The sequence below is a fragment of the Methylobacterium sp. C33D genome, assembly GCF_053345825.1.
Genome location: NZ_JBKFAV010000010.1, coordinates 1 through 56,868, shown reverse-complemented (window position 1 = coordinate 56,868; position 56,868 = coordinate 1). Strand labels below are relative to the sequence as shown.

Sequence of the window (56,868 nt, the reverse complement as noted above, 5' to 3'; positions counted from 1 at the left end):
GCCGCTCCGTTCATGGGTGAGATCGTCAGCCTTTCCGACAGTCTCGGGCTCTACCGTGTCCATGGCCGGAATGATTCGGGCTTGGGGCGTGTCCCGCAGGCGGCAACCTTCGAGCGGGACCTCCGGCGCTTCCAGTCGCGTTTGACACACCTGCGAAATCTGCTCCGGAATTGGCGCCCGGGAGTCTCGCTCATCGAGCCAGAGAGGACCTACTATTTTCAGTTCCTCGAGTTCTGCATGGCGATCCTCCGGGGCGTCCGGGTCGGTGGCAGACCGTTCCTGAGTCTGCTCGGATCTGTCATGACCGAGCCGCGTTCGCTGAAATGGAAGGTGGCGAATGCGCTCTTCATCGTCGCGACCTTCGTCGCGCCCGTTCGGTGGGCGCAGGCGCTGCTCGCGTTTCGGTTCTCGATCAAGCGCCGGCCGGTCCGACAGATCCTGCGCGCCAGGATCGGTGCGGGGCATTGTTGAAAATCAGTACTTCGTCAGATTTTTCTCTTGCGTCGAGCCGCATCTTTAATCTTAGATGCCTGCTAAATATATAGCGGCTCTCCTGTCCGGCCAGGGTCGTATCGCCCGCCCTCATCAGCGCCGCGGCTTGCGCGGGCTCCAGCGCAGGCCGAGGCTCGGATCCGACACGAGCGCTCGTCCGTCATGCGTATTCTCCACCTGCTGAATCACACGCGCCGGCTGAACGGCCATGTTCACGCGGCCGTCGATCTCGCGTGTCAGCAGGCGCAGGCCGGGCATCAGGTCGCCATTGCCAGCCAGGGCGGGGATTTCGATGCTCTGCTCCGGTCCAACGGCATCGAGTCGATCTTCGCGAGTCACGCGCGCGCGCCGGCCCAGATCCTGAGGTCGCTCGTCGGATGTGGCGGCGTGCTTCGGCGTTGGCGTCCCGATGTCGTCCACGCCCACATGATGACGAGCGCCGTCCTGGCTTGGCCGACCTGCAAGCTGTTGCGCATTCCCCTCGTGACGACCGTCCACAATGAGTTCGAGAAGGGCGCCGTCCTCATGGGCCTGGGAAACAGGGTCATCGCCGTGAGCGGCGCGGTCGCCGCCTCGATGCGGAAGCGCGGGATCGCGAATTCCCGCATCGACGTCGTGCTCAACGGGACGATCGGCTCAGCCCGCATGCGCGGCCGCTCCGAGGAGCCGCAGGTCCTGGATCATCCCGCCATCGTCTTCGTCGGAGGCCTGCATCCCCGGAAGGGCTTGCCCGATCTGCTTCAGGCCTTCGATACGGCGTTCCCCCACAATCGCGCCATGCGGCTCTACGTCGTCGGCGGCGGTCCTCATCAGGACGCCTACGTACAGGCCGCGCGCGCGCTGGCCAGCGCGGACGCCATCACCTTCGCCGGTCCGCGGGACGATCCCTACCGCTGGATGCTGGGCGCCGACATCTTCGTGCTGCCGTCCCACGCCGATCCGGCTCCGCTCGTTCTCTCCGAGGCCCGGGAGGCGGGTTGCGCCATCGTCGGCACCGACGTCGACGGGATCCCCGAGATGCTCGATGGGGGAAGGGCCGGCGTGCTGGTCCCGTCCGGGGATCCGGACAGGCTCGCGCGAGCGCTGATCGCGCTCGCGACCGACCCCGCGGAGCTGAGCGCGTGGAGAGCGAAGAGCCAGATCAACCTGGATCACCTGCGGATCGCGCGGGTGGCTGAGGAAACCTTGGCCGTCTACCGGCGCGCGGCCGGCCTCGCAGGATGATGCGCCTTCCGGTGCGCAGAGGCTGGACGCCGCCGCGCGGCCGCACCGCATCGCGACCGCGGTTCGCTCGCAAGCTGACCGAATTGGCTAGATTGATGCCGCCGCCGGATGCTGCTCCAGGACTCCCTTGCGGTGCGGGTCAGGATCGGAATCGCCATGTTGCCCAGATCCGGATCCTTGTCGTGAGCCCGGGGCGCGGCGTCGCTGCGGGCCGGTGCGGCGCCGGCCATCGCTCCGTGGGACACGTTCATGCTCGCCACTAAGACACTGCGCGGCGCCGGATGGAGTGTCGCTGCACGGATCTCCGCGCGCGCGATCGATCTCGGCACGCTGCTCGTCCTCGCGCGGGTCCTGTCACCCGCCGATTTCGGCCTGACGGCCATCGCCGCGTCCCTGGTCTCGATCGTCGAGATGATCCTCGAGATCCCGCTCGTTCAGGCCCTGTTGCGTCTACAGAAGATCGAGAAATCGCATCTGGACACGGCATTCACGTTGGGGCTTCTCCGGGGCGGGGTGATCGCCGTCCTGATGATGGCTGCCGCGTGGCCCGTCGCCCACATCTACGACGATGCCCGACTGATCCCCATCACGCTCGCGCTCGCGTCGGCCCCGATCGCGCGAAGCCTCTACAGCCCGGCCATGGTGCATCTGTTCCGCAAGATCGACTTCCGTGCGTCGTTCCTGGCGGATTTCTCGGGCAAGGCGATCGCCGCCCTGATCTCCATCGGATCGCTCTATATGGGGGCCGGCTACTGGGCCCTGGTAATCAACCCGGCTGCGTCCGCGATCCTGCCGACTATCGTGTCCTACGTGCTGGCGCCCTACCGCCCGGGGCTCTCCCTGGAGAGACTGAGCGCCTTCTCGGCGTTCACGGGCTGGTTCACGTCCTCTCAGATCCTCGCCGCCTTCAGCTGGCAGTACGATCGCATGTTCCTCGGCTACCATGTCGACAAGGCCGTACTCGGCCGCTACGGGGTTGCGAGCGACTTCTCCGTCCTCCCGACCCAGAGCGTCATTGGCCCCGCCATGCGGCCCGTCATGGCCGCCTTCGCGACCATCGCCGACGACCGCCTCCGCCTGCAATCTGCCTTCCTGAAGGCGGCCCGGCTGACTATGATCATCGCGCTCCCGGCCGGAGTGGGGATCGCACTGACCGCCGACCAGATCGTGAGCGTCGTCCTCGGTTCACAATGGAGTTCCGCGGCCCCCTATCTGCGCTGGCTGTCGCTGGCGATCATGTTCACGGCCTATTATCAACCCGTCTCATCTCTCTGCCTGGCGATGGACGAGCCGAACGTGATGCTCAAGATCACGCTCTTCGAGTCGATGGCGAAGGTCTTGAGCATGACACTGGGATTTTATCTCGGCGGCGTGATGATGATGATCTACGCGCGCCTCGCCACGGCCGTGTTCCATTTCTTGATCAGCGCGATCTATGCGCGGCGTCTGGTCGGCGCGGGGGTGGGGAGGCAGATCCGCAATCTCTGGCAGGTCGGCCTCTCGTGCGCGGTGATGACGGCGGCCGTTCTCGCGCTGCAGGCCGTCTTGAGCCGCGTCGATATCGGGTTGGTCGGGCTTCTGACCGCCATGATCTTCAGCGGCGTGGCGGCCTACGGCGTGAGCATGCTTCTGCTCGGCTTTCGTCTGCGGACCCTGCGTCCTTGAGGCGGATCTCGGGAGCCGCAGGCGTCACACGATGAACGCATCAGCGTCATCGGTCTGGTACAGGAGGCCGTATGCCCTGAACTTCCGGCGGAACGCACGCCAGTGGTGGGGCAAGGCTCCGGCCGCGAGGCAGACCTGGGATCTATAAATCTTGGCTGATCTGACTGAATCCGCTACGATTTAATGCGTCTCGCGGAACTCTGTGCTACAGACACCGTAGGGCGATCGCGGCGCGCGGATCTGTACTCAAGATTTGGCCCTGGTCGAGGAGAATTTGATGCGTCTGCGTCTAGCTGCGGCGGGTTGCATTTTGCTGTTCGGCAGCCCGCTCGCAAATGCGGCCGCCGACGAAGCCGGTCGATACGTGCTCGGCCCCCAGGATCATCTGACGATCCGCGTCTATGATTTGCGTCGCAACACCGGCGAAGCGTACTCGTGGACCGCACTGAATGGTCAGTTCGTCGTCGCGGCGGATGGAACAGTGTCCATGCCCCTGATCGGCCAGATCAGGGCCGCGGGCGGCACGCCGGTCGATCTTGCGAACGCTATCGGGGTCGCACTGAAGCAGGTTGCCGACCTCGCGGAGAAGCCCGCGGCCTCCGTCGAGGTCGCGACCTACCGGCCATTTTACATCATCGGCGCGGTCCAGCAGCCCGGCAAGTACGAGTATCAACCTGGCTTGACCGTACTGCAGGCCGTGAGCACGGCTCAGGGTCTGATGCGCGGCACCGACCCGCGCAGCATCCAGCGCGACGCGGTCACTTCGCGCGGCGAGTTGCGAGCCTTGGCCGCAGAGCGTGTCGGTTTGGCCGCCAAGCTGGCCCGCCTCGAAGCCGAGATCGGGGGCACCGAGACGATCGCGTTCGGGGGCGATCTGAAAGGTACGGCGGACAGGACCTATGCGGAACAGGCCGTCCGTGGCGAACAACTCCTGTTCGACACGCGGCGGAACGCGCTGAAAGCCGAGATCAAGACGATTGAACAGTCGATAACCAGCTTCCAGAATGAGATGAGTACGCTCGATAACAAGTCCAAAACGCTGGACCGCCAGATCGAGCTCAGCCGCGGTGAACTCGGCCTCATCAACGATCTGGTTTCGAAGGGCCTCACGATCGCGCCGCGCAAGCTCGCTGCCGAGCAGAGCCAGGCCTCGTTCGAGAGCAGCCGGCTCGACGTGCAGGTTGCCATGCTGCGCGCGCAGCAAAGCCTCACGCGCGCCGAGCGCGACATCATCGATCTCAAGGCCCGTTTTCGCCGCGAAGCTCTGTCGGAGGCCGCGGATGTCCGTCAGAAGCTCGCCTCGATCGACGAGAAGACGCGCACGGCCGAACGGCTCTCGGCCGATGCCGAGTCCCAGATGGTCGGCAACACCGATGACGCGTCCGAAACCTTGAGTCCGCGCTACGAGATCACCCGGAAGCAGGGGGTGAAGGCCGGTACATGGCTCGCCTCGGAGGAGGCTGCCGTCGAGCCCGGCGACGTCGTGCGCGTGACGCTCGTGCGTCAGCCGGCCGACAGGTCCGGGGAGACGCGGCAATCCCCGACGTCGCGGCCCGGGTTGGCGGACGCTCCGGTGAGCCGCGGTCCGGCCGCATCGGATGCGCCGCACCGGCCGACCGACAGCGCCAAGCGCTGAGATGACCCGTGCGGGCGCATCGCATCGATCCTGGCGGCGGTCAGGCACGCGATCACCCGACTTGGTCGCGGCTCGTCGGCCTGGCGATGCATCACCCGAGCGCCACGGCCGATCCGCCGCCGATCATGCCCGGACCAGCCTGACATGAGCTTCGAGCCAATAGGTGCCATCACGGTCGTCGCGGGCCTGTTCTGTCTGCTGTTCGGCCGGGAATCGGTCGTGATCGCTTTCGTGGTCTTCTGCAATCTCGGATCCGCCGCGGCACTTCTGCTGGGCGGCGCTAACGTGCAGCCGGCGCACCTGTTCCTCGTCTTCCTGATGATCGCGACGCTGTTCCACCGCAAGATCTCGACGCTGGTCCTGAGTTCGCTCCGGTTGCCGGAGGCGGGCTTCTGGCTCCTCTGCCTCACGCTCTACGGAGTGGCGAGCAGCTACATCCTGCCACGGCTCTTCGCGGGTCAGACATACATCGTGCCGCTGGGAACCTCGTCGCATCTGATCACCAGCGACGGCGTCGTTCCCCTGGGGCCGGTCTCGAGCAATTTCACGCAGCCGATCTATCTCATCGGTGATCTCGTCTGTTTCAGCGTCATCACCGCTTTCGGCTCCACGAAGAACGGGATCGAGACGCTCGCGAAGGCGCTCATCCTCTACGCGGCCGCCAATATCTGCTTCGGCATCGTCGACGTGCTGACCGCGGCCACGGGCACTCAGGAGGTCCTGCAATTCATTCGGAATGCTCAGTACACGTTCCACGATGAGGAGAGCGTCGGCAGCATGCGGCGGATCATCGGGGCTTGGCCGGAGGCCTCCGCCTTCGCGGGCATGACGCTGGGAGGTTGCGGGTTCACCGGAATGCTCTGGCTGTGCGGCCGCAAGCCCTCGGTGACGGGACCTCTGGCGTTGATCTCGCTGCTGTTCGTGATCCTGTCGACATCCTCGACCGGCCTGGTCGGCGCCGCTGTGCTGATCGCGATCCTCTATACGATCGCACTGATGCGGTGCAGCACGCGTCGGCAGGACCGTTTCAGTGCCGGACTGGTGGTGGCCGGTCCACTGGTCCTCTGCGTCCTCGTGCTCCTGGCCCTGTCCATCGGCGGTGTCGCCGAGCGCGTCTACGATTACGTCGATACGCTTGTCCTGAGCAAAGCCGAGACAAGTTCGGGCGTTCAGCGCTCGGCCTGGAACGCCTATGCGTGGCGGAACTTCGTCGACTCGAACGGCCTGGGCGTCGGCCTCGGGACCAATCGCACATCGAGCTTTCCTCTCGCGGTGCTGTCGAATGTCGGGATCCCGGGAGCCGTCTTCTACGCGCTGTTCCTGGCGTCGGTGTTCGGATTTCGGCGCGGCGCGCCGCGCACCTACGCGAGCGATATCCGCGCTGCCGGCCGCGTCGCCTGCCTCTGCCTGCTTTCCGGCAGCATCATCGCGGGTCCTACGGTCGATCAGGGCTTGATGTTCTACATCTTTGCCGCCACCGCGTGCGCCTATCCCGCGCGTCATCCGGTCGGGTATATCGGTGTTTCGGTGGCTCCGATCGAACCGGCCGCAGCCGCGACGCGGTCGCGGCTCCCTGAACCCGCTCGCCAGCAGCCTCGGCCTGCATCACTCGTCACGTGAGCGCTCCTGGGGCCGATCCGCAGGAACGACGGGACGGTGAACGGACACAGGCGCGCGGTGGGTTCATCCGTACATGATGCGCAACACGCGGCAATGCCGTCACGCCCAGCAGAAAACTTCTGTCCGCGCAGTCGCGCCGCGACGGCCGTGCTGCACCATGGCATTGGCTCGTAGTCCTACAGGGACGACACAGGATGACGATCGGACTGGAGCAGCGCCCTATAAGTGTTAAGATTATTTCGCGCGCGTTTCGGTATCAATGATGGTTTTTCGCTAAAATATTCGACGCTTGCTGTCTCCCGATATCGCGAAGCGAACAGCGCCGGTCGGATGAATTTAGTTACCTGCAATATCCGTATTTCGACCGCGGGCAATGCCCCGGTCCGCGCGCGATGGCCTGTTTACAAACCCGCAATCTTTGGCAATAGTGATGATTAGATCCTGCCCGGAGTCGATGGCAGCAATGCAGAAATCTCGATGTGATTCGAGCTGTCGACGATGATCACCATTTTCCGGCCGGCGGACCACCATGCTCCGGTATAGTCGTTCATCATCTGACGTCGCCGCCGGCGCGATGCGAGTCATGGCCGAATCTTCAGACTTCGACAGTCGCGGACAGTCGGAGGACGAGTGTTTCGATGCTATTATATTAGGAGCCGGTATAACCGGTCTCGTCTCGGCTTCGATACTTCACGATCTCGGCTGCCGTAGGGTCGCCGTCATCGACGAATTTCAAAATCTCGGCGGCAATCATATAGACCGATCGATCAACGAATATACTTTCGACATCGGAAGTCTCGTATTTCAGGACGATTCTCCTCTGCTGAAATACTTCCCAGAGCTACTTGAGCATTACGTCCCGATCAAGCCGACCTGGGGGAAGCTGACGCCTCAGGCTTTCGTGACCTCCTACCCGCTCTCGATCCGTGACGACATCGTCCGGGCCGGTCCGTGGGGAATCGTGAGGATCGTGCTGTCGGCCGCTCTGTCGCGCCTGGCGCGGCGCAAGATCGGGAATGCGCGGGAGTTCGCGCGCTACTGGATCGGCGATTATCTGCTCCGACGGTCCGGCCTCGAGAGCTACATGAAGCGGTTCTTCGGCGTGCCGGCCGACTGGGTTGATCTGGAATTCGCCGAGAAGCGGATGCTCTGGATCAAGGAGCACGCATCGCCCCGCGTCCTGTTGCGCTATGTCCGCCGGCATCGCGCGCCGGGTCCGACCAACCGGCAGCTGGCGCGGCCGCGCGAGGGCTTCAATGCCCTCTACGAGGTGGCCGCGCGGACCCTTCGACAGCGCGGCTCGGACTTTCATCTCGGTCAGCGGATCGTATCGATCACGCGGCGCGGGACGCAATTCGATGTCCGCACGGAGAGCGGACGATTCACCGCCAATCGCCTCATCTCGACGATCCCGATTCCTCGGGCGCTGTCCCTCTGCGGCATTCAGGAGGATCCCGGTCTCGAGTCGGTGACGCTCATCAGCTTGTATTTCAGCTTCAGCGGGACTCGCGGCTTCGACTGTTCGATCCTCTACAACTTCGCCCATGACGGTGCGTGGAAACGGCTCACCATGTACTCCGATTTCTACGGTCGGGTGGAGGGGCGCGAGTATTTCGGAGTCGAGGTCATTGCCGGACATGCGGGCGACTCCGTGACGATCGCCGAGCAGGACTTTCGCGCCCATGTCGCCAAGAACGGGCTCTTCACCGGCGACCTGGTTTGCGAGGGCAGCCAGATGGTGCCCTGTGCCTATCCCATCTACACGGGACAGGCGCATCAGCGGGTGGCGCACGCGCGCGCGCAACTCAGTGATCTCGGAATCGAGTCGTTCGGACGACAGGGTGGCTTCGACTACCAGCCGACCGCCCGGGTCTCGACCCTGAACGCCGCGGCCCACCTGATGCCGACCGGGACATCGGACGCCTAGTCGAACCGATCCGATTGGGGCGCCGCGTCGCGCTTTGAGATCCGGCGCCGCCCGCTCGTCGATGGTCCCTTCGGCGGCTCCGCACAGCCCCAGAACCGCCGCCCGTTAGTTTCGCGAGCGTCTCACTGAACCAGATAGGCGCGGTTCGGCTCGCGCGGGGAGCGAGGCGTCGTCCGGCGCTCGCGAGCCAGGATTCCGTCGACGAAACGGCTGATCTCGTCCGCGAAGCGATCGACGCCGAAATCGGCGGCGCGGCGAACGAGGCGCTCGGGCTCCATCCCGATCGCCCGGCAGCGCTGAACGGCATCGATCAGCGCGTCGACGGATTGCTCGTGGAAGAAGGTCCCCGTCACCCCGTCGATCACCGTCTCGGTGACACCGCCCTTGCCGAACGCGACGACCGGCCGCCCGCTCGCCATGGCCTCGACTGGAACGATGCCGAAATCTTCCTCTCCGGGGAATATCAGGGCTTGGCACCGTGCGTAGTGGTGCTTCAAGACCTCGAAGGGCTGCGGACCGAGGATCTTGATGTGGGGGCCGGCCATGCTGCGCAACTCGCGCAGCATCTCGCCGCCTCCGATCACGACGAGCGGCTGCTCCAACCGGTTGAAGGCCTGGACCGCCAGTTCTGGCCGCTTGTAGCGGACCATTTCGCCGACCATCAGATGGTAGTCGCCACGCTCGCCACTCGGGGCGATCTCGAAAGCCGCCGTATCCACGGGCGGGTGGATGACCTTGGCTTGGCGGCGATAGTAGGTCTCGATCCGCCGTGCGACCGTGTCCGAGTTGGCGATGAACTCGTGGACCCGGCCCGCCGAGACCGCGTCCCAGTTGCGCACGTAGTGGGCGACTGGCGGCATCAGCAGGCGCGTGAGCAGCCCCGTCCGCTCGCGATAATCGTGGTACATATTCCAGACATACCGCATCGGCGAGTGGCAGTAACAGATGTGGAGGGCGTCGGAAGGCGGGATGATCCCCTTCGCCGGCCCCGATTCGCTGCTGATGATCAGATCGTATCCCCGCAGATCGAGCTGCTCGAGCGCCATCGGCATCAGGGGCAGATAGGATTTGTAACGGCTCGTCGCGAACGGCAACCTGCCGATGAACGAGGTTCTGACCCGGTGCGCCCTGATGGTCGGCGACATGGAGCCGGGCGCGTAGGCGTGCGTGAAGATGTCGGCTTCCGGATAGAGATCGCAGAGGGCTTCGACGACCTTCTCGCCGCCTCGCATCCCGATGAGCCAGTAATGGACGATCGCGACTCTCATCGATCAGACCCTGCGTCCCCGGTCACTGCGCAGATCGGCCTGGGCCACCCGGCAGGGGTTTGGCTGGTCGCTGTCAGGCGGCTGCTCCATAGGCAAGGGACCATGATTGCGATGTTCTCGGCTCGATCGGAAACGGGCGTCATCGGCTGAAACAGGGAGAGCCGAGCCTGGGGCGCTGCCGGGGTCGACGAATTTCGAAGGTCTCAACGGGTCTCACGATATCCCCTGAGGCTCGGCGTTGCAGGCGGGGCGAGCCGGCTTGCCCGATACGATCGGGATCCGCATCAGGCTTTGCCCTCGCCGCGGCCGGCCGAGCAGGCGGAGATCGCTCTGCGCGCCGCTCCGATCGGCATCATGTTCCCTCTCGACGCCTGCATCATAAGCCGCCCCAACCCGTACTGACTTCGGCATTGTGGCCGCTCCTGCACGTTGGATGCCGCTTAGCCATCCGCAGGATACTGACTTCGGCCATCCGGGTCACGCCGATGGACCCGCCGCCATAGTGATTAGTCCTACGGCGTCGGAACACGGCCGCACCTGCGCGTTCTGCTGCGGCGCGGGAGGCCGATGCCGCCGATGCGGCACGCCCCGCATCCCGTCGGCAGCGTCTGACGCACTGTAACGGCGGTCTACCCGTCGAGTCCGCACCCCGCTGTGTCATGGTCGTGTCCGGCGCGGAATTGATTTCGCGGAGTCATTCCGCGGCGATCCCGGCGATCGCCGCGGCGGCGGTGGCCCGGATGCCTGCGCCGGGCACCCCGGATATTGCACAGCGTTCCCTAACGAGGTCGTCCCGATCCGGATGGACGGCCCGCCCGCGCGGAAAAGCACAGAGGCGGGAGTCGCTCAGCTCTCGACCATCAACCGGTGGAATGCGCGGCCTTCCTCGGCCGCGACGCACGCAGTGCACAATGATCCGCGAGCATCCGGCCAGGGTGGATGTCTCTCGACATTGCGGGGATCGGGGAATCGAACCGGATTCGTGGCCATGTCGTGAACCAGAGGCGCCGCGCCACTGTACTTCAACCTGCAAGATCCAGATCTATTCTTACAATTTCCATGGAAAAATATACTGACATATAGGCTGTGGCTCAGCTTGAAACAGGCCAGATGATTTGATATCGGAGTGTTAACAATTGATTAACCGTTGCTGCCCCGGCGGCCGCCTGCCGTCACGAGGAGCCCGAACCATGCTGCGCGACGTCGGTCCACCGCTTCAGCCCGCCTTGCGTGCACCGCAGTACGGGGTCGAGCTGGCGGACCAAGTCGGTGAGGCCGCAGAGGCTGTCGCAGAGGCCGTGCTGCCGACGGCGCCGTTCGTGGCGCGCGGTCTGCGACTGGGCTGGGCCGCCAAGCGCGGCCTCGACGTCACGGTGGCGGCCACGGCCTTGCTGCTGCTCCTGCCGCTGCTGCTGCTGATCGCCGCGCTGGTCTATGCCGGCGATCGCAGGGCGCCGATCTTCCGCCACATGCGCGTCGGACGGGACGGGCGCCGCTTCGGCTGCCTGAAGTTCCGCTCCATGGTGACCAATGGCGACGCCGTCCTGGCGGCGCATCTGGCCGCCAATCCTCAGGCCCGGGCCGAGTGGGCGGCCACACACAAGCTCAGCGACGACCCGCGCGTCACCGCCATCGGCTACGTGCTGCGTAAGACGTCGCTGGACGAGCTGCCGCAGCTCTGGAACGTGCTGCGCGGTGAGATGAGCCTCGTCGGTCCGCGCCCGATCGTGCCGGCCGAAGTCGCCCGCTACGGGCGGGCATTCCCCACCTGTTTCGCCGTGCCACCGGGTGTGACCGGGCTTTGGCAGGTCTCGGGCCGCTCGGACACGACCTATGCCGAGCGCGTCGCGCTGGATTTGGACTATGCCACCCGGTGGACCCTGCATCGGGATCTCGCCATCATGCTGCGCACCGTTCCCGCGGTCCTGGCGCAGCGCGGAAGCCGATGAGGGACGGGCGGGGCGGCCCGCGGTCCCGTTCCTCGTCGGATCGCTGCTGGACCTGGAGCGATCGGAGCGCGGATCGCTCTCCCGCCGCTGACCGTGGCCCGGTTCGACGGCGCAGCCCGAGCCAGGCCGCGCGAGCGGGATCGGTGGGACGACCGTCGAAGGGGTGTGCCGCGCATCCCGGTCCGACGCCGGCGACATCGCGATCGACAGCGGGCGCGGGGCTTGAAATTCGGGTTTCGGCCACGGCAGGACCGATCCCGGTCGACCCCTTGCTACTCCACGAATGAGCGCCGGATCGGGCTGTTGAGGGTTCCAGCGATGGCCGAACATGACCCGTGCCGGCACGAGGATCCGATCTGGTATGACCGGATCGAGCCGGATGAGCCGCCCGGCTGGATCCTCGATCTTCTCGCACGCGCGTATGTGTTGATCGGCGCAGGCCTCGGCATGGCAGGGGCGCTGTACTGGCTTCCCACTCGGCTGTGGTGCCAGTGCTCGCACTTGATCCTGCGCTGTCGATCCGCCGCGGCGAAGCGCTCCTGACACGCGCACCATCTCCCCAGCCGAACGCCTGTCCGGTTCGAGCAGCGCATCCTGAGGCACGACCATCCGATGGGCCCGTGAGGCGGGAGCCACCCTTCAGGCTCCCGATCGCCGCAGTGATAGATCGGTCCTGCGTCGACCGCTGCCGCGGGTGAGGCAGACCTCAACCGCGGGCGTGATCGCAGCCGGTCCTATCGAGAGCGCCGACGGGTTCGATCGCTCGGAAGCCTGTCCTGTGCCAACGGCCCTGCCGATTACCGGTCGTCACTATGAGCACTGGATCTCGCGGCTCGATGCAGGCGGAGACCTGCCTTCGATTCGTGACGTCGAGCGGAACTTCCACCTGGGCGCCCGTTCAAGATCGGGCTCCGGGAGGTCCAGGCGCCTCGCGGGTGCACGATCTCCGACGTGCCTCAGCTGGCGTTCGGACCCCGTGGCGCAGTTCAAGCGATATTGACAATATTCGCTTCTCGATGTAATTTCTTTATTTGCATCCAGATCTGGCGAAGCGCGACGTATCCTCAATTGGATCCACTGTAATTTGCCGATGCGGAACGGTGTGTGCTTGGATGAGATTTTGGGAGACAGGAGCTTCCGTCCGGCGCTGGCATCTTGGCCGGCCTCTGCGCCCGCGCAGAATGACGGCCAACGAGCGCTCCCTCTCAATCGGTGCCTGCCAAACGTGTGGGGCAAAAGTGGAGAGTTCGAAGATCTACTGCGTTCCCTGTGCCACAAACTATGCCGATTGCGACGTCGCGTATTTTGATCGTTCGTTATTGGTGTTGATCTGGTTTTCTGCCGCCGCGATGCTCGCCGGTGCGGCTTACTATATATTGAAATATCTCAATGTTGTGTCTTAGCGATGCTCTGATTTTCGACCCTGCGCTGCCTTTGCCGCGTCATCGGCTGGGTTGAGTCTGAGGGCGTGTGAAGCGCATGCCGATCGGCGCCGGAGCGCCGCCCGTGGCTTGCTCGAGGCGCCGAGCGTCGTCGATCTCACGTGCGACCGGCCGGCATTGTTGTTGAGACGACTCCCGTCGGAGCGGACCGCCTCCATCCCGTTCGAGCGCGCACGGATCGCGGCGCCGCTACCGGAGGCAATATGGGGCGAGCATCGTCGCGTTGACTTCCGCGCTCGCCGACAGCCCAGGCAAGTGCGCGCGTCGACGGACCCGGCGGGCAGGGTTCGACCATCGATCTGGGAGGTGGCGAATCCCGGTATCGGAACGCGACCCGAACGATGCTCCGGCTGATCGACGCGCGTAAGCATCCACCGCGTCTGCGAGATCTTGGCTCCGCGACCATGCGCGGGTCAGCGCTCGGATTCCGGAGCTGCGATCCGGTGAGTTCGATATTCCGGTGGATGAGAGGTCGAGGTACCTCTATCGAGTGATGGTCACCGGTCATCGCTAGGTAGGATGGCCGTGGGACCCGCTGTTCAGAGAGTGACCGCGGCTCGCGATATACGCGATACAATTGCGTAGGGTCTGAAAAGGCCACGGGTTGGGGTGAGGGCAGGATGCTCGGCTCGGTTTCGACTGCGGCGCTCTCCGGAGTGTTGACGCTTGTCTTCAGCATGTCCGCCTCGGCGGCCTCCGATATCACGGTCGCTGCCATCACCACCGGCCGGCTCTATGTCGTCGGTACGACCGACCGGCCCAACACGGTGGTCGTCTTGGACAACCGGTTCCGAACCGAGTCCGACGGGAGCAGGAAGTTCCAGTACGAGTTGGTGTACCACCCCGCCAGTTGTGTGGTGTCCGCCGCGATCGACGGGACGATGCACGAGGCGGTCGTCAGCAATTGTGGGCAGCAGGTGATGCCCGGAACGTGGCTGGATCCGAAACCCGCGATGACGAGACCGGCTCTTCTGGAGCGGGTGCTCTCACCGAAGGCCGAACTGCCGTCTGCCGTGTTCTGCCCCTCGGTTCAGACAGAGCGGTCGCAAGATCCCGCTCGCATTGAACTCGCTGACCGCACGCCACCGGTGTTCACCGTCGTGACGGGAATGAATTTCTCGCCGCGCTTCTGAGGTCTCGCCGCGCGTCGAAAAGTGCCGGAGCGGGCTGGTGCGGCATCCACGGCGCGGGCGCGATCGCCGGCATCTTCCGCGGAAAGAATTCGTGGGCAGGCCTCGGGATAGCGTCGGCGACGGGGATCCACGGCGAAAGGGATCGCCGCTTCACCGGCCTGAGGCGTCGCCGGCAGGACGGCCGGGGCGGTGAAGCGTCCCCGTGCTTCCCGCTCGGTCCAGAGACGTCGCCGGTTGCCCGGGGGCTGCGTCCCGGAGGGATGCTAGCAGCCTGAGCAGACGCTCTTCGCAGCGTCGCGGCCGCCCTTCAGGAGCGCTGCCATCGCCGCTTCGCGATTGTATTCCGACATAATCCTCTTCGTGGCGAGCTCTCTATCGAAGCCGGGGATGTTGTCTTTCCGTGTGGCTGAGGTCTCTCCGACGTCGACACCGTTCGCCATCCGGGACAGGCCGGGATAGATCGCTGGTTTCGACAGGTTCTCCGGGTGGAGACTCTTCCAGGTCATGCGGTTGCGAACCGAGGCGTCGAGTGCCGCCAGAGGGTTCACGCCGCGCTGGCCGGTCTCTGCATCCTTGAGCTTCAGCGTGCCGGGGATGACGACGGGCAGGGGACCGATATCGGCTTCAGCACGCGGTGCGGCGGCGTCCACGAGCGCCCCCGTCGATGGGGCTGCGGCCGGCATCGCTGTGGGAGGCGGCAAGGCGCTGTAGGCGGTCGGCATCAGCGGCGCATGCGAGCACGCGCTCGATGTCAGAACCACCATGAGCGTTCCGATCCGTCTGAAAGCCATGGCCGCCCTCGCGCTGCGCCGGGCCATTCTAGCCAAGCTCGGACCCGACATACCAGTGTTGGGCTACCCGAGTCCAACCCTTATAAACTGCTCATAGCAGTCTCCGAAGCCCGCGTTAGCCGAAAGTAGTATGGGGTCCGGAGCGCCGTTCTTCGCGGAAGCAGATTTGCCGAGTGCTGGCCGCCGATATCGAATTCCAAGACTGGTTCCCGATTTGGGCCTTGGCTGCTGCGTTGCTGTAGGACAATCCTAAAAATCGGGATGTGGCCGAACTTTTGAAGGTGCCGAACGGATTCGAGTTCTCCTTCTGCTCGAAGCAGAAAGGTTCGGCACATCGCGGCGGACGATTTCATGTTGGGTGAGAACGGGCCCGCGCGCGGCGGGCGGGTCAAAAGCTGCCCCGATGGGCCGGCTCTGTGTCGAAACACATGCGTGTACTGGCCTCGCTCGGCACGGGATCAGCACTCGTCCGGGAGGCACAGGTCGTGGAGCTGGGAAGGCGATGTGGTCTGCTGGGATGGATGACGCACTGCACACATGCGGAGGGCGCCGGCACGGTCGACGTGCTTGGCGTCGGGTGCTCGTCTACCTCTCGAGGTTTCGACCGGGTCCGAGTTGTCTCACTCGGATGACCCGAGGGCTCCACGCGCGATCACGCTCGGTGTTGATCCCTGCCATCGCGCCATCGAGCGGCTCGGCTCAGCCAGCGCTCAGGGGCGCCACGACGGAGCCCCCGGAAAGAGTTCGGCTCAGCTTCGCGATGGGGATTGTCCCGCGCGCGGCGCCGCTTTCCGGTGCAACAACGCCCCACTCGGATCCGCGCATCGTGCCTGACGCGTGACCGGGGACATCGGCACGGCCGTCTCCTAGCGGAGCCTTGGGAGCAGAACATCCGGGTCGGCATATCCGGCGTTCGGCTGGCGCGCCTCATTCCGATGGACGAAGCGCCGCTCGATACAGTGCCAACTCGCGATCCCGAAGCAGAAAGCGATCGGAATGGTCATGATGATCAATAAAAGCGGCGTGATCCCGGGCATTTTCTGAATGAGGAGATTCTGTGTGGGCCACGCGTAGAGATACAGGCCGTAGCTCGGGTCCGTGCGGTCGACCCACTGGCTCAGATGATTGGCCGGCGTTGCCAGCGCATACCAGAAGATCAGGTATCCGCCGAAGATCGCGAAGGCCGGCTCCGCGAGACGGGGGACAAACAGGAGCCCCGTGCACGCGATCAGCGCCAGAAGAGCTCCGCGGTGCGTCAGACGAATGACGTCCCGCCAGATGTAGAACGCAGATCCCACGAGGAAGATGAAGGTCAGTCGGATCGTTGCGCTCGAACTGCCGAAGATGGGACTTCCGTGCGGTATATCCGGCATCGCGTGACGAAGGCCGTAGAGGACGCCGATCCCGACGATGATCCAGAGGCAGTAACGCCGTCCGGCAAACGTCGAGAGCGCGCCGATCCCGATCACGAACAAGTAGCAGCGGAACTCGTACGAGATCGTCCACATCGACCCGTTGAGGTCTGGATGGGGCAGGCCGGCAAACGCTCCGGGGACGACGGGCAAGCCGAGAATGAAGAGCTTCGTGACACTCTTGACGACCGGAATGTCGCTCAGCGTCCCGCCCGCCAAGCTTCCGAAAAGCAGCATCGAGACGATGAACGCGGCTATGAAACCCGGATAGATGCGCGCGACGCGCCGGGATAGATAAGTCTTCAGCGAGCGTGAGGACTGGAGGCTCTTCGTGATCAGGTAGCCGCTGATCAGGAAGAAGCCGTCAACGGCCAAGTCTCCCGAGAAGAAGCTGCCGGTCATCCGGACCAGGAAGTCGCGCCCGCGATCGCCGTCAATGAGTTCCGGTGCGTGTCCGATTATGACCAGCAACGCGAATGCGATCCGGAGGGAGCCGAAATTATTCCCTCGATCACCTCTCTCGACACGCGGGGTAGGGATACTCATGAGAGAGGGAACTCACATTTCGGTCCGCCGATGATCGGTCGTGTCACGTGGCGCACGGGAACATCCGATCGTCTCAGCGAATGCAGTCAGCCGCGACGATCACCGGATTCCGTGCCGCGCAGAGTCACCTTTTTGGGCGGTTCCGCACTTATGGAGTCACAATTTGCATTAGGTTTGGGCTTTGTGGCCATCGCGTGTCGACGGCCCGTCCGCTCTCGATCCGCTGGATCTGGAGCGGGCTGGCTGGCGCCGGATCCGGGCGCGGTCCCGGATCGACCGGGATCGCCGATGTTCAGACAGGGAATGCTGTCCCCGGTCTGCCAGCGTCGGTCACCGGGCCCGGAAGGCCGCCTCGAGGGCGTCCGACACCCCCGCCAGGGCCGCGGCGCGCGCGGCGGCGTCGGAGCCGATATGCGGGTCGCGCTGCACGCACGGGTCCGCGTAGGTGAACGGCGCGGCGTTCGCGCCCTCCACGAGGACGCCGTCCGCCGCCTCGCGGATCGCGCAGGCGCGGACGGTCTGCGCGCCCTTGGCGACCACGGGCTGGCTCGGCCCGGTCGGATTGTCGAAGACGTGCTGCGCCCCGGGATAGACGGTCAGGTCGACATCGGAACCAGCCGCTTTCAGACGCTCCGCGTAGGCGGCGCAGGTCGCGGCGGGATTGTAGTCGTCGCCGCTGCCCCCGAACATCCGGATCGGCCGGTCCACGACGGCGATGTCGTCGCGGAACCGGATCGAGCAGTCCGGATAGACCGGCAGGTAGAGGGCGGGCGTGACGCCGGAGCGGTTCCAGGCCGCGTCGAAGCGCTTGAGGCTCGCGTAGAGCGCGGCCTGACCGCCGCGCGAGAAGCCCATCACGGCGATCCGCGCCGGGTCGACCCGCGGATGCCGGGCCAGCACGCCCAGCGCCCGGTAGATGTCGAGGATCAGGTTCGTGCGCGCCAGGAGACCCTGGTCGGTGTTGACGCTGGTCAGGCCGCGCCCGGTGAAGCCGTCGATGGCGAAGGTCGAGATCCCGCGCGCCGCCAGCGCCCGCTGCCAGAACTCGATGTTGCCGCCCAGGCCCCCGGAGCCGTGCATCAGGATCACGGTCGGCAGGCGCTCCGTCCCCGCCTTGGCGACGCGCAGGAGTCCCGCGACCGTGACGGGCTTCGCTCCCTCGGACGTGCCGGTGAGGAACTGCCGGTCGGTCAGCGTCAGGCTCTCGAAGGGGTGAACCTCCACGCGGGCGGCGTAGCTGCCGAGATCGGCGACGCCGTCCGGCGCGGGCTCGGCAGAGGCCACCCGCGGGATGCCGGCCAGCAGGCAGGCCGCCAGGAACAGGATCGATCGCCGCATCGGAGCCCTCCGCCACCGTCCGGCAGCCTAGCAGCGGCGCGGGCGCCCTGTCGCCGCGGGAGGGACCGGAACCGGTTTCCCATCGGAGGCCGATGTCAGTCCCGGGGACGCTGGGCTACGCGGCCGCGCGATCGGCCAGGTAGGCGCGCCAGCCGCCGAAGCGCGTGATGTCGGCCGCCCCGTCGAGGCCGGCCGGCTCGACGAGGAAGCCCTTGGGCGCCGTGCCGTCGGCGAGCCGCAGCGTGCCGATGCCGAGCGGCGCCGGGATGGCGGCGACGAAGCGTCCGAACGCGGCGGGCGGCAGGGCCCACACCTCGGTCTCGATGGCGGCACCCTCGCCGGCGGCCACCCGGAGCAGGCCCGGGCGCTGCGGCGGGCCGCCCGGCAGGGCGTAGAGGCGGTAATCCCGGGCCGTCGGCACCGCGCGCAGGAAGCGCGCGCCGCACGCGGCCAGCTCGCGGTTCAGGGGCAGTCCCGAGAGATGCGCCCCGACGACCGCCAGCTCGATCGCGTCCGGTCCGGCCGTGGCCGGCCCCGGCTGAACCGTCGGCACCGGCGTCGCGCCCGCGCCGATCCGCGGCGCCGAGGCCGCGTGCAGGCGCGCGCCCAGGGCGGCGAGCAGCCCGTCCGAGCCGCGCGGCGCCAGCAGGGTGATCCCGGCGGGGAAGCCGTCGGCGCGGGGCCGCCCCGGCACCGCCAGGGCGCACCAGTCCAGCAGGTTGACGAAGTTGGTGTAGGTGCCGAGCTCGCTGTTCGGCCCGATCGGGTCGGCCGCCAGGGCCGCGCAGGTCTGCGGGCGCGGGTAGGTCGGCACGGCGAGGACGTCGATCCGGTCCCAGACCGCGTCCGCGGCCCGGCGCAGCGCCGCGAGGCGGTAGAGGCCCGCGAAGGCGTCCGCCGCGCTGTGGCGCTCGGCGGCGGCGATGACCGCCCGCGTCGTCGGGTGCAGGATCCCGGGGCGCGTCTCCATCACCGGGCGGATCGCCGCGTAGCGCTCGGCGACCCACGGGCCGTCGTAGAGCAGGGCCGCGACGGCGAACATCGGCGCGAGATCCACCGGTGCCGCCGCCCCGGCGAGCGCTTCGAGATCGGCGACCGTCGCCGCGAAGGCCGCCTCCGAGAGCCTGTCGCCGCCGAAACGGAGGCTCGCCGCGTCCGGGAGCCCGAGACGCAGGCCCGGCGGGAGGCCGGTGGGCGCCGCGGGCACCGGCAGGGCCCGCGACCAGGGATCGGCCCCGTCCGGACCCAGCATGACCCGGAAGGCCGCGTCGGCGTCCGCGACGGTGCCGGCGAAGACCGAGAGCGTGTCGAGGGTCCGGCAGGCCGGCAGCATCCCGCGGCTGGAGACCGCCCCCAGGGAGGGCTTCAGGCCGACGACGTTGTTGAGCGCGGCCGGCACCCGGCCCGAGCCCGCGGTGTCGGTGCCGAGGGCGAAGGCGACGATCCCGTGGGCCACCGCCACGGCCGAGCCGCTGCTGGACCCGCCGGGCACGTAGGCCGGATCGATCGCGTTGCGCGGGGCCGGGTAGGGGGTGCGCAGGCCGACCAGCCCGGTGGCGAACTGGTCGAGATTGGTCTTGCCGATCAGGATCGCGCCGGCCGCGAGGAGACGCGCCACCGCGGGCGCGGTCTCGGCGGGGGTGTGGGCGAAGTCCGGGCAGGCAGCGGTGGTCGGCAGCCCGGCAACGTCGATGTTGTCCTTCACGGCGAAGGGCACACCCCAGAGCGGCATCGCCGCGGGGTCGAAGGGCGGGAGCGCCGCCGCGGCTTCCTGCGCCTCCGCTTCCGGGACGAGCGCGAGGAAGATGCCGGGATCGCTGACCGCGGCGAGCCGCCGGTAGGCCTCGGCCACGACGGCGCGCGGGTCGAGGCCGTCGGCGTAGGCCGCGTGCAGGAGCGGGATCGTCGGGAAGGGGGGCACGGCGGCTCCTCGTTCTCAGGTCGGCGGAACAGGTTCGCGAGCGCGACGGGATACGGCGGTGGACCGGACGGCTTTTCTCGCTCGGGGCCCGACGCGGCCGGACGGCTCAGGACGCGTCGCCGGTGGCGCGGTACCAGTCGAGGATCTCGGTCCCCTGCATGAACACCGCGTCGCTGCGCGCCAGGATGGCGTCGAGCAGCCGCTCCAGCAGGCCGATCCGGTGCGGGACGCCGGTGATGTAGGGGTGGATCGCGAAGCTCATCACCTTGGCGCCGCCGAGCGGGCCGGCGCCGGCGGCCTCGGCGGCGAGCCGGTCGAGATGGGCGAGCGCCCGCTCCACGAACTCGTCGGCCCGATGGTGCTGGATGGCCAGAAGCGGGATGTCATTGAGCTCGACCGAGTAGGGGAGGGCGACGAGGTCGCCCGTGCGCGTCGCCACCCGGCAGGGGCGGTCGTCGACCACGAAGTCGCCGACGTACGCGAGGCCGGCCGCGCGCAGGTGGTCGGGCGTGTCGAGGGTCTCGGTGAGGCCCGGTCCCAGCCAGCCGCGCGGCGGGCGCCCCGTGATCTCGGTGATCGCGGCGATCGTGCGGGCGATCATCTCGGGCTGGTCCGCGACCTTGTGGGTCGGGACCTGGTGGAAGCCGTGGGCCATGAATTCCCAGCCGGCCGCGTGGGCGGCCTCGGCAATGCGGGGATAGGCCGTGCAGACCGAGCCGTTGATCGACAGCGTCGGGCGGATTCCGCGGCGCTCGAACGCCTCGAGGAAGCGCCAGAACCCGACCCGCATCCCGTACTCGTGCCACGCCCAGTTCGGGATGTCCGGCAGCAGGCTGGCCGCGGTCGGCGGCACCAGGATCTGGCGCGGCATCGGGTTATCGATCAGCCAGTGCTCGACGTTGACCACCGGCCAGACGGCGACGTGCTTGCCCCCGGGCAGGGTCAGGCGCGGCCGGTCCACGGCGGCGCGGTAGGCGAGGCGATTCTCGGGCCGGCGGGGATCGTCGGGCGCGGTGTCCATCAGGCGGCGGCCCGCGGGGCGTGGTGGCTGTGGAGCTGGGCCGCGAGCATCCGGCGCAGGTCGTTGAAGGCCGGGCTCGACACGTCGCGCCGCCGCGGCAGCTCGACCGGGTGGATCGCCTCGATCCGGCCGGGGCCGGGCGACATCATCACGATGCGGTCCGCGAGGAAGATCGCCTCCTCGATGGCGTGGGTGACGAACAGGATCGTCAGCCCCGTCCGCGACCAGAGGTCGAGCAGCTCGTCCTGCAGGCGCTCGCGAGTCATGGCGTCGAGCGCCCCGAAGGGCTCGTCCATCAGCACGACCTCGGCCTCGTTGGCGAGCACCCGGGCGATGGCGACACGCTGCTTCATCCCGCCCGAGAGCTGGTGCGGGTAGGCGTCGGCGAAGGCCTGGAGGCCGACCAGGGCGACATAGCGCTCAGCGATGTCGCGCACCTCGGCGGCGGGCCGCCCGCGGGATTTCGGGCCGAAGCCGATATTGTCGCGCACGCTGAGCCAGGGGAACAGGCCGTAATCCTGGAAGACCATGCCGCGGCTCGGTCCCGGCCCGGCGATCGGTTTGCCCCACATCAGGGCTTCCCCGGCGCTCGGCGCCTCGAAGCCGGCGGCGACCCGCAGCAGCGTCGACTTCCCGCAGCCCGAGGCGCCGAGCAGGCAGACGAATTCGCCCCGGGCGACCGTGAGGTTCGCCTCGCGCAGGGCCTCGGTCCGGCGCCCGCCCGCCGCGTAGGTCTTGGAGACCCCCCTCATGTCGAGGATCGGGATCGTGGGGTCAGCCATGGGTGGGGCTCCAGGCGAGCAGCCGGCGGCCGAGCTGCATGACCAGCCAGTCGGAGACGAAGCCCGCGACTCCGATCACCGCCATGCCGCAGATCACGATCTCGGTGCGCGAGAGCTGGCGCGCCTCCATGATGATCGCGCCGAGGCCGGTCTGGACGCCGGTCATCTCGCCGACCACGATCACCACCCAGGCGAAGCCCAGCCCCAGCCTCAGGCCGGTGAAGATCGACGGCAGCGCCGCCGGCAGCACCACGCGGACGAACTGCGCCGGCCCGGTGCAGCCGAGCATCGCGGCCGCCTCGAACAGGCGCGGCTCCACCGAGCGGACCCCGAACACGGTGTTGACCAGGATCGGGTAGAACGCCCCGAGGAATACGAGGAAGAAGGCCGAGCGCGGCCCCAGGCCGAACAGGATCATGGCGAGCGGCAGCCATGCGGTGACCGGCACGGGCCGCAGCACCTGCAGGACGGGGTCGAGCAGCGCCCGGATCAGGGGCACGCGGCCGATCAGCAGGCCGAGCGGCAGGGCGGCCGCGGCCGCCAGCGCGAAGCCGCCATAGACCCGGCTCAGCGAGGCCGCGAGATGGGTCCAGAGCGTGCCGCTGAAGGCGTCGTCGTTGACGCCGCCGACGGCGAGGTCCCGCATCTCGGCCCAGACCTCCGCGGGCGGCGGGATCAGGCTGTAGGGCCGGCCCGCGGTGGTGACCTGCCAGACCGCGACGAGCGCGGCCGGCACCACGCAGGCGAGCGCCAGCCGGCGCAGGTGGGCGAGCCCGGGCCCGGGCCCGGATCCGGCCCGGCGGGCGGGCGCCGGCGTCACCGCCGCCGGCAGGGCGCCGGCCTCGATGCCGGTGCTCACGCCCGCCCCAGCGCGTCGACGAAGCGGGTGTCGATGAAGCCGGGCTCCGGCAGCCGCTTGATCTGCTTGAGCGCGAGCATGTGCTGCGCGTAGGCGTCGGCCTGCCGGATCTCGTTCGGCCCGAGGCGCCAGGTCAGCTCGACGTTCGGGGCCGAGAGCTCGAGCGCCTCGCGCTTCTGCCCGAGCTTCGCCACCGCCATGGCGATCATCGCGTCGCGGTCGCCGGCCGCGAAGTCCGTCGCCTTGCGGTGGATCTCCAGCATGGTCCGGACGAGGTCCGGCCGCTCGGCCAACGTGTCGCGGTGGGCGCCGAACACCATGTTCAGCGCGCCCATCTCGGTGCCGTAGGGGTACTCGACGAGCTGGCCGACGCCCGAGGCGAGGCTGACGCCGGGGCCCGGCTCGGCGCCGACATAGGCGTCGACGTCGCCGCGGGCGAGCGCGATGTGCATCTCCGAGAACGAGACGCGCACCGGGGTGATGTCCTTCACGGACAGGCCCTCCATGCGCATCCGCTCCAGGACGAAGACCTCCTGGGTGCTGCCGGGCCAGATCGCGACGCGCTTGCCGCGCAGGTCCTTGATGGCGTGGATGTCGGAGCCCTTCTTGGCGATCACCGCCATCCCGCGGTTGCAGGTGGAAGCGATCACCACGAGCGGCTCGCCGGCGGCGGCGCCCAGCGTCGCGGCGGCGATGCCGAAGGTGCCGAAATCCACCGACTTGGTGACCACGGCGTTCTTGCACTCGGTCGGGCTCTCGAAGGGCACCACCTCCACGTTCACCCCGGGCGGGGTGAAGCGCGCGTAGAAGCTCGGCGCGATCGAGTGGATCAGTTTGAGCGAGCCCATCCGGATCGTGACGGGCGCGCCCTGGGCGCGGGCCCGGGCCAGGGGTCCGAGGGCGAGGCCGGCCCCGAGACCGGCCAGGAGGGTGCGGCGGCGGATCATCGAACGGCTCCTGAAGGGTCCCGATGTGCCGACGCTACGGGCGGCGCCTGTTGCGAGGAAGTGCTATTTTCTGAGCGTGCTGTTGCCTCGCGGGCAACGGCCGGGCAGGGTGTGGGCGTGAAGCACCTGCGCACCGTCACCTACGTCGCCGAAGTCGCCCGCGCCGGCTCGATCCGGCGCGCTGCGGAGCGGCTGAATCTGACGCCCTCGGCCCTGACGCGGCAGATCCAGGATCTCGAATACGAGCTCGGCACGCCGATCTTCGAGCGCCTGCCGCAGGGCATGCGGCTCAACGCGGCCGGCGAGCTCTTCGCGCGGCACATCCGCGACCAAGCGGCGGACCTCGACCGGGTCCGGTCGCAGATCGCCGATCTGTCGGGGGTGCGCCGGGGTCACGTGGCGCTCGCCTGCAGCCAGGCCTTCGTCACCCAGGTGGTGCCTGAGGAGGTCGAGGCCTACCGCGCCCGCTTCCCGCAGGTCGGCTTCACCGTGCAGGTCCGCGACCATGCCCAGGCGGTCACCGCGCTCGCGGCCTTCGAGGCCGACCTCGCCCTGATCCTGCAGCCGCCGCCCTCGGCGGAGCTGCACCCGCTCTATTCCGGCCACCAGACCCTGTGCGCGCTGATGCGCCGGGGCCACGCGCTGGCGGCGGAGAGCGGGCCGGTGCGGCTGCGCGACTGTCTCGCGCACGCCCTGGCGCTGCCCGACCGATCGCTGGCCATCCGCCACCACATCGAGCACGCGCTGGCCCGGCGGGGCGTCGAGCTGCGGCCGGTCGTGGAGTCGGGCTCGCTGGAGTTCCTGCGCAACCTCACCCTGCGGGAGGACGTGGTCAGCCTGCAGGTGCCCAGCGGCATCCCGGAGGATCCGCGCCTGCACAGCCGGCCGATCGACACCCGCGACCTCACCCCGATGACGCTGGTCCTGGCGCAGCTGCGCGGGCGCTCGCTTTCGGTGGCCGCCGCCAAGTTCGCCGATCAGCTCGTCGTCCGGCTGAACCGCGAAGGGGCCTGACCGGGAAGAGGCCTGACCGGGAAGAGGCCTCACCGGGACGGGGCCTGACCGGCGCCCCGCTCAGGCGGGCAGGCCGGCTTCGGCCAGCGCCGCCGCGTATCGCTGCCCCAGGGCGGCGACCGGGAAGGGGATCCGCGCCAGGAAGCCCGAGACCGTCAATCCGGGCTCGATCGCCAGGAGCTCGGCGACCGCCTGCCGGGCGCGCTCCGGCTGGCCGAGCCCGACATGGGCCACGGCGAGCGCCCGCAGGGCGACGGCGAAGCGCCGGTTCTGCGCCAGCGCCCGCTCGGCCCACCGGATCGCCTCGGGATAGTCGGCCTCGCTGACCGCCGCGACCGCCATCACGCCCGACATCAGCCAGCCGCGCGGATCCCGCGGGTTGAGCTGCAGCGCCCGCTCGACCATGGCGCGCCCCGCCTCCGCGCGGCCGCACATGGTCTCGATCCAGCCCGCGAGGGTGAGCGCCAGGGCCGAGTTCGGGTTGACGAGCAGCGCGCGGCCGAACAGGTCGCGCGCCCGGTCCCGCCCGGTCTCCGACATGTTCCAGACCGCGAAGGCCGCCATCCACAGCACCTGCGCGTCCCCGGGCGCGCGCTCGACCGCGCCCCAGGCCAGCCGCACGGCCGCCGCACGCTCCGCGTCGCCCTGCGCGATCCAGCCCTGGACATGGCACTGCGCCCGGCAATAGGCCGCCGCGGCCATCGCCGGTGCGTAGCCCGGATCGAGCGCCAGGGCCTCGTCCAGGTGATCGAGCGCGGCCGCCATGCCGGCGGCGGTGAAGTCGGCCAGCCGGGCATTGGCCCGGAGCAGCCGGTCGTAGGCGTCCGGATGGGCCGGCGCGTCGCGGCCGAGCCGGCCGATCTCCGCCAGCTGGAGGGTGGGCTCGATCGCGGCGGCGGCGCGCGCGGCGACCCGCTCCTGCAGGGCGAAGACGTCGTCGAGCCCGCCGTCGAAGCTGTCGGCCCAGAGATGGGCGCCGGTCCCGGCATCGACCAACTGGCCGGTGATCCGCAGGCGCGACCCGCCGCGGCGCACGCTGCCGGCGACCACGTAGCCGACGCCGAGCTCCTGCCCGACCCGGCGCACGTCGATCGCCGCGCCCCGGTAGGTGAAGGTCGAGTTGCGCGCGATCACGAACAGGCCGCTGACGCGGGACAGCGCCGTGATGATCTCCTCGGTGATCCCGTCGGCGAAGTAGGCCTGCTCCGGATCCGCGCTCATGTTGGTGAAGGGCAGGACCGCCACCGCGGGCAGGCGCGGCCCGGTGCGCCACGTGACGCCCGGCTCCGCCGCGTCTTCCGGAGCGATCCCGGGCGAGACCTCCGATGCGGCCTCCCGCACGGCGCCGACGAAGCGCACCCCCTTGCGCGGGAGCGTCCGGATCCAGCGCTGATCGGCTCCGGTGTCGCCGATCGCCGTCCGGGCCGCGTTGATCCGGCTGCCGAGGGTCGCCTCGGAGACGAGGCGCCCGTTCCAGACCGCCTCCAGCAGGTCGTCGCGGCTGACCACCCGGTCGCGCCGCTCGATCAGCACCCGCAGGAGGTCGAAGACCTGCGGCTCGACGGCGATCTCGGCGCCGTCCCGGCTGAGCTCGCGCCGGGCGGCATCGAGGGTGAAGGGTCCGAACCGGTAGATCACGGGGCGTTCCTGGGCGGGGCCATGTCCGCGTTCCGCGCCCTGCTCACCGAACCGGTCTCCGCGGCGGAGGGCGCTCTAGCACGGGCCCGGGCGGGCATAAATCATGGGCCTCTGAAGGTGTCCTCAAGGCCCTCTCAAAGCGCGGTGTCGAGCATCGGGATAGGTTTCGCTCCATCGAAGTCTTTCCGACGAGGGAGCCGTCCATGGCCCGCGAGATCGATCCCGACACAGCCGCCTGGAGCCGCCGCCGCCTCCTGAAGAGCGCGGTGGCCACCGCCGCCCTCGCCGAGCTCGGCCTCGGCGGGACCGCGCGGGCGCAGGGTGCCCCGGCACCCGGCGCCCCGGTCCCCGGCGCCATGCCGGGCGTCCTGAAGCAGGTCGAGGCCGGCGTGCTCGACGTCGGCTACGTCGAGGCCGGTCCCGCCGACGGACCGGCGGTCATCCTGCTTCACGGCTGGCCCTACGACATCCACGCCTTCGCGGAGGTCGTGCCGATCCTCGCGGCGACCGGGCACCGGGTGATCGTGCCGTACCTGCGCGGCTACGGCACCACCCGCTTCCTGGCGTCGGACACGGTCCGGAACGGCGAGCAGGCGGCACTCGCGGTGGACGTCATCGCCCTGATGGACGCCCTGAAGATCCCCCAGGCCGTCCTGGGCGGCTTCGACTGGGGCGCGCGGACGGCCGACATCGTCGCGGCGCTGTGGCCGGAGCGCTGCCGGGCGCTGGTGGCGGTCAGCGGCTACCTGATCGGCAACCAAGAGGTCGGCAAGAAGCCGCTGCCGCCGCGGGCCGAGCTGTCCTGGTGGTACCAATTCTACTTCGCCACCAGCCGGGGACGGGCCGGCTACGAGGCCTACCGCGCCGACTTCGCCAAGCTGATCTGGCAAACCGCCTCGCCGCGCTGGCGCTTCGACGACGCCACCTTCGCGCGGAGCGCCCCGGCCCTCGACAACCCGGATCACGTCAGCATCGTCATCCACAATTACCGCTGGCGGATGGGCCTCGCCGAGGGCGAGCGCCGGTACGACGCGCTGGAGAGCCGCCTCGCGCAGGCGCCCACGATCGGCGTGCCGACCATCACCCTGGAGGGCGACGCGAACGGCGCCCCGCATCCGGACCCCGCCAGCTACGCGGCCAAGTTCACCGGGCGCTACGCGCACCGGCTGATCACCGGTGGGATCGGCCACAACCTCCCGCAGGAGGCCCCGCGCGCCTTCGCGCAGGCCGTGATCGACGCGGCCGCGGCCTGACCGCGCCGGCGCGGCCGGATCATCCCCGGACACACGATCATCCCGAGACGATGACGGAGGTTGCCATGCGGTTCCTGGCTGTCGCGCTGCCGGCCCTGCTCGCTGGCGGCCTGCTTCTGGAAGGCTCCGCGGCGCGCGCCGTGGATCCCGGGACCGCCCCGTCGGCCTCGCCGATCTACGGCGTCACCGTCCCGGACGGGTACCGCGACTGGCAGCTCGTCGGCGTCGCGCAGGAGACCGGGGCCCTCGACGAGCTGCGCGCCGTCGTCGGCAACGCGCGGGCGCTCGACGCCTATCGGTCCGGCACCCTGCCGTTCCCGGACGGGACGGTGCTGGTGAAGCGCGCCTGGTCCCGGGTGCCGTCCGCGGAGTTCGCCCCGGCCTTCGTGCCCGGCGACGCCACGACGGTCCAGGTCATGGTGAAGGATTCGCGGCGCTACGCGGCGACGGGGGGCTGGGGGTTCGGCCGCTTCGTCGACGGCAAGCCCGCGGACGCGGCCCAGCACGAGACCTGCTTCGCCTGCCACAGCGCGAATGTCCGGGACCACGACTACGTGTTCACGCGGCTCGCGCCCTGACGCGGGCCGCCGCCCGGACGGCCGCGGCGGCCTGTCAGCGCGCCGCTTCCCTCAACTTCCGCTCGATGCCGCGCCTTGCGTCTCCCGTCAGCCGGCGCCTACACCTTTGCCGGCTCAAGCTCGGCCCGGACCGGGCGGGGACATGACGGCGCCGGCCCGAGGCACGGCCCCGCAGGGAGGATAGCGCGTGACGATCGCCCGATATGGCGCAGCCCTGGCGCTGCTCTGCGGCTTCGGTTCCCTCTCGCCCCTCAGGGCCGACGAGTGCCCCAATCGCGGCCAGCTCGACGACGCCTACTGCGACGTCAACAAGGACCTCGTCGCCGATGTCCCGGCCAAGACCCGCGACCCGAGCGTGATCGTCTTCGCCTACACGCCGGTGGAGGACCCCGCGGTCTACGAGAACTCGTTCAAGCCGTTCACGACCTACCTGAGCCAGTGCACCGGCAAGCGCGTCGTCTACTACCCGGTCCAGTCGAACTCGGCCGAGATCGAGGCGATGCGCTCCGGCCGGCTCACGGTGGCGGGCTTCTCGACCGGGCCCCTCGGCTTCGCCGTCAACATGGCCGGCGCGGTCCCGTTCGCCGCCAAGGGCACCGAGAAGGGGCCTGAGGGCTACAACCTCATCGTCGTGGTCAAGGCGAGCAGCCCGTACAAGACGCTGGCCGACCTCAAGGGCAAGCGCGTGGCCCACACGGCGCCGTCGTCGAATTCCGGCAACCTCGCGCCCAAGGCGCTGTTCCCCGAGCAGGGGCTGAAGCCCGGCGAGGACTACAAGCTCATCTACTCGGGCGGCCACGACAAGTCGGCGCTGGGCGTCGGCACCGGAGACTACGACGCCGCCCCGGTGGCCTCGGACGTGTTCTACCGGATGGTCGCCCGCGGCACGATCAAGGGCGACGATTACCGGGTGATCTACACGAGCGAGAAGTTCCCGACCTCGGGCTTCGCCTACGCCCACGATCTGAAGCCGGAACTCGCCGAGAAGCTGAAGCAGTGCTTCTACGATTTCCGGTTCCCGCCCGACATGGTCAAGGATTTCGAGGGCGACGACCGGTTCGCGCCGATCACCTACCTCAAGGACTGGGCGATCGTCCGCAAGGTCGCGGAGGAATCGGGCACGCCGTACAACAAGGTCGCTTACGAGCGCGAGGCCGCCCGCGAGGCCGAGGCGGTCCGCAAGAAGGCCGCGGGCGCACCCAAACCGTGATGCAAGCGGTGACGGCGGGGAGTGCGGCGCGCGCGGTCGCGGCCGGACCCGAGGGCGATCCCCGGGCGGAGGATCCCCGCGCCCTGGTGATCCGCGGGCTGACCAAGGCGTACCGGGCCGGCCAGCCGGTCCTGAAGGGTATCGACCTCGTGGTGCCGGGCACCGGGCTCACGGCGATCATCGGGCCGTCCGGCACCGGCAAGAGCACCCTGATCCGCTGCATCAACCGGCTGGTCCAGCCGACCTCGGGGGAGATCCTGTTCCGCGGGGAGGACCTCGCCCGGCTCTCCGGCCCCGCCCTGCGCCGGGCGCGGCGCCGGATCGGGATGGTGTTCCAGGAGTACAATCTGGTCGAGCGCCTCTCGGTGATGGAGAACCTGCTCTGCGGCCGCCTCGGCTACGTGCCGGCGTGGCGCGCGTGGCTGCGGCGCTTCCCGGAGGCGGACGTCGCCCGCGCCTTCGACCTCCTCGACGCGGTCGGCCTAGCGGGCTTCGCCACCCGCCGGGCCGACGCCCTGTCGGGCGGGCAGCGCCAGCGCGTCGGCATCGCCCGGGCGATCATGCAGGAGCCCGAGATCGTGCTCGCCGACGAGCCGACCTCGTCCCTCGACCCGAAGAGCTCCGTCGAGATCATGGAGATCCTGTCCCGGCTCGCGGCCGAGCGCGGCGTACCGGTGGTGGTCAACATCCACAACGTGGCGCTCGCCCAGCGCTTCGCCGCCCGGGTCGTCGGCATGTCGGGCGGGCACGTGGTCTATGACGGGCCGCCGGACCGGCTGAGCGAGGCCGACCTGCGCGGCATCTACGGCGGCGAGAACTGGCTCGAATGAGCGCGCCCGCCCGCCCGGCCTCCCCGGACGCTTCCCCCGACCGCGTCGCGTTCCGGCCCAACTGGACCGCCCGCGCCGGCTGGGCGCTCCTCGCCGTCTACGCGGTCTACGCGGCGACCCAGCTCGGCTTCTCGCCCGAGCGCTTCGCCGGCGGCCTCGCCCACGGGCAGCGATTCCTGGCCCGGATGTTCCCGCCGAACTTCTCCCGCTGGGAGCTGATCCAGTCGGGGATCCTCGAGAGCCTGCAGATCGCCGTGATCGCCACGGTGGTCGGCATCGCGGTCGCCCTGCCGATCGGCTTCCTGGCGGCCCGCAACCTGATGCCGCCCTGGGTGACGTGGCCGACCCGCATCCTGATCGCGCTCTGCCGGTCGTTCCACCCGATCATCGTGGCGATCCTGTTCGTGAAGGCGATCGGGTTCGGGGCGCTCGCCGGCGTCATGGCGCTGATCGTCGCCTCGGTGGGCTTCATCGCCAAGCTGTTCGCCGAGGCGATCGAGGAGATCTCCCTGAAGCAGGTCGAGGCGGTGCGGGCGACCGGCGCCAGCTTCCTGTCGACCCTGATCATGGGCGTGCAACCACAGGTGCTGCCGCGCTTCATCGGCTTCGCCACCTACCAGCTCGATTCCAACCTGCGGAACTCGACCATGGTGGGCATCGTCGGCGGCGGCGGCATCGGCGCGACGCTGTTCACCGCCTACCAGCGCTTCGACTTCGACGTGGTGCTGGCGATCCTGATCGTCATCGTCGCCCTGATCATGGTGGCCGAGATCGTCTCCGGCTGGGCCCGCAAGGTGTTCCAGTGAGCGTCGCCGTCGCGTCCGCTCCCGCCCCTCCGCGCCGCTGGCAGCGCTTCCCCCTGTGGAAGCGACTGGCGCGGCTCGCCTTCACGCTCTGCGCGGTGGCGGCCTTCGTGGCGAGCCTGCGCACCATCGAGGTGATCCCGGAATTCCTCTACGACGCCCCCGACCAGCTCGCCGACCTGTTCGGCCGGATGTGGCCGATGGATGCCGGCTACGTCGGGCCGACCCTGCGGGCGCTGGTGGAGACGCTCCACATCGCGACGCTCGGCACCCTGATCGCCATCGCGATCGCGGTGCCGATCGGGCTGATGGCGGCCCGCAACGTCACGCCCAACCGCGCGCTGAACCTCTTCGCCAAGTTCGTGTTCGTGACCTCGCGCTCGGTGAATTCCCTGGTCTGGGCGCTGCTGTTCGTGGCGGTGTTCGGACCGGGGCCGCTCGCCGGGACCCTGGCGATCGCGCTCCGCTCCGTCGGCTTCACCGGCAAGCTGTTCGCCGAGGCGCTGGAGGAGGCCAATCACGGCTCGATCGAGGCCCTGCAGGCCGCGGGCGCCGGCCGGATGTCGACGCTGCTGCTCGGCTACTGGCCGCAGGTGAAGCCGGCCTTCTGGTCGATCGCGCTGTTCCGCTGGGACATCAACATCCGCGAATCCGCCGTGCTGGGGCTGGTCGGCGCGGGCGGCATCGGCGTCGCGCTCGATACCGCCCTGAACCTGCTCTACTGGGACCAGGTTGCCGTGGTGCTCGCCGCGATCTTCGGCGTCGTCATCCTGGCCGAGATCGTCGTGACGGCGCTCCGCGCCCGGACACTCTGAGCCGCCACCCCGTCAGCGCCCCAGCGACATGCCGAGGGGCGGCTCGACCTCCGGCGGCAGCGGCGAGACGTAGCCCGCCGCGCCGACCCGGCAGGCGAGGTCCGCCTTGGCGGCGTCGCGCAGGGCCGCGTCGGTCACCGCCCGGGCGCCGGTCGCGGCCATCGCCTTGGCGACCTGCACCATCGCCTTGTGAGCCGCCGGGGTCTTGCCCTGCGCCACCACCTGCCAGGTGTGGAACGGCGTGCCGATCGCCACCGTGGGCGCGTGGGCCTGGACGGTCGGCACGACCCAGCTGACGTCGCCGACGTCGGTGGAGCCCACCGCCGGGTTGCGCGGCGCGTCGAGGGGCACGAGGAAATCGGCGAGCGGTGCCTCGGTGCGGGGCATCCCGATGGCGCGGAACACGGCATCGATGTCGCCGTCGGTGAGCGTCGCCCGGATCTTGCCGGCGAAGGCCCGGTCGGCTTCGTCGAAATGCGGCGGTCCGAGCTCCTCCATCACGCCGTGCAGCGCCCGCTCCAGGGGATCGTTGCCCAGCAGGTTCGACACCGCGCTGACGATCCGCACCTCGACGGCGGTCTCGGTCATCAGGGCGGCGCCCTCGGCGATCTTCTTCACCCGCTCGACCAGCGCCAGCATGCCCGGCAGGTCGCGGGCCCGGATCGAGTAGCGCACCGTCGCGCCGGCCTGAACGACGTTCGGCGCGATGCCGCCGGCGTCGAGATAGGCGTAATGCACCCGCGCGTCGGACGGCATGTGCTCGCGCATGTAGTTCACGCCGACGCTCATCAGCTCGACCGCGTCCAGCGCCGAGCGCCCGAGATGGGGCGCGGCCGCCGCGTGGGCGGTGCGGCCGGTGAAGACGAAGTCGGCCCGGGTGTTGGCGAGCGCCACCGGCGGCGCCACCTCCCAGAAGCTGCCCGGATGCCAGGTGATCGCGATGTCGGCATCCGCGAAAGCGCCGGCGCGGACCATGAACGCCTTGGCGGCGCCGCCTTCCTCCGCGGGACAGCCGTAGTAGCGCACGCGGCCGGGCGTGCCGGTCTCGGCGAGCCAGTCCTTCAGGGCGGTGGCGGCGAGCAGCGCGGCCGAGCCGAGGAGGTTGTGCCCGCAGCCGTGGCCGTGGCCGCCCGCCTCCACCGGCCGGTGCTCGGCGACGCCCGCCTCCTGCGACAGGCCCGGGAGGGCGTCGTACTCGCCCAAGAAGGCGATGACCGGCCCGCCGTCCCCGGCCTCGCCCATCACGGCGGTGGGGATGCCGGCGACCGCTTCCGTGACCCGGAAGCCCTGGTGGCGCAGCTCGGCGACGTGCTCGGCGCAGGAGCGCTCTTCCGTGTAGCAGACCTCCGGCATGCCCCAGACCCGCTCGGACAGGGCGATCAGTCGCTCCGACTGCGCGTCGACGTGGCGCCACACGGCGTTGCGGTTGTCCATCGTGTCGTCTCCGGGAAGGCCGGTGGTCGGCTTCGCGCCACCATAGCGGGCTCGGCGCCGTCATCGCGAGCGCAGCGAAGCGACCCAGGGTTGCGCGCCCTCGGGAAGCGTGGCGCTGCTGGATCGCTTCGCTCCGCTCGCAAAGACGGTGGTGTGGCGCTTCGGGCAGAGTGCCGCATCGGGTCCGCGGACGCAGAGCCGCGGCCATCCGACCATCCGGATCGGATCCCCGACATCACGTTTCGGTTGAACCGTCACTGGCCCGCCCCTTGCCAAGGCCGCCACCGGAATGTTGCTGTGCCGCGCGTGGCGGTCAACGGGATGCGTACATGGACGAGCGGGATCTGCGCGGCCTCATCGGGCGGGTGAAGGACGGCCGCCTGTCGCGGCGCGCCTTCGTGCAGCGGATGGTGGCCGCCGGCCTCACCGCGCCGATGGCCGGTCTGATGCTGGCCGGGAACGGCGTCGCGATGGCGGCCGATATCCGGGCCGGCTACAAGCCGGCCAAGGCCGGCGGCGGCGGCGCACTCAAGCTGCTCTGGTGGCAGGCGCCGACCCTGATCAACCCGCATTTCGCCGTCGGCACCAAGGACCAGGACGCGTCGCGGATCTTCTACGAGCCGCTCGCCGCCTGGGATCCGGACGGCAACCTCGTGCCGGTGCTCGCCGCCTCGATCCCGTCCAAGGAGAACGGCGCGCTCGCCGTCGACGGCCGCTCGGTGGTCTGGACGCTCAAGCCGGGCGTCAAGTGGCACGACGGCAAGCCGCTCACCGCCGACGACCTAGTCTTCACCTGGGAATATGCCCGCGACCCCGCCACCGCGGCGGTGACGGCCGGCTCCTACAAGGATTGCAAGGTCGAGAAGATCGACGACCTCAGCGTTCGGGTCCTGTTCGACAAGCCGACGCCCTACTGGTGCGACGCTTACGTCGGCATCGTCGGGATGGTGCTGCCCAAGCACCTGTTCGGGCCCTACAGCGGCGCCAAGTCCCGGGACGCGCCCCAGAACCTCGCCCCGGTGGGCACCGGCCCGTACCGGTTCGTGGAGTTCCGGCCCGGCGACATCGTCCGCGGCGCGCTTAACCCCGACTACCACCTGCCGAACCGGCCCTACTTCGACACGGTCGAGATGAAGGGCGGCGGCGACGCGGTCTCGGCCGCCCGGGCCGTGCTCCAGACCGGCGAGTACGACTACGCCTGGAACATGCTGATCGAGGACGAGGTGCTGAAGCGCCTGGAGACCGGCGGCAAGGGCCGGGTCGACGTGGTCTACGGCGGCAAGCTCGAGTTCCTGCTCCTCAACGCCGCCGACCCGAACGTCGAGGTGGACGGCGAGCGCGCCGCGATCACCACCAAGCACCCCGCCTTCTCCGACCCGAAGGTGTGCCAGGCGATGAACCTGCTGGTCGACCGCAAGTCGATCCAGACCTACATCTACGGACGCACCGGCAAGCCCACCGCCAACACGGTCAACGGCCCGGAGCGCTTCGTCTCGAAGACCACGAGCTTCGCCTTCGACCCGGCCAAGGCCAACGCGCTCCTCGACGAGGCCGGCTGGACGAAGGGCTCCGACGGCATCCGCGCCAAGGACGGCAAGAAGCTCAAGCTCCTCTTCCAGACCTCGATCAACGCCCCGCGCCAGAAGACCCAGGCGATCATCAAGCAGGCGGCCGCCAAGGCCGGCATCGAGATCGAGCTGAAATCGGTGACCGGCTCGGTGTTCTTCTCCTCCGACCCGGCCAACCCCGACACCTGCACGCATTTCTACGCCGACATGGAGATGTACGCCTACAGCATGACGCAGGCCGATCCGGCGATCTGGCTGCTCATGTACGCCTCCTGGGAGGTGGCCCAGAAGGCCAACAAGTGGCAGGGCCGCAACGTCGTGCGCTGGCGCAACGCCGCCTACGACGAGGCCTACAGCGCCGCCCAGAGCGAGCTCGACCCGGTCAAGCGGGCGGCCCTCCTGATCAAGTGCAACGACCTCGCGGTCTCCGAGAACGTGCTGCCGCTGATCCACCGCGCCGAGGTCTCGGCGGTGGGCGCGACGCTCACGGCGCCCCGCAGCGGCTGGGACAACGACCTGTCGTTCCTGCCCGACTGGTACCGGGAGGCCTGAGCGGCAGGGGAAGCGCCCGATGGGCGCCTACATCCTGCGACGCCTCCTGATCGCGATCCCGAGCCTGCTCGGCATCAGCCTGATCCTGTTCACCGTCCTGGCGCTCGCGCCGGGCGACCCGTTCGGCGAGCTCGCCAGCAACCCGAACGTGCCCCCCGAGGTCCGGGCGGCGCTCCGCGTCAAGTTCGGCCTCGATGACCCGATCCTCACCCGCTACCTGCACTGGCTCACCGCCATGCTGCAGGGCGACTGGGGCTTCTCGTTCGCGAGCCGGGTCAACGTCGACACGCTGATCCTGCAGCGGCTGCCCACGACCCTGTTCGTGGTCGGCTCCTCGCAGGTCCTGGCGCTGCTGATCGCCGTGCCGGTGGGCCTCTACGCCGCGCGCCGGCCCTACTCGCTCGCCGACCAGGTCGCCAACACCCTGGCCTTCGTGGGCTTCTCGCTGCCGACCTTCTTCACCGGCCTGCTGTTCATCCTGCTGTTCTCGATCAAGCTCGGCTGGCTGCCCTTCGTCTACCAGGCCGACCTGCCGGGCTCCGGCCTGCCCTGGATCTGGGCGAATGTCCGACAGGCGATCATGCCGGTGGCGGTGCTGGGCTTCTTCCAGGCCGCCTCCTACACCCGGTACGTGCGCGCCTCGGCACTGGACGTCGCCCGCCTCGACTACGTCACCACGGCCCGCGCCAAGGGCCTGACCGAAGGCACGGTGACCCGCCGGCACATCGCCCGCAATGCGCTGATCCCGGTGGTGACGCTCGTCGCCCTCCAGATCCCGGCGGTGTTCGGCGGCGCCATCGTCACCGAGCAGATCTTCCGGATCCCCGGCATCGGCTCGCTGCTGATCGACGCCATGCTGGCCAACGACACACCGGTGGTGATGGCCGTGACCTTCGTGTTCGCCGGCCTCGTCATCCTGTTCAACCTCGTCGCGGACCTGCTCTATGGCTGGCTCGACCCTCGCATCGCCCTCCGATGAGGCGGTGCCCGTCGCCCGCGCGCCGGCCTCGCCGGGGCGGGAGACGTGGCGGCGCTTCCGGCGGCACCGGCTGGCGCTCGCCAGCGTCGGCGTGCTGGCGCTCCTCGTCGCCGGCGTGGTGTTCGGCGGCCTGATCTGGCCGGTCGCCATCGACGACATCGACTTCGCGGCCCAGCTCCAGGGCCCGTCCTGGGACCACCCGTTCGGCACCGACGATCTCGGCCAGGACCTGCTCGCCCGGATGATCTACGGCGGGCGGATCTCGCTCGCGGTCGGCTTCGCCGCGATGGCGGTGGCGAGCCTGATCGGCGTGCTGGTCGGCGCGCTCGCCGGCATGTCGCGCCGGTTCCTCGACCCGGTGCTGATGTGGCTGACCGACCTGTTCCTGTCCCTGCCGCAACTGCCGCTGCTGCTCCTCGTGATCTACCTGTTCCGCGACAGCCTGAAGGCCGTGTTCGGCAGTCAGGGCGGCGTGTTCCTGATGATCGTCGCGGTGATCGGGGGCCTGCGCTGGATGCCGGTCGCCCGGCTGGTGCGGGCGCAGTTCCTGAGCTTGCGCGAGAAGGAGTTCGTGGAGGCGGCCCGCTCGCAGGGGGCGACGACCGGGCACCTCGTGCGCCGCCACATCCTGCCGAACGCGCTGGGACCGGTGATCGTGGCGGCCTCGATCGAGGTCTCGTCCGCGATCATCGCGGAATCGACGCTGTCCTTCCTGGGGCTCGGCTTCCCGCCCGACATCCCGACCTGGGGGCGGCTGCTGTTCGACGCCAAGGACCACCTCGACGTCGCGCCGCACTGGGCGCTGTTTCCCGGCGGCGCGATCTTCCTGACGGTGCTGTCGATCAACTTCATCGGCGACGGTTTGCGCGACGCCCTCGATCCGCGGCGGGTCCTCTAGCGATGGCAGATCCGGTGGACCCGATCCTCTCGGTCTCCGACCTCACCGTGTCCTTCCGCTCGGACGGGCGCTGGCGCGAGGTCGTGCACGGCGTCTCGTTCGACGTGGGCCCCCGCGAGACCGTGGCCCTCGTCGGCGAATCCGGCTCGGGCAAGAGCGTCAGCGCCCTGTCGATCCTGCGCCTCCTGCCGCGGGACGCGAGCCGGATCGGCGGGCGCGTGCGCTTCGCCGGTCGCGAGCTCCTCGCCGCCCCCGAGGCCGAGATGCGCCGGGTGCGCGGCGATTCCATCGCGATGATCTTCCAGGAGCCGATGACCTCCCTGAACCCGGTCCTGACGATCGGCTTCCAGATCGCCGAGGCGCTGATCCGGCACCGGGGCCTGTCGCGGTCCGCCGCCGAGGCGGAGGCGCTGCGGCTCCTCGACAAGGTCCGGATCCCGGCCGCCCGGTCGCGCCTGCACGAGTACCCGCACCGCTTCTCGGGCGGCATGCGCCAGCGGGTGATGATCGCCATGGCGCTCGCCTGCCGGCCGAAGCTCCTCATCGCCGACGAGCCGACCACGGCGCTCGACGTCACGATCCAGGCCCAGATCCTCGACCTCATCAAGAGCCTGCAGGACGAGGAGGGCATGTCGGTCCTGTTCATCACCCACGACATGGGGGTGGTCGCCGAGATCGCCGACCGCACCGTGGTGATGTACCGGGGCCGCGCCGTGGAGGCCGGCCCGACCGCGCGGATCTTCGACGCCCCCGCCGAGCCCTACACGCGGGCGCTGCTCGCCGCGGTCCCGCGCCTCGGGACCATGGCGGGCCGCCCCCGCCCGATGCGCTTCCCGGTGGTCGACCGGGCCACCGGCCTGGCGGCGCCGACGCCCGAGACGCCCGACACCGTCCGGGCCGCCGAGCGCCCGGTGCTGGAGGTGCGCGACCTGACCACCCGGTTCGACATCCGCTCCGGCCTCCTCGGCCGCGTGACCGGCCGCGTCCACGCGGTGGAGCGGGTCTCGTTCAGCCTCGCGGCCGGCGAGACCCTGGCGCTCGTCGGCGAATCCGGCTGCGGCAAGTCCACCACCGGCCGGTCGATCCTGCGCCTCGTCGAGCCGCTCTCGGGCTCGGTCCTGCTCGACGGCGAGGATGTCACCGGCCTCGATCCGAAGACCCTGCGCGCCCGCCGCCAGCGCATGCAGATGATCTTCCAGGACCCGTTCGCCAGCCTCGACCCGCGCCTGAGCGTCGGCGCGGCGGTGGCGGAGCCGCTGCTGATCAACCGCCTCGCGCCGCCCCGCGAGGCCCGGCGGCGGGCGGAGGACCTGCTGGCCCGGGTCGGGCTTCCCCCCGAGACCGCCGGGCGCTTCCCGCACGAGTTCTCCGGCGGCCAGCGCCAGCGCATCTGCATCGCCCGGGCACTCGCCCTGAATCCCCGCCTGATCGTCGCCGACGAGGCGGTCTCGGCGCTCGACGTCTCGGTGAAGGCGCAGGTCGTGAACCTGATGCTCGACCTCCAGGCGGAGTTCGGCCTCGCCTACCTGTTCATCTCGCACGACATCGCGGTGGTGGAGCGGGTGAGCCACCGGGTGGCGGTGATGTATCTCGGCGAGATCGTGGAGATCGGCCCCCGGGCCGCGATCTTCGGCGACCCGCGGCACCCCTACACCAAGAAGCTTCTGGCCGCCGTGCCGGTCCCGGACCCGGCCCGGCGCGGCGAGCGGCACGCCCTGCCGGACGACGAGATCCGCAGCCCGATCCGCGCGCCCGACTACGTGGCGCCGGAGCGGCTCTACCGGGAGGTCGCGCCCGGCCACGTCGTGCAGGACTGCGGCGACGACTGGGACGCGGGTTCCCGCCAGGGCGCGGCCGCCTGAAGCCGGCGGCCCGGAAGCACGCCCGGCGACGGGACCCATCGTAAAGCTTGCGGTTGTGCTCGATATACGTGCAATCTTGCTCAGAAAGCGATCAGTACCAGTAAGAAATCTTTGATTATTTCCGCATTAAAGTAGGCGCTACACACGCGGTGTGTTGCCGCGATCGAGCGTTCGAGAGGCTTCCTTGCGCGCGAGCGATTTCAGATCCTTCCACGAGGCGTCGAAGCGCAGCGGCGTGATCCTGTCGTTCGGCGGAGATCTCTCGGAGAACATCCTGTTCTCGCTCGGGGAAGTGCTGAAGCTGCGCATGCGGCACGAGGAGACCGACGCCGCGGTCGCCAAGCGCGTCTTCTCGATCTTCGTCGAGCAGGCCCAGAACGTGATCCGCTACTCGGCCGACAAGGTCGCGCCCGCCGAGCCGCCGGGCCCCGCCCGGGTCAGCGCCGGCATGATCGCCGTCGGCACCGAGGAGGGGCGGTTCTTCGTGGTCTGCGGCAACGAGGTCGGCAGGACCGAGGTGCCGCGGCTGCGCGAGCGGCTCGACGAGATCGCCACCCTGTCGAGCGACGAGCTCAGGAAGGTCTACCGCGAGAAGCTGCGCCAGCCGCCGGACGAGGGCAGCCTCGGCGGCAGCATCGGACTGATCGAGATCGCCCGCCGGTCGAGCGCCCCAGTCGAGTACGACTTCCAGGATCTGGGCGCGGAGCGCAGCCTGTTCTGCCTCAAAGCCTTCATCTGAGGATCGCACGGACATGGACCGCATCACGCTGCCCCGGACCGAGCGCTCGCCCGAGGTCGATTTCGACTTCGCGTCGGGACGGCTCGTCCTGCGCGGCGAATCCTACCCGGAGGACGCCGCCGCGTTCTTCGGCCCGCTGCTGCAGGCCCTGCGCGGTCACCTCGCGGCGACCGAGGCGAGTCCGATCACCTTCGACGTCGCGCTCGCCTACTTCAACTCGTCGAGCGCCAAGGCGCTGATGAATCTGTTCATGCCGCTCGAGGACGCCGCCGCCGAGGGGCGCCCGGTGACGATCCGCTGGATGTTCGGCGCCGACGACGACGTGATCCAGGAGGCCGGCGAGGATTTCGCCGCCGACTTCGCGCACGCCCGGTTCGAGATGATCGCGAGCGTCCCCGCGTGAGCCCGCACCGGGCGCCGGCCCACGATCTCCTGTCCGAGCCCGCGGACGCCTTCAGCCTGTTCGACACCGAGGAGGCCGTCCTCGGCCGGTCCGAGGTGATGCTGGCCCGCCTCGCCGAGGTCGGTGACGGGGTGCGCGAGCTCGCCGGCGCCTACCGGCGCAGCTACCACGAGCAGCGCCGGCTGGTGCGGCTCAGCGACCGGATGCAGCTCGACCTGCACCGCGCCAACCAGCGCCTCGCCGAGCAGCAGCGCGCCCTGCGCCACCTCAACGACGCCCTCTCGGCCGAGATCGAGCACCGGGCACGCCTCGAGGGCGAACTCCGCCGCCTCGCCGACACCGACCACCTCACCGACGCCCTGTCGCGCCGGCGCTTCCTGCAGATCTGCGAGGAGGTCTGGGCCCGGACCCAGTCGGGCGACACGCCGTCCAGCGTGCTGATGCTCGACCTCGACCGCTTCAAGCTGATCAACGACCGCTACGGCCACAGCGCGGGCGACACGGTCCTCAAGGCCTTCGTCGAGACCTGCCGCGACAGCCTGCGCGCGGTCGACGTGATCGGCCGCATGGGCGGCGAGGAATTCGCCATCCTCGTCACCGGCACCGTGATGGCCGAGGCGCAGGTCATCGCCGAGGCGCTCCGCCGCGCGGTCGCGCAGCGGCCGGTGCGCCTGGAGCACGGGCCGCTGCCGATCTCGGTGAGCATCGGCCTCGCGGCGTTCGGCCCGAGCGAGTCGATGTCGGCGACGCTGCGGCGGGCCGACGCGGCGCTCTACGCCGCCAAGCATGCCGGTCGCGACTGCGTGCGCTGCGCGGCAGAGCCGGGCGCGTCCCTGACCTGAGGCGCCGCCCGTCCCTCGCGCGGAACCGCTGTGACATGGAGTGACGTCGCGTGAGCGGACCTGACACGGCCCTGGACAGCCCGCGTCCCGTCGGGGGGCTCCGCGGCGCGCGGCCCCTGCGGACCGGGGATGCCCTGGCGCGGCTCGGCTTCGCCGACATCGACCCCGTCCCGGCCGCCGGCGGCGCCGGGCGCGCGGGCGGCCTGCGCGGGGCCGGCCCGATCCGCCGGGGCGACCCCCTGTCGAAGCGCGGCTTCGCCGACGTGCTGGCCGCGGGCGCGCCCGCGGACGAGCTGATGAAGCCCGGCGCCCTGCGCGGGGCGGCCCGGGGCCGCGACCTCGACAGCCTGTCCCACACCCTGTTCCTGCGCATCTACCCGGTGATCGGCGTCCTCCTGCTGCTGACCCAGCTCGGGATCGCCTGGGTGACCTACACCGACCAGCTCCGCCTGTACGGCGACCGGGCGCATCTCCTGGCCCGGCTCACCGCCGCGGCGATCGCGCGGCCCGACTGGGCGCGCGACCCGGACGCCTACGACGGCCCGCTCAAGGCCCTGGCCGCCGAGCCCGATTTCGCCCACGCCGTCCTGCGCGACGCCGCGGGTCACGTCGTCGGGACGGCGGGCGCGGCGCCCCCCGCGCGGGGCTGGTCCACCCTCTCGGCCCAGGCCGACCTGTCGGTGCCCGGCCGCGCCGGCCCGGCGGGCAGCCTGACCGTCACGGTCTCCACCAAGGCTCTGCGGGACAACGCGGCGTGGCAGGTGATGCTCGCCCTCGGCGCCAGCGTCGGGTTGATGATCGCCTTCGTGATCACCCTGCACGCCACCGTGCGCCGCCACGTCATGGCGCCGCTGATGCGGCTGCTGCTCGCGATGCGGGAGATCGAGCACAAGCGCTGGACGTCCGTGGAGCTCGGAGGCGCCTACCGGCCGAGCAACGAGATCGACGTCATCAGCCAGGCCTTCAACCGCATGGTCGAGGGCCTGCGGAGCGGCGACGCCGCCAAGCAGCTCCTCGTCGAGCTGGAGCAGGCCCACGACCGGTTGGAGCGCGCCAACCGCCAAGTGGTCGAGAGCATCGGCTACGCCCGGCGCATCCAGGATTCGGTGCTGCCGGACCGGAACGCCCTGGCGGGTGCCGGGGTCGAGCTCGCGGTGCTGTGGGAGCCGCTCCACGTCGTCGGCGGCGACTATTTCTGGCTGGAGGAGATCGACGGCCTCTGCGTGATCGCGGTCGCCGACTGCACTGGCCACGGCGTGCCCGGCGCGTTCCTGACCCTGATCGTGGCGACCGCCCTCGACCGGCTGCTGCACGAGCGCGGCCTGCGCGCGCCCGCCGCGATCCTGGCCGGGCTCGACGCGATGGTCCGCACGCAGCTCCGCCAGGACGGCCGCGGCGCCGAGTCGGATGACGGGCTCGATTGCGGCCTCTGCGTCTGGGACCGCGCGGCCGGCACCCTGCACTTCGCCGGCGCCGGCCTGTCGCTCACGGTGGTCCGGGACGGCGTGGCCGAGCGCGTCCGCGGCGGCCGCCGGGGGCTCGGCTACCCGCGCAGGGCCCGGGCGGGGCAGCCGGAGGACGTCGTCGCGGACATCGCCGTGCCGGTGGCGGGCGCCACCTTCTACCTGATGACGGACGGCATCACCGACCAGATGGGCCGCGCGGCGCCGGACCGGGCACCGCGACTCCTCGGCCAGCGCGGCGTGGCCGACAGCCTCCTGCGCCACGCCGCCCTGCCGCTCGCCGAACAGGCCGCCGCCCTCGAGGCCGATCTCGACGCCTATCGCGGCGCTGAGGCCCGACGGGACGACATGACCCTCGTGGCATTCCGGTTTCCCTCCGAGACGGCGACGGCCGCCGGCTGAGACCGGCCGTCTCCCCGGCGCCATTGATGCCGGGTGCTCATCGATCGATCCAACGATGACGTTGGACAGGCCGTCCGGCCTGCGCCACTCCTGGTCCCGGTCCCGGGAGAGCCGTCGCGGTCGCCGCCGAGAGGCACCGCCAAGAACCGCCTCCGGAGCCTCCGGCGCGCGCCCGCGCGCGGACAAGACGTGGAGGAAGCCATGGCCGAGGACGCCGTCACCGGGATCCGCCTGCGGTCCGTCGCCCTGCCGCTGAAGACCCCGATCAGCGACGCCAAGGTGCTCACCGGCCGCCAGAAGCCGATGACCGAGATCGCGATCCTGTTCTGCGAGGTCGAGAGCCGAGAGGGCCATCGCGGCCTCGGAATCAGCTATTCCAAGCGCGCCGGCGGGCCGGCCCAGTTCGCCCACGCCCGCGAGATCGCCCCGGCGCTCCTCGGGGCGGATCCGAGCGACATCGCCAAGGCCTGGGACACGCTGGCCTGGGCCGGCGCCTCGGCCGGCCGCAGCGGCCTCGCCGTCCAGGCGATCGGCGCCTTCGACGTGGCCCTGTGGGATCTCAAGGCGCGGCGGGCCGGCCTGTCGCTCGCCAAGCTTCTCGGGGCGCAGCGCGACTCGGTGCGCTGCTACAACACCTCGGGCGGCTTCCTGCACACGCCGCTGGAGGAACTGCTCGTCAACACCGATCGCGCCCGGGCGAAGGGCATCGGCGGCATCAAGCTGAAGGTCGGCCAGCCGGACTGGGCCGAGGATATCCGCCGGGTCTCGCGGGTGCGCGAGCATCTGGGCGACGCCTTCCCGCTCATGGTCGACGCCAACCAGCAATGGGACCGGCCGACCGCGATGCGGATGGGCCGGACCTTCGAGCGCTTCAACCTGATCTGGATCGAGGAGCCCCTCGACTGCCTGGACGCCGCCGGGCACGCGGCCCTGGCCGCCGCCCTGGACACGCCGATCGCCACCGGCGAGATGCTGACGAGCGTCGCCGAGCACTGGGACTTCATCCGCCAGGGCGGCGCCGACTTCCTGATGCCCGACGCGCCGCGGGTCGGCGGCATCACGCCCTTCCTCAAGGTGGCGGCGCTCGCCGAGTTCGCCGGTCTGACGATCGCGCCGCACTTCTCGATGGAGCTGCACATCCACCTCGCCGCGGCGCTGCAGCGGGAGCCCTGGGTCGAGCATTTCGAGTGGCTCGAGCCGCTGTTCAACGAGCGGCTGGAGCTGGAGGACGGCCGCATGCGCGTGCCGACCCGGCCGGGCCTCGGCCTCTCCCTGAGCGAGCAGGCGCTGGCCTGGACGCGCGAGACCGCCGGGTTCGGCAGTCTGGGCTGAGTGCGCGGGGAGGGGCCCGGCGCGACGCGCCTATGACGGCGCGCCCGTGGAGACGATCCCGCCCTGGCGCCTCGCCTTCCCGTTCGCGGCGGCCGAGGTCGCCCGGATCGGCCTCGACGGCATCGGTCGGGGCCTCGGGGCCCGCGACCGGGCGGCGATCCTGGCCCCGGCCCGCGCGCGGGCCGACGTGGCGCATCTCGCCGACCGGGCCTACCCGACCCTCTCGGGCGGCGAGCAGGCGCGGGTGCAGTTCGCCCGCGTGCTCTGCCAGCTGGAGGCCGGCCGCACGGTCGCGGACCGGCAGGTGCTGGTCCTCGACGGGGGCGGGCTGGTCGCCGGCGGGCGGCCGAGGTCCTGACCGACGACCTCATCGCTGGGGTCTTCGGCGTCCGCTGGCCGGTCGGGCGCGTGCCCGCGGGCGGCCAGCCCGTCCTGCTGCCGCACCGGGGTGCGGCCGGTCGGCGCGGCTAGCGATAGCGCGACGGGTGGTATTCCCGGTAGCTCAGGCCGATCACGGCCGCGAGCAGCCCGGCCCCGCGGCACAGCGTGTAGCCGCCGCCGATCAGGGTCGCCGGCCTGAGGGACAGGCCGGCGACCCCGAGCCGCAGCAGGCCGCCGCCGAGGCGCACGAAGCCGCGGCCCGCGTTGGCGAGCCGGCCGCCCACGGTCTCCGGGCGGAGCCGGCCGAGATAGGCCTCGACGCTGCCGCTGCGGTACCAGCGGGCCAGCAGCCAGCGCACCCGCATCCGGTGCGTCGGGATGCTGTCGTAGACCACGGCCGTCTCGGCCCAGGCGATCCGGTGCCCGGCGAGCATCAGGGCCCGGAAGAAGAACGTGTCCTCGCCGCCCATGGTGTTGAAGCGCATGTCGAAGGACAGGCCCAGCGCCCGGATCACCCGCAGGTCCAGGAGCGCGTTGGCGGTGTAGCCGTCCTCCACGAAGCCGTCGCGGACCGGGAGTCGCTTGGCGAAGAAGCCCCCGGCGGCCGCCCAGGCGGGCGGAACCCGATCGAAGAACGGCACGACCGGCCCGACGCAGGCCGCGACACCCGCGGTGAGGGCGGTCTCGACCAGGTTGCGGAGCCAGTCGCGGTCGGGAAACTCGTCGTCGTCGATCAGCGCGACCCACTCGGCGCCGGCCGCGGAGGCCTCCGCGAGGCTCCGGTTGCGGACCGCCGCGAGGCCGCGGGTCTCCTCCCGGGCGTAGGTGACGGGAAAGCGGCCGGTCGCCCGGTAGGCCTCGACCACCGGGACGGCGGCGCGGCTGCGCCCGTTGTCGATGATCAGGATGCGCAGGGCGGTCTCGGCGAGGCTGCCGAGCCGCTGCTGGTCCAGGGCCTTGAGCAGGCGCGCCAGCCCGACGGGCCGCTCGCAGGTGCAGATGCAGATGCACAGGCGCATCGTCTTACCTCTGTCCGATCGGGAGGGCGTGCGGCCGCGGCCGCAGGCGCTTGCCCGCCGCCGCCAGCAGCGTCGCGGCCAGGAACCGCCAGATCCGGGGATGCCGGAGCGCCAGCACGGCGCCCTCGACCCAGCGGCCGGCCTGGGCCGCCTCGATGACCTGGGCGATGAGCTGCGTCATCGCGAGGCCGTCGCGGTAGGCGCGGCTGCCGTGGCGCACCTCGGCGGAACGGGACCGCGCCTCCGCGAGGCGGCCGTGCTCGGCCCGGGCCGCGAAGGCCGCGTCGAGGCGCGCGATGTCGGCCTGGCGCAGCCGGTGCGACAGGGAGGTGGGCCCGCGCCGATAGCCGTAGCCCGCGTAGGTGGTGACCACGAACCGCGCCCCGGCCGCGAGCGCTTCCAGGCACAGCAGGAAATCCTCGCCGATCCGGACGCCCTCGTCGTACCGGATACCGTGCCGGCGCAGGATCTCGGCGCGCATCATGGGCTTGAGGTAGCCGAGCTTGGTCACCCGACTGAGCAGCTGGTTGCTGGCGATGTACTTGGCGAGGTCGATCTCGAACAGGTACGGCTCCCGGCCGCCCTCCAGCATGCCCGGCCCCTGCGGGTCGAACATGTCGGTGAACGGGATCGGGTTGTCGGCGACGATGTCGGCATCCGCCGCCAGCGCGAGATCGAGCAGGGTCCGGGTGCGGTCGGGCAGGATCAGGTCGTCGGCGTCGAGGATCGCGATCCACCGGCCGCGGGCGGCGTTCAGCGCCGCGTTCCGGGCGCTCGACGGGCCCCGGGGGGCGCCCGGTCCGGCCTCGGCGAGGGGAATAACGCGGACCCGCGGGTCCGCCTCCGCCAGGCGCGCCAGCACAGAGGCGGTCCCGTCCCGCGAGCCGTCATCGACCGCCACGACCTCCACGGCGACGCCGGTCTGGGCCAGGGCGGACCGGACGGCCGTCTCGATCCAGGGCGCCGCATCGTGCGCGGCCATGATGAACGAGACGTCCACGAACGTGCCCCGAGCATCGGACAAGAGTTGATCCGCCATCGCGTTTCCTGGACCGCCGGGCGCGGCCTTCGAGACCGCCGCCGACTTTGGCCGGAAGCGATCGGCGCGCACGACGCTCAAAGGGCGTAGGGCGGCGGCCATCCCCTCCCATTGCGGGGGATGGTTCCGGCGGCCGTCCGCGGTCAGTGCTCGTCCGAGGCCGCGTCGCCGGCGGAGCGGGAAGTCCGGACGGCGAGGCCGTTTTCCAGAATCATCCGGACATGCGCGCGTAATTTTTGTTTTCTCTCCGCCGATGCGGGAGAATCCTTTTTGAGGCTCGAATCGCCGGAGGCTGCCATGTCGAACGCCCCTGAGGCCCGTCACCGCGCGTCGCCAGTGCCGACGCGGCCGGAAGGGTGATCGGCGATACCTATAATGGATTATTTGGTTGGAATCTCGACATTATTGCAACGCAACCGACGAAAACAGTTTTGATGTTTGTTAAGGTTTATGTCTCCTACTGAGCATTGTCGGACGTGGGCGAACTACGTAGGTAGTATCCAGGGGCCCTCCCGAGGGCAGCATTCAGGGAGGAGATGAGTGCCCAGTCGCTTCTATTTCGATATCGAGAACGGCGAGGAGACGATCCGCGACGCGCAGGGCGTGGAAGCCGAGGACCTGGCCGAGGCGCTGGCGGAGGCCCGCAGCGTGATCGACGAAATGGCGGGTGAACTGGAGGCCGCGGGGCCGGACGGCGCGTGGACGCTCGTCGTGCGCGACGCCACCGGCGCGGAGGTCGGCCGGGTCCCGATCAAGAGCTGAGATCGGGGACGCGCGGGTAAGATCCCGGCTGCCGTCGCGCGACGGGATCACGGGCCGACCAGCGCGGAGGCGACGACCCGCCGGCGCGGGGCCCGCAGCAGCCGGCGTGCGGGCCGCTCCAGGAGCCGCCACGACAGGTCCGCCAGCAGCAGCGTCAACATCAGGTCGAGCGCCATGGAGACCGAGCGCGGTCCGGCGACGTCGATGCCGACGACGGCCAGCATCCGCTCCGCGTGGAGCGGCACGTGGAACAGGTAGGCGGCGTAGCTGATCACGCCGATCCGGCGCAGCCACGGGATCTCCAAGAGGGCGACCGCGCGGCCCTCCCGCGCCTGGGCCACCTGCAGCAGCAGCAGCGCCGCCAGGACGCCGCTGAGGCGCCCGACGATCAGCCACCAGCCGGTCGGCGCGATCAGCAGCGGCAGGGTGACGAACAGGATCAGCACGCCGGCCAGGGCGGCATCGCGGGCGAGCCAAGCCGGGAGCGGCCGGGTGCGCAGGCCGGCGAGGCCGCCCAGCGCGATCAGCCCGAGATTGGCCAGGGTGTCGACGTCGAAGCACCGCGGCGCCGCGCCCGCCCACCACAGGGCGCCGTGCGTCAGGGCGCTGATCCCGACCAGGATCCAGCACAGCGTGCCGAGATGGCGCCGCGGCAGGAACAGGGCCGCCGGCGCGAACAGCAGGTAGAATTGCTGCTCGACGGCGAGGCTCCAGAGATGGCCGAGCTCGGTGCCCCAGCCGTTCTGCTCGATGTAGATGTTCGTGACGTAGAACCACGTCGCGAGCTTGAACGCGTCGTTTCCGAGACTGGCCGGGTCGCCGGGCCGGATTGTGTAGAGCACGAACAGGAAGGCGTAGTAGACCGGCACGATCCGGGCGACGCGGTTCCGGTAGAACAGCCCGAGGCTGCCGAGCGGCGTCGACGCGCCCGCCTCCACGGACTCGCGGGCGGCGGCGAGGATCCGCACGATCAGGAAGCCGCTCAGGACGAAGAACAGCCACACGCCGGTCGTGCCGAGAGCCTCGCTCCTCGGGGTCGGCGCCTTGTGGCTGACGAAGACCATCAGGAACGCCAGGGCCCGCAGGCCGTCGAACCCGATGATGCGGCGCTCTGAAGGGGCCACGGCGCGTCCCGTCCGGTGATCGACCGCGCCGCGTCGGGCAGAACGCGCCCGCGCGGCCGGACACCCCGCCTTAGACCGGGCCTCGCGCGGGCGCCCCTACCTCGATCGGCGGAGTCGACCACCCCGAAAGCGGTCCCGCCGCCCGGCCGGGCCGTCAGCGGCGCCGGATCAGCAGAACGACGAGACCGACCGAGACGGCCGCCCCGGCCTGGGCAGCCAGCAGCGCGAGCAGGAAACCCTTCGGTAGAACAACCGCGAAGCCGATCGCTCCTCCAATCAGCGCAGCGAAGACCAGCACGACCAGCAACGCCTTACCTCCATTGATGGATCGGCGGCCGTCTTGTTGCCGAACCTGTCGTGGGCCCAGTGTTGTCGCAAGGGTTCCGCCCGCGATCGACGCCCCTTCGGACCGGCCGAGAGCCGCCGAAGCCGGCCGCGCCGACGCTGGCCGAACCGGCCGGGTGCGCACGTCGCTCCGCAAGTTCCGACCCCGTCTCGCCCCGAGTCAAGGAGCCGACATGTTGCGCCCGGCTGGGACCCCGACGCCGATCGAGTCGTCGACGCCGCAGGATATGGTCGAGACGCTGAACGAGGCGTTGGTCAAGACATTGCCGGCCCCACGTCAGGCCGGTCCCGGCCTCCGGGTGAGCTGGGCGATGAAGCGCGTCCTCGACGCGAGCGTCGCGCTGACGGCGCTGTTCCTGCTGCTGCCCCTGCTGCTGTTCATCGCCCTGCTGATCTGGGGCAGCGACGGCCGGTCGCCGATCTTCCGCCACAAGCGCCTCGGTCGGTACGGGCGCCCCTTCGGATGCCTGAAGTTCCGGTCCATGGTCGCGGACGGCGACGCGGTGCTGGCGCGGCACTTCGCCGAGAATCCCGAGGCCCGGGCCGAGTGGGAGGCGTCCTTCAAGCTCACCCACGATCCCCGCGTGACGGCGCTCGGCCACGTCCTGCGCAAGACCTCCCTCGACGAGCTGCCGCAGCTCTGGAACGTGCTGCGCGGCGAGATGAGTCTCGTCGGACCGCGGCCGATCGTCCAGGCCGAGGTCGTGCGCTACGGCGCCGACTTCACCGCCTGCTTCTCGGTCCCGCCCGGCCTGACCGGCCTGTGGCAGGTCTCCGGACGCAGCGACACGGGCTACGCAGAGCGCGTTGCCCTCGACTGCGCTTATGCCCGCCAGTGGAGCCTCGGCCGCGACCTCGCCATCCTGCTCAAGACGGTTCCGGCCGTGCTGAGCCAGCGCGGCAGCCGCTAGGGCCATGGCCGGGCGGCCGCGCCGCGCTCGCCGCGCCCGCCGCGGAGCGCGCCGATGAAGGGCATGATGCTCAACGCCCTGCTGGGCGTGATGCTGGGCCGTTTCGGCTCGGTCTGGCGGCTGCTGGTCTTCGTGCCGATCGTGGCGGCCGAGGTCGGCTACGGCGTCCTCGTCTACAACCTGAGCGCGGGCGCGTGCCTCCGGCGCGGCACGGCGCTGCTGATCTGCGGGCAGCTGGCCTTCCTGCTCGGCGCCCTGCTGCGGCCCATCGCCAACGAGCGCTGAACCGCCCGGGCCCGGCGCGGCCCGGCGCGGCGGTGCGGACACGTCAGACCGGATCCTCCTCGGCGGCCGGCGCCTGAAGGCAGAGCCGCCAGAACTCCACGAAGCCGGCGGCGTACGCGGCGATGACGAGGCTCGACCAATGCATCGCGTGGCTCCGGGCGCGTTCGAGGGCCCAGCCTGCCGCGAAGACGTTAAGATTCAGCCCCGCCGGGTCTCGGTTCCGGTGTCCGGGGCCCTGCGCGGAGCCGTGTGTGGGGCGGTCTCGGGGACGGTCTCGGGAGCGAGGTCCGCCCGCCGTCGCGCCTACCGGCAGACGATCGATTCCTTGAAGCCGCACGGATCGCCCATCCGGGTGAACGCGACCCGCTCGAACAGCGCGGTGACCGGCTGCCCCGAATACTGCGTCGGTCCGAGCCAGGACGCGAAGTCCGGGCCCTGTCCCGACCAGACGCTGAGCATGATCTTGCTCGGATGCGAGGGGATCGGCCGGTCGGGCGTGCCGATCACCTCGCGCAGCAGGCGTCCGTTGACGTACCAGCGCAGGCGGTCGGGCAGCCACTCGAAGGCGTAGTCCGCGGTGGTGGTCGCGGAGTCGAAGCCGAGGGCGTCGAGGCTGACGTGCTCGCCGACGCCGCCGACGAAGTAGTTGAGCTGGACCTTGCTCGTGTCCTTGCCGAGCCACTCGAAGTCGATCTCGTCGTTCGTCCGCCGGTCGCCGTTCTCGGCGCCGTTGTAGGTGAAGAACGCCGAGACCATGCCGGACCCGGTCCCGGCCCGCATCCGGACCTCGTAGGTGCCGTAGCCGTAGCGCTCGCGGGTCTGGATCTCGGCGCAGCTGAACGGGCGCTCCTTGTAGGTGATGTCCGTCAGGGACAGCGTCAGTTCGCCGGGCGTCGTGATCTGGGCACGATGCTTCGACCACGTGCAGCCCTGCCAGTCGCCGTTGACCCAGCCGTCCGAAACGTACCAGCGGCGGTCGTTCAGGGTGTTGAAGAGCTCCACGAAGGATGGGCCGCCCTGAGCGGTCGGAGCGGCGGCCGGAGCGGCGGCCGGGGCCGGCGGCGTGGCGGTCTCGCCCGCGCTCGCCGGATAGGCCTGCAGGAGAAGCGTCGCCGCCACGCAGAGGCGGCGGCCCGGGCCGGACCAGATCGTCATGCGCACGTCCTCAAACCAGTCGCCGCAGGGGCGCGGCGGCGCCCATCGTAGCGGCCGGGGCGCCGCGGGCCGGGGATCATTCGGACGATCCGCCCCGCGGCCGGACCCCTCCTTTCGGACGATCTCGCGCGCGGTGCCGGGCTCGCCCTACCGTGCCGGCGGACCGGCCGCGGCGCGGATCGGCCGGAGAGTCGCGGAGTCGTCCGGTGCGCAGCTTAGAGGCCCCATCCCCCGTTCCGGAGGTCTGCGTCATCATCGCGGCCCGGGACGCCGCGGACACGATCGCGACCGCGGTCGCCTCGGCGCTCCGGCAACCGGAGGTCGCCGAGGTCATCGTCGTGGACGACGCCTCCGCGGACCCGACCGGCGCGGCCGCCGCGGCGGCCGACGACGGCTCGGGCCGCCTGCAGGTGATCCGGCTCGCCGAGAATGTCGGGCCCGCCGAGGCCCGCAACCGCGCCATCGCGGCCGCCTCCGCCCCGCTGCTCTGCGTCCTCGACGCCGACGACTACTTTCTCGACGGCCGGCTCGGCCGGCTGCTGTCCGCGCCCCGGACCTGGGATCTGATCGCCGACGACATCATCATGGTCCGCGGCCGCGAGGCGGCGGCCGCCGCCGGCCTCGTCACCGGCCCGGGGCGGCCGCAGCGGCTCACCCTGGCGGCCTTCGTGACCGGCAACATCGCCCGCCCCGGCGCGAGCCGGCGCGAGCTCGGCTTCCTGAAGCCGATCATGCGGCGGGGGTTCCTGGACCGGCAGGGGCTGCGCTACGACGCGCGGCTGCGGCTCGGGGAGGATTACGCCCTCTACGTCGAGGCGCTGGCGGCCGGGGCGGTGTTCGCCGTCACGGCGCCCTGCGGCTACGTGGCGGTCGAGCGGTCGAACTCGCTGAGCGCGCAGCACCGGACGGACGACCTCGGGGCGATGCTGGCCTTCGACGACGCCGTGCTGGCCCGGCCGGATCTCGCCCCGGAGGCCCGGGGGGCCCTGCGGGCCCATCGCGCCGCGACGGCGAAGCGGTGGCAGCACCGGCGCGTCCTCGACCGACGGCGCAGCCAGGGCTACGCGGCGGCCCTCCGGGAACTGCTCGGCACGCCCCTGGCGTGGCGCCACATCCTGTCGGCGACCCTGGCGGCCAAGCTGGCGCGCCTCGTGCCGGCGCCCGCGCCGGATCGCGAGACCGGCCCGCGCCTGCTCCTCGGGCCGGAGCACCGCCTCGAGCCGGCGCGCTGAGCCGGCGCAGCAGCTCGGCGCGTCAGCGGTCGCGGTCTTCCTTGCGCGCCCGCACGGCCGCCACGTCCGATCGGACGTCGTCGAGCGCGCTGCGGACCCGCTCCAGGGCCGTCGAGAACGTCGGGTCCACGTCCGGATCGACAATGTCCGGCGCCGTCCCGTGCCGGAAGCTGTCCAGCAGATAGGGCATCATCTTGCCGTGGAGCGCCGCGTAGGCACCGGGGCTGGACAACTCGTAGACGACGGCGAGGGCGTGATAGGCTCGGACCAGAACCTCGAGCGCCACATCGGCGCTGTGCGCCCCCCGATCGCAATTATCGCTGCCCATCATCGTGCTTGATAATTTATTGCTGGCCCTTTCGCCGGGTAACATGCTCATTAAAGACTGTCGACATTGGGAGGCGTTGCAATTTTCGCTTCCCCGCGGTGCTGGGCCGTTTATCGGGGCGCCATGGCTCGACTGCAACAGTCGCTGAACAGGGGCCGTCAGTTCAAGGTCTCGTCTAGCCGCGCATATGTCGCGTCGGCCGGATCATCGTGGCGATCTTGTTCTCGACCTCGGCCAGGACGCTGTTCACAAGATGAGCGGCACCGTCAACTGTCCCGATTGTCAGGCTCTCGTTGCGGCTCGTCTCCTGGATGATGCGGAAATTGTCCTCGACGAACGCGCGGATCTTCTGCTGAACGTCGACGAACTCCCCCGGATGGGCCGTCTCGTAGAGCAGCGCCAGGGCCAGGTAGGCGCGACCCACCATGTCCAGCGCCAGGGTCGTGCTGACCTCAGAATGTCCGGCATCCGGGGTCGACACGACGACTGAATTTCCTGATGGATGTTATCTATTTACACTATCACGGACTTTATTCGACGCCAACCGCGCCGACGATCGGCGGTGTGGATTCTGCATTGAATCCGGGCGGGCGCTCGGCGGGGCGGGGCGGACGCGCAGGCCCGGGCGGAACGCGGCGCCGCGGGCATGCCGCCCGCCGGGGTCAGCAGGCGCCGGCCGGCAGGCTCGCCGCGCGGCACGATCGAGGGATCACCGGCAGGCCGATCCGGTGCAGCTCGACGCGGGCCGCGAGGGGATCGACGCCTCGCCCGGCACGGGCGCGGCGACCGTCCCCCGTCCCCGGGCGATCGGCGACAGCCCTAGCGGCCGGCGGCGGCCTGGCGGTCGGCGCGGTCCCGGCGCGGGGCCAGATCCTGCGCGATCCGCAGCTTGAGCCCGAGGATCCGGTTGTGTCGCGCCATCGCGAGAAGCGACTCGGCGGTCCCGACATCGCCGCGCATCCGCAGCGCGTGGGCGGCCAGCGCCATCTGCGCGGCCATCGCGTCCGCCTGCAGGGCGGCGTGCGGGACGTTCTGAGAGAGGGGCATACCGGCCATGGCCACGGTTCGAGGGCAGGGCCGATCCTCCGGACGATCCGTTAACGATATCTTAACGGCCGCGCCTCGGGACCGGCCGCGCGGCGCGGGCCGTCACTTCCGGATGGGCAGGCGGCCGACCAGCCAGCCCTCCTCGTTGCGCACCAGGAGGGTCCAGGGCGGCTCCCGGCCGTTTCCCGTAATCTCGTCGGCCATCTCGGCGATCACGCTACGCGCCTCGATCAGGGCTTCCTCGAGGCCGGCCGCCTCCACCCCCACGTGGTCGTGGATCGTCTCCTCGGCATTTGCGATCTCGAAGTAGAAACGCGCCGCCAACAGGGTTCTCCTCCGCCGGAACTCTTCGGGGAGTTCAGTTCTATAGATCGCTATTAGCATCTTGGTCGGTCGCGTTCCCCGACAAAGCGGTCGGGAAAAAGCGCTCCGTCTCTGACAATTCGGGGGATGCGGCGGGGAAATGTTCGTACGATCGTCGACCGGCGGCGCCGGGTAAGCCGAATGGCGTAGCCGCCCGGCCGCCGCCATGGCCGGATGGCGATGCCCGGCGCGACCCGGTGGCCGGTTCGGGCGGGGCCGCGGCGGGTTCGGGCCGGTCCGGCCGAATCGTCGCCGCTACGCCGGATCGGCAGAGGCGCGTACGCCTAAGATATGATGTTGGTGGCCCTGCCGGGCCGCCGTAGACCCGAGCGTCGGTGCGCTCGCGGCGAGGATCCCATGAACATCACGATGGTCGGGTCGGGCTATGTCGGTCTGGTCTCTGGCGCGTGCTTCGCGGATTTCGGCCACACCGTCGTGTGTGTCGACAGCAATCCCGGCCGGATCGACGCGCTGAACGCCGGCCGCATGCCGATCTACGAGCCGGGACTCGAGGCCCTCGTCGCCGAGAACGTCCGCCAGGATCGCCTGTCCTTCATCACCGACCTGGAGGCGGCGGTCGGGCGGGCGGACGCGGTGTTCATCGCGGTCGGCACACCCTCCCGCCGCGGCGACGGCTTCGCCGACCTGAGCTTCGTCTACGCGGCTGCCCGGAGCATCGCGCGCGCCCTGCGCGGCTTCACGGTGGTGGTGACGAAGTCGACCGTGCCGGTGGGCACCGGCGACGAGGTCGAGCGCATCATCCGCGAGACCAACCCCGCGGCGCAGTTCGCGGTCGTGTCGAACCCCGAGTTCCTGCGCGAGGGCGCGGCCATCGCCGACTTCAAGCGGCCCGACCGCATCGTCGTCGGCACCGACGAGCCGCGCGCCGTGGCGGTCATGGAGCAGATCTACCGCCCGCTCTACCTCAACGCCGCGCCGATCGTCGCGATGAGCCGCCGGACCGCCGAGCTGACCAAGTACGCGGCGAACGCGTTCCTGGCGGCGAAGATCACGTTCATCAACGAGGTGGCGGACCTGTGCGAGGCGGTGGGCGCCGACGTCCAGGCGGTGGCGCGGGGCATCGGCCTGGACAACCGGATCGGGTCGAAGTTCCTGCATGCCGGGCCGGGCTACGGCGGCTCGTGCTTCCCCAAGGACACGCTGGCGCTGGTCAAGACCGCCCAGGATGCCGGCACGCCGCTGCGGCTGGTCGAGACGGTTGTGGCGGTCAACGACCAGCGCAAGCGCGCGATGGCGCGCAAGGTGATCAGGGCCTGCGGCGGGTCGGTGCGGGGCCGGACGGTGGCGCTGCTCGGCCTGACCTTCAAGCCGAACACCGACGACATGCGCGACGCGCCCTCGCTGGCGATCGTGGCCGGCCTCCAGGATGCCGGCGCCGTCGTCCGCGCCTACGATCCCGAGGGCATGGAGCAGGCGCGACCGCTCCTGCCCGGCGTCGCCTTCGCGGAGGATGCCTATCACTGCGCCGAGGGCGCCGACGTGCTGGTTCTCGTCACCGAGTGGGACGCGTTCCGGGCCCTCGACCTCGCTCGGCTGCGGGCGGCGATGCAGCGACCGGTCCTGGTGGATCTCCGCAACGTCTACCGGGCCGACGACGTCCGGGCTCACGGCTTCGCCTACAGCAGCGTCGGCCGCCCCGCCGCCCCCGGCGACGAGGCCGAGAGCCAGCCGGCTCCGCTCTCCGCGGAGACCGTCGCCGCGGCCGGGACGGCCTGAGGCGCAACCGGTCTCGCAGACCGCGCGCCCGTCGCCGCCGGGCGCGGCCGGCCTCGGCGGACGAACGTCCCGACGATCCCGCGGGGCGCGGTCGGATCGCGGTCGGATCGCGGTCGGATCGTGGCCCTACCGGTCGGCGGATCGGCACGCTTCAAGGGGAGGCAGGGCAGGGGCGGAAAAAAAGGGTCCCCTCGCGGACCGCCCGAACAGGCGGCCCGCGAGGGGACCCCGAAGCTCCGTCCGGCGGCGCCGGGCCGAGGCTCTGCCAGGGCGGCCCCGCCGCGGCGGAGCCGGAGCGATCAGGCCGCCGGGGCCTTCACGTTCGCCAGGCTGGAATCTTCCCGGAGGAAGTACTTGTTGGTCAGGTAGGCGACTTCGGTCCGGTTCTTGGCCTTGAGCTTCTTCATGATGTTGCGGACGTGAACCTTCACGGTGCTCTCGCACATGTTGAGTTCGTACGCGATGATCTTGTTCGGCGTCCCCTTCCGGAGCGCCCGGGCCACGCAGAGCTGCCGCGGCGAGAAGATCTCGTCGTCGCCGGCCTCGACCGGC

Annotated in this window: 53 protein-coding genes (1 of these 53 only partly in view); 31 read left to right on the top strand and 22 right to left on the bottom strand. The window is 70.1% G+C overall.

The window, feature by feature from the left end:
- The 6 genes from ACLBXO_RS09860 to ACLBXO_RS09835 all read left to right on the top strand — a co-directional run.
- Positions 1-471 carry the 3' portion of a glycosyltransferase family 2 protein gene (locus ACLBXO_RS09860; protein WP_447685266.1) on the top strand. The gene continues 552 nt to the left of window position 1, outside the view, so 471 of the gene's 1,023 nt are visible here — the last part of the coding sequence; its start codon lies off the left edge, out of view; its stop codon occupies positions 469-471.
- 183 nt (positions 472-654) lie between these two features.
- Positions 655-1,716, top strand: coding sequence for a glycosyltransferase family 4 protein (locus ACLBXO_RS09855; RefSeq protein WP_447685265.1), 1,062 nt, complete (start codon positions 655-657; stop codon positions 1,714-1,716).
- Positions 1,717-1,965: 249 nt separating this feature from the next.
- Positions 1,966-3,381 carry a lipopolysaccharide biosynthesis protein gene (locus ACLBXO_RS09850; RefSeq protein ID WP_447685264.1) on the top strand — a complete coding sequence of 472 codons (1,416 nt, stop codon included), beginning with the start codon at positions 1,966-1,968 and terminating at the stop codon, positions 3,379-3,381.
- 253 nt (positions 3,382-3,634) lie between these two features.
- Positions 3,635-5,017 carry a polysaccharide biosynthesis/export family protein gene (locus tag ACLBXO_RS09845; RefSeq protein WP_447685263.1) on the top strand — a complete coding sequence of 461 codons (1,383 nt, stop codon included), beginning with the start codon at positions 3,635-3,637 and terminating at the stop codon, positions 5,015-5,017.
- A gap of 144 nt (positions 5,018-5,161) precedes the next feature.
- The gene (locus ACLBXO_RS09840; RefSeq protein WP_331313187.1) at positions 5,162-6,637 is read left to right on the top strand and encodes a hypothetical protein; all 1,476 of its coding nucleotides are present in this window, start codon (positions 5,162-5,164) and stop codon (positions 6,635-6,637) included.
- Between the two features lie 583 nt (positions 6,638-7,220).
- Positions 7,221-8,564 carry an FAD-dependent oxidoreductase gene (locus tag ACLBXO_RS09835; RefSeq protein WP_447685262.1) on the top strand — a complete coding sequence of 448 codons (1,344 nt, stop codon included), beginning with the start codon at positions 7,221-7,223 and terminating at the stop codon, positions 8,562-8,564.
- A gap of 122 nt (positions 8,565-8,686) precedes the next feature.
- Here the strand turns inward: ACLBXO_RS09835 and ACLBXO_RS09830 are convergent, their stop codons facing one another.
- The gene (locus ACLBXO_RS09830) at positions 8,687-9,832 is read right to left on the bottom strand and encodes a glycosyltransferase (RefSeq protein ID WP_331313189.1); all 1,146 of its coding nucleotides are present in this window, start codon (positions 9,830-9,832) and stop codon (positions 8,687-8,689) included.
- 1,190 nt (positions 9,833-11,022) lie between these two features.
- Here ACLBXO_RS09830 and ACLBXO_RS09825 point away from each other — a divergent pair.
- The 3 genes from ACLBXO_RS09825 to ACLBXO_RS09815 all read left to right on the top strand — a co-directional run bounded on the left by ACLBXO_RS09825 (position 11,023) and on the right by ACLBXO_RS09815 (position 14,356).
- Entirely contained in the window at positions 11,023-11,781 is a 759-nt protein-coding gene (locus ACLBXO_RS09825; RefSeq protein ID WP_331313190.1) for a sugar transferase, read from the top strand.
- A gap of 318 nt (positions 11,782-12,099) precedes the next feature.
- A complete protein-coding gene (locus tag ACLBXO_RS09820; RefSeq protein ID WP_447685261.1) occupies positions 12,100-12,324 on the top strand; it encodes a hypothetical protein in 225 nt (74 codons plus the stop codon).
- 1,519 nt (positions 12,325-13,843) lie between these two features.
- A complete protein-coding gene (locus ACLBXO_RS09815; protein ID WP_331313192.1) occupies positions 13,844-14,356 on the top strand; it encodes a hypothetical protein in 513 nt (170 codons plus the stop codon).
- Positions 14,357-14,619: 263 nt separating this feature from the next.
- Here the strand turns inward: ACLBXO_RS09815 and ACLBXO_RS09810 are convergent, their stop codons facing one another.
- The 8 genes from ACLBXO_RS09810 to ACLBXO_RS09775 form a co-directional block, all read right to left on the bottom strand.
- A complete protein-coding gene (locus ACLBXO_RS09810) occupies positions 14,620-15,120 on the bottom strand; it encodes a hypothetical protein (protein ID WP_331313193.1) in 501 nt (166 codons plus the stop codon).
- Positions 15,121-16,013: 893 nt separating this feature from the next.
- On the bottom strand, positions 16,014-17,105 hold the full coding sequence (locus tag ACLBXO_RS09805; RefSeq protein ID WP_447685260.1) for an acyltransferase family protein: 1,092 nt from the start codon (positions 17,103-17,105) through the stop codon (positions 16,014-16,016).
- Positions 17,106-17,435: 330 nt separating this feature from the next.
- Positions 17,436-18,443 carry a dienelactone hydrolase family protein gene (locus ACLBXO_RS09800; RefSeq protein ID WP_331313195.1) on the bottom strand — a complete coding sequence of 336 codons (1,008 nt, stop codon included), beginning with the start codon at positions 18,441-18,443 and terminating at the stop codon, positions 17,436-17,438.
- A gap of 115 nt (positions 18,444-18,558) precedes the next feature.
- Positions 18,559-20,364 (bottom strand): allophanate hydrolase, encoded by a 1,806-nt coding sequence (gene atzF, locus ACLBXO_RS09795; RefSeq protein ID WP_447685259.1) that lies wholly within the window; start codon positions 20,362-20,364, stop codon positions 18,559-18,561.
- A 106-nt stretch (positions 20,365-20,470) separates the two neighbouring features.
- A complete protein-coding gene (locus ACLBXO_RS09790) occupies positions 20,471-21,385 on the bottom strand; it encodes a polysaccharide deacetylase family protein (RefSeq protein ID WP_447685258.1) in 915 nt (304 codons plus the stop codon).
- On the bottom strand, positions 21,385-22,167 hold the full coding sequence (locus tag ACLBXO_RS09785) for an ABC transporter ATP-binding protein (protein ID WP_331313197.1): 783 nt from the start codon (positions 22,165-22,167) through the stop codon (positions 21,385-21,387). The genes ACLBXO_RS09790 and ACLBXO_RS09785 overlap by 1 nt, the downstream gene beginning before the upstream one ends.
- Complete coding sequence (locus tag ACLBXO_RS09780) at positions 22,160-23,026, bottom strand: ABC transporter permease (protein ID WP_447685257.1); 867 nt, start codon at positions 23,024-23,026, stop codon at positions 22,160-22,162. The genes ACLBXO_RS09785 and ACLBXO_RS09780 overlap by 8 nt, the downstream gene beginning before the upstream one ends.
- Positions 23,023-23,973, bottom strand: coding sequence for an ABC transporter substrate-binding protein (locus ACLBXO_RS09775; protein ID WP_020091228.1), 951 nt, complete (start codon positions 23,971-23,973; stop codon positions 23,023-23,025). Before ACLBXO_RS09775 ends, ACLBXO_RS09780 begins: the two co-directional genes overlap by 4 nt.
- A 117-nt stretch (positions 23,974-24,090) precedes the next feature.
- On the opposite strand from ACLBXO_RS09775, the gene ACLBXO_RS09770 reads away from it, so the two are divergent.
- Positions 24,091-24,987, top strand: a complete 897-nt coding sequence (locus ACLBXO_RS09770) for a LysR family transcriptional regulator (RefSeq protein ID WP_287080272.1) — start codon at positions 24,091-24,093, stop codon at positions 24,985-24,987.
- Positions 24,988-25,047: 60 nt separating this feature from the next.
- On the opposite strand, the gene ACLBXO_RS09765 is transcribed toward ACLBXO_RS09770, so the two are convergent.
- A complete protein-coding gene (locus ACLBXO_RS09765; RefSeq protein WP_447685256.1) occupies positions 25,048-26,625 on the bottom strand; it encodes a winged helix-turn-helix domain-containing protein in 1,578 nt (525 codons plus the stop codon).
- Positions 26,626-26,828: 203 nt separating this feature from the next.
- On the opposite strand from ACLBXO_RS09765, the gene ACLBXO_RS09760 reads away from it, so the two are divergent.
- The 6 genes from ACLBXO_RS09760 (at position 26,829) to phnE (ACLBXO_RS09735) (ending at position 32,114) form a co-directional block, all read left to right on the top strand.
- A complete protein-coding gene (locus ACLBXO_RS09760; RefSeq protein WP_447685255.1) occupies positions 26,829-27,878 on the top strand; it encodes an alpha/beta fold hydrolase in 1,050 nt (349 codons plus the stop codon).
- A 65-nt stretch (positions 27,879-27,943) separates the two neighbouring features.
- On the top strand, positions 27,944-28,456 hold the full coding sequence (locus tag ACLBXO_RS09755; RefSeq protein ID WP_447685254.1) for a cytochrome P460 family protein: 513 nt from the start codon (positions 27,944-27,946) through the stop codon (positions 28,454-28,456).
- 187 nt (positions 28,457-28,643) lie between these two features.
- Positions 28,644-29,666 carry a phosphate/phosphite/phosphonate ABC transporter substrate-binding protein gene (gene phnD / locus ACLBXO_RS09750; RefSeq protein ID WP_447685253.1) on the top strand — a complete coding sequence of 341 codons (1,023 nt, stop codon included), beginning with the start codon at positions 28,644-28,646 and terminating at the stop codon, positions 29,664-29,666.
- Positions 29,666-30,496, top strand: coding sequence for a phosphonate ABC transporter ATP-binding protein (gene phnC, locus ACLBXO_RS09745; RefSeq protein WP_331313203.1), 831 nt, complete (start codon positions 29,666-29,668; stop codon positions 30,494-30,496). Before phnD ends, phnC begins: the two co-directional genes overlap by 1 nt.
- Positions 30,493-31,302 carry a phosphonate ABC transporter, permease protein PhnE gene (gene phnE, locus ACLBXO_RS09740; protein ID WP_447685252.1) on the top strand — a complete coding sequence of 270 codons (810 nt, stop codon included), beginning with the start codon at positions 30,493-30,495 and terminating at the stop codon, positions 31,300-31,302. The genes phnC and phnE (ACLBXO_RS09740) overlap by 4 nt, the downstream gene beginning before the upstream one ends.
- Entirely contained in the window at positions 31,299-32,114 is an 816-nt protein-coding gene (gene phnE, locus ACLBXO_RS09735) for a phosphonate ABC transporter, permease protein PhnE (RefSeq protein WP_447685251.1), read from the top strand. The genes phnE (ACLBXO_RS09740) and phnE (ACLBXO_RS09735) overlap by 4 nt, the downstream gene beginning before the upstream one ends.
- 12 nt (positions 32,115-32,126) lie before the next feature.
- Here the strand turns inward: phnE (ACLBXO_RS09735) and ACLBXO_RS09730 are convergent, their stop codons facing one another.
- The gene (locus tag ACLBXO_RS09730) at positions 32,127-33,548 is read right to left on the bottom strand and encodes a M20 family metallopeptidase (protein WP_447685250.1); all 1,422 of its coding nucleotides are present in this window, start codon (positions 33,546-33,548) and stop codon (positions 32,127-32,129) included.
- Between the two features lie 329 nt (positions 33,549-33,877).
- On the opposite strand from ACLBXO_RS09730, the gene ACLBXO_RS09725 reads away from it, so the two are divergent.
- The 10 genes from ACLBXO_RS09725 (at position 33,878) to ACLBXO_RS09680 (ending at position 44,946) form a co-directional block, all read left to right on the top strand.
- Positions 33,878-35,668: a peptide ABC transporter substrate-binding protein gene (locus ACLBXO_RS09725; RefSeq protein WP_447685249.1), complete on the top strand. Its 1,791-nt coding sequence runs from the start codon at positions 33,878-33,880 to the stop codon at positions 35,666-35,668.
- Between the two features lie 19 nt (positions 35,669-35,687).
- Complete coding sequence (locus tag ACLBXO_RS09720) at positions 35,688-36,647, top strand: ABC transporter permease (RefSeq protein WP_331313208.1); 960 nt, start codon at positions 35,688-35,690, stop codon at positions 36,645-36,647.
- A complete protein-coding gene (locus ACLBXO_RS09715) occupies positions 36,613-37,545 on the top strand; it encodes an ABC transporter permease (protein ID WP_331313209.1) in 933 nt (310 codons plus the stop codon). The genes ACLBXO_RS09720 and ACLBXO_RS09715 overlap by 35 nt, the downstream gene beginning before the upstream one ends.
- A 2-nt stretch (positions 37,546-37,547) precedes the next feature.
- On the top strand, positions 37,548-39,407 hold the full coding sequence (locus tag ACLBXO_RS09710) for an ABC transporter ATP-binding protein (RefSeq protein ID WP_447685248.1): 1,860 nt from the start codon (positions 37,548-37,550) through the stop codon (positions 39,405-39,407).
- Between the two features lie 184 nt (positions 39,408-39,591).
- Complete coding sequence (locus tag ACLBXO_RS09705; RefSeq protein ID WP_020091215.1) at positions 39,592-40,146, top strand: SiaB family protein kinase; 555 nt, start codon at positions 39,592-39,594, stop codon at positions 40,144-40,146.
- Between the two features lie 13 nt (positions 40,147-40,159).
- Complete coding sequence (locus ACLBXO_RS09700; RefSeq protein WP_012321503.1) at positions 40,160-40,549, top strand: DUF1987 domain-containing protein; 390 nt, start codon at positions 40,160-40,162, stop codon at positions 40,547-40,549.
- The gene (locus ACLBXO_RS09695; RefSeq protein WP_447685247.1) at positions 40,546-41,391 is read left to right on the top strand and encodes a GGDEF domain-containing protein; all 846 of its coding nucleotides are present in this window, start codon (positions 40,546-40,548) and stop codon (positions 41,389-41,391) included. Before ACLBXO_RS09700 ends, ACLBXO_RS09695 begins: the two co-directional genes overlap by 4 nt.
- A gap of 50 nt (positions 41,392-41,441) precedes the next feature.
- Entirely contained in the window at positions 41,442-43,256 is a 1,815-nt protein-coding gene (locus ACLBXO_RS09690) for a SpoIIE family protein phosphatase (RefSeq protein ID WP_447685246.1), read from the top strand.
- A gap of 201 nt (positions 43,257-43,457) precedes the next feature.
- Entirely contained in the window at positions 43,458-44,588 is a 1,131-nt protein-coding gene (locus ACLBXO_RS09685) for an L-talarate/galactarate dehydratase (RefSeq protein ID WP_447685245.1), read from the top strand.
- A gap of 46 nt (positions 44,589-44,634) precedes the next feature.
- The gene (locus tag ACLBXO_RS09680) at positions 44,635-44,946 is read left to right on the top strand and encodes a hypothetical protein (protein WP_447685244.1); all 312 of its coding nucleotides are present in this window, start codon (positions 44,635-44,637) and stop codon (positions 44,944-44,946) included.
- A 109-nt stretch (positions 44,947-45,055) separates the two neighbouring features.
- On the opposite strand, the gene ACLBXO_RS09675 is transcribed toward ACLBXO_RS09680, so the two are convergent.
- From ACLBXO_RS09675 to ACLBXO_RS09665, 3 genes are all read right to left on the bottom strand, one after another.
- Positions 45,056-45,988, bottom strand: coding sequence for a glycosyltransferase family 2 protein (locus ACLBXO_RS09675; RefSeq protein ID WP_447685243.1), 933 nt, complete (start codon positions 45,986-45,988; stop codon positions 45,056-45,058).
- Positions 45,989-45,992: 4 nt separating this feature from the next.
- On the bottom strand, positions 45,993-47,027 hold the full coding sequence (locus ACLBXO_RS09670) for a glycosyltransferase family 2 protein (protein ID WP_331313217.1): 1,035 nt from the start codon (positions 47,025-47,027) through the stop codon (positions 45,993-45,995).
- A gap of 143 nt (positions 47,028-47,170) precedes the next feature.
- Positions 47,171-47,326, bottom strand: a complete 156-nt coding sequence (locus tag ACLBXO_RS09665; protein ID WP_331313218.1) for a hypothetical protein — start codon at positions 47,324-47,326, stop codon at positions 47,171-47,173.
- A 241-nt stretch (positions 47,327-47,567) separates the two neighbouring features.
- On the opposite strand from ACLBXO_RS09665, the gene ACLBXO_RS09660 reads away from it, so the two are divergent.
- Entirely contained in the window at positions 47,568-47,789 is a 222-nt protein-coding gene (locus ACLBXO_RS09660; RefSeq protein ID WP_331313219.1) for a DUF6894 family protein, read from the top strand.
- Positions 47,790-47,836: 47 nt separating this feature from the next.
- On the opposite strand, the gene ACLBXO_RS09655 is transcribed toward ACLBXO_RS09660, so the two are convergent.
- Both ACLBXO_RS09655 and ACLBXO_RS09650 read right to left on the bottom strand, forming a co-directional pair.
- The gene (locus ACLBXO_RS09655; protein WP_447685242.1) at positions 47,837-48,913 is read right to left on the bottom strand and encodes an acyltransferase family protein; all 1,077 of its coding nucleotides are present in this window, start codon (positions 48,911-48,913) and stop codon (positions 47,837-47,839) included.
- Positions 48,914-49,067: 154 nt separating this feature from the next.
- Positions 49,068-49,220 carry a hypothetical protein gene (locus ACLBXO_RS09650; RefSeq protein ID WP_331313259.1) on the bottom strand — a complete coding sequence of 51 codons (153 nt, stop codon included), beginning with the start codon at positions 49,218-49,220 and terminating at the stop codon, positions 49,068-49,070.
- A gap of 211 nt (positions 49,221-49,431) precedes the next feature.
- Here ACLBXO_RS09650 and ACLBXO_RS09645 point away from each other — a divergent pair, with 211 nt between their 5' ends.
- Together ACLBXO_RS09645 and ACLBXO_RS09640 are read left to right on the top strand one after the other, a co-directional pair.
- Positions 49,432-50,169 carry a sugar transferase gene (locus ACLBXO_RS09645; RefSeq protein ID WP_447685241.1) on the top strand — a complete coding sequence of 246 codons (738 nt, stop codon included), beginning with the start codon at positions 49,432-49,434 and terminating at the stop codon, positions 50,167-50,169.
- A 54-nt stretch (positions 50,170-50,223) separates the two neighbouring features.
- The gene (locus tag ACLBXO_RS09640; RefSeq protein WP_331313222.1) at positions 50,224-50,454 is read left to right on the top strand and encodes a hypothetical protein; all 231 of its coding nucleotides are present in this window, start codon (positions 50,224-50,226) and stop codon (positions 50,452-50,454) included.
- A 303-nt stretch (positions 50,455-50,757) separates the two neighbouring features.
- Here the strand turns inward: ACLBXO_RS09640 and ACLBXO_RS09635 are convergent, their stop codons facing one another.
- Complete coding sequence (locus ACLBXO_RS09635) at positions 50,758-51,609, bottom strand: glycoside hydrolase family 16 protein (RefSeq protein ID WP_447685240.1); 852 nt, start codon at positions 51,607-51,609, stop codon at positions 50,758-50,760.
- Between the two features lie 206 nt (positions 51,610-51,815).
- Here ACLBXO_RS09635 and ACLBXO_RS09630 point away from each other — a divergent pair, with 206 nt between their 5' ends.
- Positions 51,816-52,841, top strand: coding sequence for a glycosyltransferase family 2 protein (locus ACLBXO_RS09630; protein WP_447685239.1), 1,026 nt, complete (start codon positions 51,816-51,818; stop codon positions 52,839-52,841).
- Between the two features lie 22 nt (positions 52,842-52,863).
- Here the strand turns inward: ACLBXO_RS09630 and ACLBXO_RS09625 are convergent, their stop codons facing one another.
- The 4 genes from ACLBXO_RS09625 to ACLBXO_RS09610 all read right to left on the bottom strand — a co-directional run bounded on the left by ACLBXO_RS09625 (position 52,864) and on the right by ACLBXO_RS09610 (position 54,540).
- Complete coding sequence (locus ACLBXO_RS09625; protein WP_447685238.1) at positions 52,864-53,127, bottom strand: hypothetical protein; 264 nt, start codon at positions 53,125-53,127, stop codon at positions 52,864-52,866.
- Positions 53,128-53,344: 217 nt separating this feature from the next.
- Positions 53,345-53,650 carry a hypothetical protein gene (locus tag ACLBXO_RS09620; RefSeq protein ID WP_447685237.1) on the bottom strand — a complete coding sequence of 102 codons (306 nt, stop codon included), beginning with the start codon at positions 53,648-53,650 and terminating at the stop codon, positions 53,345-53,347.
- 338 nt (positions 53,651-53,988) lie between these two features.
- Complete coding sequence (locus tag ACLBXO_RS09615) at positions 53,989-54,225, bottom strand: hypothetical protein (protein ID WP_447685236.1); 237 nt, start codon at positions 54,223-54,225, stop codon at positions 53,989-53,991.
- 93 nt (positions 54,226-54,318) lie between these two features.
- Positions 54,319-54,540: a DUF6894 family protein gene (locus ACLBXO_RS09610; protein WP_020091195.1), complete on the bottom strand. Its 222-nt coding sequence runs from the start codon at positions 54,538-54,540 to the stop codon at positions 54,319-54,321.
- A 396-nt stretch (positions 54,541-54,936) separates the two neighbouring features.
- Between ACLBXO_RS09610 and ACLBXO_RS09605 the strand changes: the two genes are divergently transcribed.
- Positions 54,937-56,316, top strand: coding sequence for a UDP-glucose dehydrogenase family protein (locus ACLBXO_RS09605; RefSeq protein ID WP_447685235.1), 1,380 nt, complete (start codon positions 54,937-54,939; stop codon positions 56,314-56,316).
- Between the two features lie 299 nt (positions 56,317-56,615).
- Here ACLBXO_RS09605 and ACLBXO_RS09600 read toward each other — a convergent pair.
- Positions 56,616-56,868, bottom strand: a 253-nt coding sequence (locus ACLBXO_RS09600; RefSeq protein ID WP_447685234.1) for a response regulator transcription factor, incomplete at its 5' end; no start/stop codon positions are given.

Bases quoted from the DNA above. Each gene is read 5' to 3' on its own strand.
- ACLBXO_RS09855 (WP_447685265.1), top strand. From the start codon at position 655: ATGCGTATTCTCCACCTGCTGAATCACACGCGCCGGCTGAACGGCCAT.
- ACLBXO_RS09850 (WP_447685264.1), top strand. From the start codon at position 1,966: ATGCTCGCCACTAAGACACTGCGCGGCGCCGGATGGAGTGTCGCTGCA.
- ACLBXO_RS09840 (WP_331313187.1), top strand. From the start codon at position 5,162: ATGAGCTTCGAGCCAATAGGTGCCATCACGGTCGTCGCGGGCCTGTTC.
- ACLBXO_RS09835 (WP_447685262.1), top strand. From the start codon at position 7,221: ATGGCCGAATCTTCAGACTTCGACAGTCGCGGACAGTCGGAGGACGAG.
- ACLBXO_RS09830 (WP_331313189.1), bottom strand. From the start codon at position 9,832: ATGAGAGTCGCGATCGTCCATTACTGGCTCATCGGGATGCGAGGCGGC.
- ACLBXO_RS09825 (WP_331313190.1), top strand. From the start codon at position 11,023: ATGCTGCGCGACGTCGGTCCACCGCTTCAGCCCGCCTTGCGTGCACCG.
- ACLBXO_RS09820 (WP_447685261.1), top strand. From the start codon at position 12,100: ATGGCCGAACATGACCCGTGCCGGCACGAGGATCCGATCTGGTATGAC.
- ACLBXO_RS09815 (WP_331313192.1), top strand. From the start codon at position 13,844: ATGCTCGGCTCGGTTTCGACTGCGGCGCTCTCCGGAGTGTTGACGCTT.
- ACLBXO_RS09810 (WP_331313193.1), bottom strand. From the start codon at position 15,120: ATGGTGGTTCTGACATCGAGCGCGTGCTCGCATGCGCCGCTGATGCCG.
- ACLBXO_RS09805 (WP_447685260.1), bottom strand. From the start codon at position 17,105: ATGAGTATCCCTACCCCGCGTGTCGAGAGAGGTGATCGAGGGAATAAT.
- ACLBXO_RS09800 (WP_331313195.1), bottom strand. From the start codon at position 18,443: ATGCGGCGATCGATCCTGTTCCTGGCGGCCTGCCTGCTGGCCGGCATC.
- ACLBXO_RS09790 (WP_447685258.1), bottom strand. From the start codon at position 21,385: ATGGACACCGCGCCCGACGATCCCCGCCGGCCCGAGAATCGCCTCGCC.
- ACLBXO_RS09785 (WP_331313197.1), bottom strand. From the start codon at position 22,167: ATGGCTGACCCCACGATCCCGATCCTCGACATGAGGGGGGTCTCCAAG.
- ACLBXO_RS09775 (WP_020091228.1), bottom strand. From the start codon at position 23,973: ATGATCCGCCGCCGCACCCTCCTGGCCGGTCTCGGGGCCGGCCTCGCC.
- ACLBXO_RS09760 (WP_447685255.1), top strand. From the start codon at position 26,829: ATGGCCCGCGAGATCGATCCCGACACAGCCGCCTGGAGCCGCCGCCGC.
- ACLBXO_RS09755 (WP_447685254.1), top strand. From the start codon at position 27,944: ATGCGGTTCCTGGCTGTCGCGCTGCCGGCCCTGCTCGCTGGCGGCCTG.
- phnC (WP_331313203.1), top strand. From the start codon at position 29,666: ATGCAAGCGGTGACGGCGGGGAGTGCGGCGCGCGCGGTCGCGGCCGGA.
- phnE (WP_447685252.1), top strand. From the start codon at position 30,493: ATGAGCGCGCCCGCCCGCCCGGCCTCCCCGGACGCTTCCCCCGACCGC.
- ACLBXO_RS09730 (WP_447685250.1), bottom strand. From the start codon at position 33,548: ATGGACAACCGCAACGCCGTGTGGCGCCACGTCGACGCGCAGTCGGAG.
- ACLBXO_RS09725 (WP_447685249.1), top strand. From the start codon at position 33,878: ATGGACGAGCGGGATCTGCGCGGCCTCATCGGGCGGGTGAAGGACGGC.
- ACLBXO_RS09720 (WP_331313208.1), top strand. From the start codon at position 35,688: ATGGGCGCCTACATCCTGCGACGCCTCCTGATCGCGATCCCGAGCCTG.
- ACLBXO_RS09715 (WP_331313209.1), top strand. From the start codon at position 36,613: ATGGCTGGCTCGACCCTCGCATCGCCCTCCGATGAGGCGGTGCCCGTC.
- ACLBXO_RS09710 (WP_447685248.1), top strand. From the start codon at position 37,548: ATGGCAGATCCGGTGGACCCGATCCTCTCGGTCTCCGACCTCACCGTG.
- ACLBXO_RS09700 (WP_012321503.1), top strand. From the start codon at position 40,160: ATGGACCGCATCACGCTGCCCCGGACCGAGCGCTCGCCCGAGGTCGAT.
- ACLBXO_RS09685 (WP_447685245.1), top strand. From the start codon at position 43,458: ATGGCCGAGGACGCCGTCACCGGGATCCGCCTGCGGTCCGTCGCCCTG.
- ACLBXO_RS09675 (WP_447685243.1), bottom strand. From the start codon at position 45,988: ATGCGCCTGTGCATCTGCATCTGCACCTGCGAGCGGCCCGTCGGGCTG.
- ACLBXO_RS09670 (WP_331313217.1), bottom strand. From the start codon at position 47,027: ATGGCGGATCAACTCTTGTCCGATGCTCGGGGCACGTTCGTGGACGTC.
- ACLBXO_RS09665 (WP_331313218.1), bottom strand. From the start codon at position 47,326: ATGGCAGCCTCCGGCGATTCGAGCCTCAAAAAGGATTCTCCCGCATCG.
- ACLBXO_RS09645 (WP_447685241.1), top strand. From the start codon at position 49,432: ATGTTGCGCCCGGCTGGGACCCCGACGCCGATCGAGTCGTCGACGCCG.
- ACLBXO_RS09640 (WP_331313222.1), top strand. From the start codon at position 50,224: ATGAAGGGCATGATGCTCAACGCCCTGCTGGGCGTGATGCTGGGCCGT.
- ACLBXO_RS09635 (WP_447685240.1), bottom strand. From the start codon at position 51,609: ATGACGATCTGGTCCGGCCCGGGCCGCCGCCTCTGCGTGGCGGCGACG.
- ACLBXO_RS09615 (WP_447685236.1), bottom strand. From the start codon at position 54,225: ATGGCCGGTATGCCCCTCTCTCAGAACGTCCCGCACGCCGCCCTGCAG.
- ACLBXO_RS09605 (WP_447685235.1), top strand. From the start codon at position 54,937: ATGAACATCACGATGGTCGGGTCGGGCTATGTCGGTCTGGTCTCTGGC.